General features: G+C 73.6%; 55 protein-coding genes (1 of these 55 only partly in view). 12 read left to right on the top strand and 43 right to left on the bottom strand.

Going from position 1 to position 56407, the window contains the following annotated elements; genetic code table 11:
- Nucleotides 1-788 carry the 5' portion of a glutamine synthetase family protein gene (locus ACFV4F_RS22280; protein WP_380444319.1) on the bottom strand. Its footprint begins 598 nt before the window's first position, so only the first 788 of its 1386 coding nucleotides appear in the window; its start codon is at nt 786-788; its stop codon lies off the left edge, out of view.
- 158 nt (nt 789-946) lie between these two features.
- Here ACFV4F_RS22280 and ACFV4F_RS22275 point away from each other — a divergent pair, with 158 nt between their 5' ends.
- Entirely contained in the window at nt 947-1675 is a 729-nt protein-coding gene (locus ACFV4F_RS22275) for a gamma-glutamyl-gamma-aminobutyrate hydrolase family protein (protein WP_380504735.1), read from the top strand.
- 74 nt (nt 1676-1749) lie between these two features.
- Here the strand turns inward: ACFV4F_RS22275 and ACFV4F_RS22270 are convergent, their stop codons facing one another.
- The 6 genes from ACFV4F_RS22270 to ACFV4F_RS22245 form a co-directional block, all read right to left on the bottom strand.
- On the bottom strand, nt 1750-2499 hold the full coding sequence (locus ACFV4F_RS22270) for an SGNH/GDSL hydrolase family protein (protein WP_380504732.1): 750 nt from the start codon (nt 2497-2499) through the stop codon (nt 1750-1752).
- A 13-nt stretch (nt 2500-2512) separates the two neighbouring features.
- On the bottom strand, nt 2513-3736 hold the full coding sequence (locus ACFV4F_RS22265) for a beta-ketoacyl-[acyl-carrier-protein] synthase family protein (RefSeq protein ID WP_380444325.1): 1224 nt from the start codon (nt 3734-3736) through the stop codon (nt 2513-2515).
- Nucleotides 3733-3975, bottom strand: a complete 243-nt coding sequence (locus ACFV4F_RS22260; RefSeq protein ID WP_380504729.1) for an acyl carrier protein — start codon at nt 3973-3975, stop codon at nt 3733-3735. The genes ACFV4F_RS22265 and ACFV4F_RS22260 overlap by 4 nt, the downstream gene beginning before the upstream one ends.
- A 14-nt stretch (nt 3976-3989) precedes the next feature.
- On the bottom strand, nt 3990-5423 hold the full coding sequence (locus tag ACFV4F_RS22255) for an MFS transporter (RefSeq protein WP_380504726.1): 1434 nt from the start codon (nt 5421-5423) through the stop codon (nt 3990-3992).
- 7 nt (nt 5424-5430) lie between these two features.
- A complete protein-coding gene (locus ACFV4F_RS22250) occupies nt 5431-6342 on the bottom strand; it encodes a class I SAM-dependent methyltransferase (protein WP_380444331.1) in 912 nt (303 codons plus the stop codon).
- A 72-nt stretch (nt 6343-6414) separates the two neighbouring features.
- Entirely contained in the window at nt 6415-7362 is a 948-nt protein-coding gene (locus ACFV4F_RS22245) for an acyl-ACP desaturase (RefSeq protein ID WP_380444333.1), read from the bottom strand.
- Nucleotides 7363-7610: 248 nt separating this feature from the next.
- Between ACFV4F_RS22245 and ACFV4F_RS22240 the strand changes: the two genes are divergently transcribed.
- Together ACFV4F_RS22240 and ACFV4F_RS22235 are read left to right on the top strand one after the other, a co-directional pair.
- Nucleotides 7611-8687, top strand: a complete 1077-nt coding sequence (locus tag ACFV4F_RS22240) for a cation diffusion facilitator family transporter (protein WP_380504723.1) — start codon at nt 7611-7613, stop codon at nt 8685-8687.
- A gap of 76 nt (nt 8688-8763) precedes the next feature.
- Nucleotides 8764-9669, top strand: coding sequence for a 5'-3' exonuclease H3TH domain-containing protein (locus tag ACFV4F_RS22235; protein WP_380504747.1), 906 nt, complete (start codon nt 8764-8766; stop codon nt 9667-9669).
- A 77-nt stretch (nt 9670-9746) separates the two neighbouring features.
- Here the strand turns inward: ACFV4F_RS22235 and ACFV4F_RS22230 are convergent, their stop codons facing one another.
- A complete protein-coding gene (locus ACFV4F_RS22230) occupies nt 9747-12602 on the bottom strand; it encodes a DEAD/DEAH box helicase (protein ID WP_380444400.1) in 2856 nt (951 codons plus the stop codon).
- 285 nt (nt 12603-12887) lie between these two features.
- Here ACFV4F_RS22230 and ACFV4F_RS22225 point away from each other — a divergent pair, with 285 nt between their 5' ends.
- Together ACFV4F_RS22225 and ACFV4F_RS22220 are read left to right on the top strand one after the other, a co-directional pair.
- On the top strand, nt 12888-13262 hold the full coding sequence (locus ACFV4F_RS22225) for a hypothetical protein (protein ID WP_380444337.1): 375 nt from the start codon (nt 12888-12890) through the stop codon (nt 13260-13262).
- A gap of 30 nt (nt 13263-13292) precedes the next feature.
- A complete protein-coding gene (locus ACFV4F_RS22220) occupies nt 13293-13625 on the top strand; it encodes an ArsR/SmtB family transcription factor (RefSeq protein ID WP_380444338.1) in 333 nt (110 codons plus the stop codon).
- Nucleotides 13626-13661: 36 nt separating this feature from the next.
- On the opposite strand, the gene ACFV4F_RS22215 is transcribed toward ACFV4F_RS22220, so the two are convergent.
- Complete coding sequence (locus tag ACFV4F_RS22215) at nt 13662-14834, bottom strand: aminotransferase class V-fold PLP-dependent enzyme (protein WP_380504720.1); 1173 nt, start codon at nt 14832-14834, stop codon at nt 13662-13664.
- 85 nt (nt 14835-14919) lie between these two features.
- Between ACFV4F_RS22215 and ACFV4F_RS22210 the strand changes: the two genes are divergently transcribed.
- The 3 genes from ACFV4F_RS22210 to soxR all read left to right on the top strand — a co-directional run bounded on the left by ACFV4F_RS22210 (nt 14920) and on the right by soxR (nt 18203).
- The gene (locus ACFV4F_RS22210) at nt 14920-17058 is read left to right on the top strand and encodes a prolyl oligopeptidase family serine peptidase (protein WP_380504717.1); all 2139 of its coding nucleotides are present in this window, start codon (nt 14920-14922) and stop codon (nt 17056-17058) included.
- A gap of 126 nt (nt 17059-17184) precedes the next feature.
- Nucleotides 17185-17562, top strand: a complete 378-nt coding sequence (locus tag ACFV4F_RS22205; RefSeq protein ID WP_380504714.1) for a YrdB family protein — start codon at nt 17185-17187, stop codon at nt 17560-17562.
- Between the two features lie 185 nt (nt 17563-17747).
- Entirely contained in the window at nt 17748-18203 is a 456-nt protein-coding gene (gene soxR / locus ACFV4F_RS22200; RefSeq protein ID WP_380444345.1) for a redox-sensitive transcriptional activator SoxR, read from the top strand.
- A gap of 83 nt (nt 18204-18286) precedes the next feature.
- Here soxR and ACFV4F_RS22195 read toward each other — a convergent pair whose 3' ends face one another.
- Genes ACFV4F_RS22195 through ACFV4F_RS22175 form a run of 5 tightly spaced genes read right to left on the bottom strand, consistent with a single transcriptional unit; the run spans nt 18287 to nt 23994 of the window.
- Nucleotides 18287-19276, bottom strand: a complete 990-nt coding sequence (locus ACFV4F_RS22195; RefSeq protein WP_380444347.1) for an ABC transporter ATP-binding protein — start codon at nt 19274-19276, stop codon at nt 18287-18289.
- Nucleotides 19276-20274 carry an ABC transporter ATP-binding protein gene (locus ACFV4F_RS22190; protein ID WP_380444349.1) on the bottom strand — a complete coding sequence of 333 codons (999 nt, stop codon included), beginning with the start codon at nt 20272-20274 and terminating at the stop codon, nt 19276-19278. Before ACFV4F_RS22190 ends, ACFV4F_RS22195 begins: the two co-directional genes overlap by 1 nt.
- Nucleotides 20274-21260: an ABC transporter permease gene (locus tag ACFV4F_RS22185; protein ID WP_380444351.1), complete on the bottom strand. Its 987-nt coding sequence runs from the start codon at nt 21258-21260 to the stop codon at nt 20274-20276. Before ACFV4F_RS22185 ends, ACFV4F_RS22190 begins: the two co-directional genes overlap by 1 nt.
- Nucleotides 21257-22231 carry an ABC transporter permease gene (locus tag ACFV4F_RS22180; protein WP_380444353.1) on the bottom strand — a complete coding sequence of 325 codons (975 nt, stop codon included), beginning with the start codon at nt 22229-22231 and terminating at the stop codon, nt 21257-21259. The genes ACFV4F_RS22185 and ACFV4F_RS22180 overlap by 4 nt, the downstream gene beginning before the upstream one ends.
- An 11-nt stretch (nt 22232-22242) precedes the next feature.
- Complete coding sequence (locus ACFV4F_RS22175) at nt 22243-23994, bottom strand: ABC transporter substrate-binding protein (protein WP_380444355.1); 1752 nt, start codon at nt 23992-23994, stop codon at nt 22243-22245.
- Between the two features lie 167 nt (nt 23995-24161).
- On the opposite strand from ACFV4F_RS22175, the gene ACFV4F_RS22170 reads away from it, so the two are divergent.
- On the top strand, nt 24162-25610 hold the full coding sequence (locus ACFV4F_RS22170) for an aminopeptidase P family protein (protein ID WP_380504711.1): 1449 nt from the start codon (nt 24162-24164) through the stop codon (nt 25608-25610).
- A 6-nt stretch (nt 25611-25616) separates the two neighbouring features.
- Here the strand turns inward: ACFV4F_RS22170 and ACFV4F_RS22165 are convergent, their stop codons facing one another.
- Genes ACFV4F_RS22165 through ACFV4F_RS22155 form a run of 3 tightly spaced genes read right to left on the bottom strand, consistent with a single transcriptional unit; the run spans nt 25617 to nt 28564 of the window.
- Nucleotides 25617-26642: a nitronate monooxygenase gene (locus ACFV4F_RS22165; protein ID WP_380504708.1), complete on the bottom strand. Its 1026-nt coding sequence runs from the start codon at nt 26640-26642 to the stop codon at nt 25617-25619.
- A gap of 45 nt (nt 26643-26687) precedes the next feature.
- Nucleotides 26688-27320: a response regulator gene (locus ACFV4F_RS22160; protein ID WP_380444361.1), complete on the bottom strand. Its 633-nt coding sequence runs from the start codon at nt 27318-27320 to the stop codon at nt 26688-26690.
- Nucleotides 27317-28564 carry a sensor histidine kinase gene (locus ACFV4F_RS22155; protein WP_380504705.1) on the bottom strand — a complete coding sequence of 416 codons (1248 nt, stop codon included), beginning with the start codon at nt 28562-28564 and terminating at the stop codon, nt 27317-27319. The genes ACFV4F_RS22160 and ACFV4F_RS22155 overlap by 4 nt, the downstream gene beginning before the upstream one ends.
- 162 nt (nt 28565-28726) lie before the next feature.
- On the opposite strand from ACFV4F_RS22155, the gene ACFV4F_RS22150 reads away from it, so the two are divergent.
- Together ACFV4F_RS22150 and ACFV4F_RS22145 are read left to right on the top strand one after the other, a co-directional pair.
- Nucleotides 28727-29803 (top strand): ABC transporter permease, encoded by a 1077-nt coding sequence (locus ACFV4F_RS22150; RefSeq protein WP_380444365.1) that lies wholly within the window; start codon nt 28727-28729, stop codon nt 29801-29803.
- The gene (locus ACFV4F_RS22145) at nt 29800-30531 is read left to right on the top strand and encodes an ABC transporter ATP-binding protein (RefSeq protein WP_380504702.1); all 732 of its coding nucleotides are present in this window, start codon (nt 29800-29802) and stop codon (nt 30529-30531) included. The genes ACFV4F_RS22150 and ACFV4F_RS22145 overlap by 4 nt, the downstream gene beginning before the upstream one ends.
- Here the strand turns inward: ACFV4F_RS22145 and ACFV4F_RS22140 are convergent.
- The 25 genes from ACFV4F_RS22140 to arc form a co-directional block, all read right to left on the bottom strand.
- The gene (locus ACFV4F_RS22140; RefSeq protein ID WP_380504699.1) at nt 30461-31057 is read right to left on the bottom strand and encodes a Uma2 family endonuclease; all 597 of its coding nucleotides are present in this window, start codon (nt 31055-31057) and stop codon (nt 30461-30463) included. The two genes, ACFV4F_RS22145 and ACFV4F_RS22140, sit on opposite strands and share 71 nt — an antisense overlap.
- 100 nt (nt 31058-31157) lie before the next feature.
- Entirely contained in the window at nt 31158-31868 is a 711-nt protein-coding gene (locus ACFV4F_RS22135; RefSeq protein ID WP_380444370.1) for a GntR family transcriptional regulator, read from the bottom strand.
- A gap of 145 nt (nt 31869-32013) precedes the next feature.
- Nucleotides 32014-32961 (bottom strand): ornithine cyclodeaminase family protein, encoded by a 948-nt coding sequence (locus ACFV4F_RS22130; protein WP_380494379.1) that lies wholly within the window; start codon nt 32959-32961, stop codon nt 32014-32016.
- A complete protein-coding gene (locus tag ACFV4F_RS22125; protein WP_380444374.1) occupies nt 32958-33986 on the bottom strand; it encodes a proline racemase family protein in 1029 nt (342 codons plus the stop codon). The genes ACFV4F_RS22130 and ACFV4F_RS22125 overlap by 4 nt, the downstream gene beginning before the upstream one ends.
- The gene (locus ACFV4F_RS22120) at nt 33986-35350 is read right to left on the bottom strand and encodes an aldehyde dehydrogenase family protein (RefSeq protein ID WP_380444376.1); all 1365 of its coding nucleotides are present in this window, start codon (nt 35348-35350) and stop codon (nt 33986-33988) included. Before ACFV4F_RS22120 ends, ACFV4F_RS22125 begins: the two co-directional genes overlap by 1 nt.
- Nucleotides 35351-35390: 40 nt before the next feature.
- Nucleotides 35391-36395 (bottom strand): proline racemase family protein, encoded by a 1005-nt coding sequence (locus ACFV4F_RS22115; protein ID WP_380444378.1) that lies wholly within the window; start codon nt 36393-36395, stop codon nt 35391-35393.
- A 62-nt stretch (nt 36396-36457) separates the two neighbouring features.
- Nucleotides 36458-37321 carry a dihydrodipicolinate synthase family protein gene (locus ACFV4F_RS22110; protein ID WP_380444402.1) on the bottom strand — a complete coding sequence of 288 codons (864 nt, stop codon included), beginning with the start codon at nt 37319-37321 and terminating at the stop codon, nt 36458-36460.
- Between the two features lie 136 nt (nt 37322-37457).
- On the bottom strand, nt 37458-38828 hold the full coding sequence (locus ACFV4F_RS22105; protein ID WP_380504696.1) for an NAD(P)/FAD-dependent oxidoreductase: 1371 nt from the start codon (nt 38826-38828) through the stop codon (nt 37458-37460).
- A 112-nt stretch (nt 38829-38940) separates the two neighbouring features.
- Nucleotides 38941-39258: a (2Fe-2S)-binding protein gene (locus ACFV4F_RS22100; protein WP_380444381.1), complete on the bottom strand. Its 318-nt coding sequence runs from the start codon at nt 39256-39258 to the stop codon at nt 38941-38943.
- Between the two features lie 36 nt (nt 39259-39294).
- Complete coding sequence (locus tag ACFV4F_RS22095; RefSeq protein ID WP_380444383.1) at nt 39295-40455, bottom strand: NAD(P)/FAD-dependent oxidoreductase; 1161 nt, start codon at nt 40453-40455, stop codon at nt 39295-39297.
- 139 nt (nt 40456-40594) lie between these two features.
- Nucleotides 40595-41485, bottom strand: coding sequence for a twin-arginine translocase subunit TatC (gene tatC, locus ACFV4F_RS22090; protein WP_380444404.1), 891 nt, complete (start codon nt 41483-41485; stop codon nt 40595-40597).
- A 127-nt stretch (nt 41486-41612) separates the two neighbouring features.
- The gene (gene tatA / locus ACFV4F_RS22085; RefSeq protein ID WP_380444385.1) at nt 41613-41903 is read right to left on the bottom strand and encodes a Sec-independent protein translocase subunit TatA; all 291 of its coding nucleotides are present in this window, start codon (nt 41901-41903) and stop codon (nt 41613-41615) included.
- 192 nt (nt 41904-42095) lie between these two features.
- The gene (locus tag ACFV4F_RS22080; RefSeq protein WP_359972417.1) at nt 42096-42272 is read right to left on the bottom strand and encodes a hypothetical protein; all 177 of its coding nucleotides are present in this window, start codon (nt 42270-42272) and stop codon (nt 42096-42098) included.
- 41 nt (nt 42273-42313) lie between these two features.
- Nucleotides 42314-42544, bottom strand: coding sequence for a hypothetical protein (locus ACFV4F_RS22075; protein WP_380444387.1), 231 nt, complete (start codon nt 42542-42544; stop codon nt 42314-42316).
- A 3-nt stretch (nt 42545-42547) separates the two neighbouring features.
- The gene (locus tag ACFV4F_RS22070) at nt 42548-43504 is read right to left on the bottom strand and encodes a WYL domain-containing protein (protein WP_359972411.1); all 957 of its coding nucleotides are present in this window, start codon (nt 43502-43504) and stop codon (nt 42548-42550) included.
- A complete protein-coding gene (locus ACFV4F_RS22065) occupies nt 43501-44484 on the bottom strand; it encodes a helix-turn-helix transcriptional regulator (protein ID WP_380444391.1) in 984 nt (327 codons plus the stop codon). The genes ACFV4F_RS22070 and ACFV4F_RS22065 overlap by 4 nt, the downstream gene beginning before the upstream one ends.
- Before the next feature lie 164 nt (nt 44485-44648).
- On the bottom strand, nt 44649-45059 hold the full coding sequence (locus ACFV4F_RS22060; protein WP_380444392.1) for an FKBP-type peptidyl-prolyl cis-trans isomerase: 411 nt from the start codon (nt 45057-45059) through the stop codon (nt 44649-44651).
- Nucleotides 45060-45185: 126 nt separating this feature from the next.
- Complete coding sequence (locus ACFV4F_RS22055; protein ID WP_380444394.1) at nt 45186-46490, bottom strand: FKBP-type peptidyl-prolyl cis-trans isomerase; 1305 nt, start codon at nt 46488-46490, stop codon at nt 45186-45188.
- A 203-nt stretch (nt 46491-46693) separates the two neighbouring features.
- Nucleotides 46694-47683: an FKBP-type peptidyl-prolyl cis-trans isomerase gene (locus ACFV4F_RS22050; RefSeq protein WP_380504693.1), complete on the bottom strand. Its 990-nt coding sequence runs from the start codon at nt 47681-47683 to the stop codon at nt 46694-46696.
- 138 nt (nt 47684-47821) lie between these two features.
- Entirely contained in the window at nt 47822-49183 is a 1362-nt protein-coding gene (gene pafA, locus ACFV4F_RS22045) for a Pup--protein ligase (protein ID WP_359972401.1), read from the bottom strand.
- A 115-nt stretch (nt 49184-49298) separates the two neighbouring features.
- Nucleotides 49299-50057 (bottom strand): proteasome subunit alpha, encoded by a 759-nt coding sequence (prcA, locus tag ACFV4F_RS22040; protein WP_380448378.1) that lies wholly within the window; start codon nt 50055-50057, stop codon nt 49299-49301.
- Between the two features lie 32 nt (nt 50058-50089).
- A complete protein-coding gene (gene prcB, locus ACFV4F_RS22035) occupies nt 50090-50932 on the bottom strand; it encodes a proteasome subunit beta (RefSeq protein ID WP_380448376.1) in 843 nt (280 codons plus the stop codon).
- A 162-nt stretch (nt 50933-51094) separates the two neighbouring features.
- On the bottom strand, nt 51095-51313 hold the full coding sequence (locus tag ACFV4F_RS22030) for a ubiquitin-like protein Pup (protein ID WP_031069167.1): 219 nt from the start codon (nt 51311-51313) through the stop codon (nt 51095-51097).
- 174 nt (nt 51314-51487) lie between these two features.
- Nucleotides 51488-52999, bottom strand: coding sequence for a depupylase/deamidase Dop (gene dop / locus ACFV4F_RS22025; RefSeq protein ID WP_380448374.1), 1512 nt, complete (start codon nt 52997-52999; stop codon nt 51488-51490).
- Nucleotides 53000-53241: 242 nt separating this feature from the next.
- Nucleotides 53242-55008, bottom strand: a complete 1767-nt coding sequence (arc, locus tag ACFV4F_RS22020) for a proteasome ATPase (RefSeq protein WP_380448373.1) — start codon at nt 55006-55008, stop codon at nt 53242-53244.
- 286 nt (nt 55009-55294) lie between these two features.
- Here arc and ACFV4F_RS22015 point away from each other — a divergent pair, with 286 nt between their 5' ends.
- Complete coding sequence (locus ACFV4F_RS22015; protein ID WP_380448371.1) at nt 55295-55600, top strand: ferredoxin; 306 nt, start codon at nt 55295-55297, stop codon at nt 55598-55600.
- Between the two features lie 5 nt (nt 55601-55605).
- Here ACFV4F_RS22015 and ACFV4F_RS22010 read toward each other — a convergent pair whose 3' ends face one another.
- Entirely contained in the window at nt 55606-56247 is a 642-nt protein-coding gene (locus ACFV4F_RS22010) for a hypothetical protein (RefSeq protein WP_380448369.1), read from the bottom strand.
- Nucleotides 56248-56407: the final 160 nt, after the last annotated feature.

Here is a 56407-nt window from a genome sequence, read left to right as displayed (position 1 = left end):
TCGTACTTGGCCATGAAGGTGAGCGCGCAGCCCAGCTGGGCGGCGATCTCCTTCGCGCCGGTCTTGTAGACGCTGTGCTGGTCGCACGTGGTGAGGGCGTCGGCGTAGCGGAAGGCGATCTCGTGCTGGCCGAGGTTGCACTCGCCCTTCGCCGACTCGACGGTCAGGCCCGCGCCCGCCATCTCGTTGCGGATGCGCGACAGCAGCGGCTCGACCCGGGCGGTGCCGAGCATCGAGTAGTCGACGTTGTACAGGTTCGCCGGGGTCAGGCCGCGGTAACCGCCCAGCCAGGCCTGCTCGTAGGTGTCCCGGAAGACCAGGAACTCCAGTTCCGTGCCGATGTCGGCGGCCAGCCCGTGCTCGGCCAGGCGCGCGATCTGGCGGCGCAGCAGCTGGCGCGGCGCCGCGTCCACCGGGTGGCCGCCGTGCCGGGCCAGGTCGGCGGTGACCTGGGCGGTGCCGGGCTGCCACGGGGTCAGGCGCAGCGTGGCGAGGTCGGGGCGCATCGCGAAGTCGCCGTAGCCGGTGGCCCAGGAGGAGAAGGCGTAACCGTCGACGGTGTTGAGGTCGACGTCGACGGCCAGCAGGTAGTCGCAGGCCTCGGCGCCGTTCTCGACGACCTCGTCGAGGAAGAACCGGGCGGCGAACCGCTTGCCCTGCAGACGGCCCTGCATGTCGGTGAAGGCGAGGGCGACGGTGTGCACCTCGCCGGCGTCCACCAGGGTGCGCAGTTCGTCCAGCGTGAGCGGGGCCCGCGGCGGCCCGCCTGCGGCGGCGTTCTCGGACATGGCGACGGAACCCTTCTCCTCGATCACTCTTCGAGATCAGGCGGTCACAGCGAACCGTACGGCCTGCGGCTCGCGGGGCGGAAGAGGGCGGGCGGGTGTGGCGCGCCGGGATGCGTGGTTGACGTGGGAAGGGACGTGACGGGTGCAGAATGCGCGCCATGGATCGCAGGCCTTTCATCGGCGTCAGCACCTACGTGGTGGACGCGAGTTGGAGCGACTGGCGGGGCCGCCGGGTGGCACTCGTGCCCGAGCGGTACACCGCCTACGTCCAGGACTCCGGCGGCATCGCCGTCCTCCTCCCGCCGGACGCCCCGGAACGCGCGCCCGACGTCCTCGCGCGGCTCGACGCCCTCGTCATCGCCGGCGGGCCGGACCTCGATCCGGCGTACTACGGCGCGGTGGCCCACCCGCGCACCGAGGTCGACTCGCCGGAACGGGACGTGTGGGAGGTCGCGCTGCTGCGCGGCGCGCTCGCGGCGGGCATGCCGCTGCTGGGGATCTGCCGGGGCATGCAGGTGCTCAACGTCGTGTGCGGGGGGACGCTCGTCCAGCACCTGCCGGACGTCGTCGACGTGGACGTGCACAACGGCTCGCCGGGCAGGTACGGGACGCACCCGGTGCGGCCGGTGCCCGGGACGCTGCTGGGCGGGCTGCTGCCGGAGAGCGAACTGGAGGTGCCGACCTTCCACCACCAAGCGGTGGACCGGGTCGGGGCCGGCCTAAGGGTCTCGGCGCACGCGCCGGACGGCACGGTGGAGGCGGTGGAGGGGCCGGGGTTCACGCTGGGCGTGCAGTGGCACCCGGAGCAGGGGGACGACCTTCGGGTGATGCGGGCGCTCGTGCGGGCGGCGACGGCGGCGCAGTTGGACGCCGTCGTGCTGGCGTAGCGGCAACTCGCCTGCTGCGCCAGCACTTTGTCGCCCTCCCCGCGCCCCGGATGGGAGACGCGGGGACCCGTCGGTCAGCCGGCCGCGGGGACGGGGAGCCGGATCTGCGCCGCCGCCTCCAGGAGGGTGGGGAGCATCCGGGTGGCGTGGGCGGCGTAGCCCGCCGGGGACGGGTGGACGCCGTCGGGGCTCAGGAGGGTGTCGGCCCGGTCCCGGAACTCGGGGCCCGACGTGGGGGCCAGGTGGGCGCCGGTGCGGACGGCGGTGCGGGTGTGGCGGCGGGCGAGGCGGCCGGAGCGGACGTGGCCGATCCAGCGGGCCGGGCGGCGGAAGCCCGGAGCGTAACCGGGGTCGGGGCACGGCACGACGACCAGTTCCCAGCCGGCCTCCCGCAGCGCCTGCGCCAGGTGGGCGAAGCGGCGGGCGGCCCGGCCGAGCGGCGCGGGCAGCAGGACGTCGTTCCCGCCGACGATCAGCACCGCGATCCCCGGCCGCAGCCGCGCCGCCCGCAGCACCTGCCGGCCGACGGCGGCCGTGGTGGCGCCGGCCCGGGCGTGGACGCGCAGGAGGACCGGGCGGCCGGTGCCCTCGGCGAGGCCTTGGGCGAGCCGGGCGCCGAGGGTCTGCCCCGGACGCCGGGCGCCGACGCTCTGGGCGAGCGAGTCGCCGAGCACGAGCAGCGTCAGCGGCCGGTCGTCGCCGGGGGCGGCGGGTTCGGTGGACCCGGTGGACTCGTACCGCCCGTCCGGCGCGGGGACCGACCAGTCGGCGGGCGGGCGGCGGAACACCAGGCGGGCGTAGAGCCGGGCGAGGGGGAGGAACATCGGGGCTCCGGGTTCAGGCGGCGGTGAGCACGACGGCGGCGTTCTGGCCGCCGAAGCCGCTGGAGACGGACAGGGCGGTGGGGACGGCGAGCGGGCGCGGCGCCTTGGTGACGACGTCGAGGTCGACGGCGTCGTCGAGCCGGTCGAGGTTGGCGGTGGGCGGGACGAGCCGGTGCTGGAGGGACAGGACGGCGACCGCCGCCTCGATCGCCCCGGCCGCGCCCATCGTGTGGCCGATGACGCTCTTGTTGGCGGTCACCGGCGGCGGCCGGTGGAACACCTGCCGCAGCGCGGCCGCCTCGGCCGGGTCGTTGAGCGGGGTACCGGTGCCGTGCGCGTTGACGTGCCCGATCTCGTACGGCGCCAGCCCGGCGTCGGCGAGGGCGGCCCGCACGGCGCGGGCGAGGCCGTCGCCACCGGGGTGCGGGGCCGTGAAGTGGTGGGCGTCGCTGGAGGCGCCGTGCCCGGCGAGGAGGGCGCGCGGGCGCACCCCGCGGGCCCGGGCGTGGCCGAGGCGTTCGAGGACGAGGACGCCCGCGCCCTCGGCGAGCACGAAGCCGTCCCGGTCGGCGTCGAACGGGCGGGAGGCGCCGGCCGGGTCGTGGCGGCGGCGCGACAGCGCGCCGAGCCGGTCGAAGGCGGCGGCCGTCATCGCGGTGCGGGCGCTGTCGGTGCCGCCGGCGAGGACGAGGTCGCAGGTGCCGGAGCGGATGAGGTCGCAGGCGAGCGCGAGCGCGGTGGTGCCCGAGGCGCACGCGGTGCTGGTGACCAGGCTCGGGCCGAGCACGCCGAGGTCGAGGGCGACCTCCCCGGCGGCCATGTTGGGGATGCTGCGCGGCAGCATCAGCGGCGAGATCCGGTCGGCGCGGCCCTCGGCGAGGCGGGCGTACTCGACGGCGTACGTGTGCGAGCTGTTCGCGCTGACGCCGAGGACGGCGCCCACCCGCGTGCCGTCCCACTCCGCCGGGTCGAGCCCGGCGTCGGCCACCGCCTGCCGGGCGGCGACCACGGCCATCTGGCAGAAGCGGTCGAGCCGCCGGGCGAGCCGGCCGCCGAGCAGGGCCGGCGGGTCGAAGCCGTCCAGCCGGCAGGAGAAGTCGACGGCGAGGCCCGCGAGTTCGGGATCCGGCCGGGCGGTCGGTCCGGCGTCCAGGAAGCGCTCCCAGACCGCCGCCGCGCCGCTGCCGGCCGGGGTGACCAGCCCGAGCCCGGTGACGGCCACCGCACGGGTGCTCAACTGACGCCCTCCGCGGCGAGAGTGGCGTCCGCGTGGGCGGCGAGCTCGCCGAGGGTGCGGTCGGGGGTGATGTCGGCGACGGTGACGCCGATCCGCTCCTCGACGAGCAGCGAGAGCTCGACCAGGGCGAGGCTGTCGAGGTCGAGCGAGGCCAGGGTGGCGTCGGGGGTGACGCGGGCGGGCAGGACGTCGAACTCGTCGACGAGGCAGGAGCGGAGGGTCTCGTAGGTCGAGGACATGGGTGGACTTCCCTTCAGGACGTGGTTGTCGAAGAATCGAGGTCGCGGACGGCGGGCCGGTCGAGACCCGGCAGGCGACGCCAGGCGAGGATGGCGGCGAGCAGGGCGACCGCACCGCCGACCACGGCCGCGGCGCCGAGGCCGTCGGTGAACGCCAGGGCGAAGGCGGCCGGATCCACCGGGCGGGCCCGTTCGAGCGCGGTGGCCAGGACCGAGCCCAGCACGGCCACCCCGAGGGTCGAACCGACCTGCCGGGTGGCGTCGTTGAGGGCCGAGCCGACCCCGGCCGCGCCCTCCGGAACGGCGCTCATCACCAGCTCGGTCGCGACCGGCGCGAGCAACCCTGCGCCGACGCCGGCGAGGCCCTCGAACAGCAGCACCGGGGCGTCCCCGGAGCCGACGGTCAGTCCGCCCAGCTGGACGAACCCGGCCGCGATCAGCGCCAGGCCGCCGGCGCACGGCACCCGGGCACCCGACCGCCGTGCCAGCACGGGCCCGAGGAGCGCACCGGTGGCGAGTCCGAGGGAGAGCGGGACCATCCGCACCCCGGCCTGCCATGCGGACAGACCGCGGACCTGCTGGAGGTGGAGCGTCAGCAGGAACATCGCGCCGAACATGGCGAAGGACATCAGCGCGAGCGACAGCGTGGCCGGCCAGACCGGCCCGCCGCGCAGCAGCCGGACCGGCACCATCGGTTCGGCGCACCGGAGTTGGCGCCGGACGAAGACGGCGATCAGCAGCACCGCGACGGCGAACGCCGTCAGCACGCCGGCGCTGGTCCAGCCCCGGCCCGGGGCCTCGATCACGCCCCACACCAGCGCGAGCAGCCCGGCGCAGGACAGCAGCGCGCCGGGCCGGTCGAGCGGCCGCGCCTCGGGTGCGCGGGACTCGGGCAGGACGGCGAGCGCCGTCGCGCCGATCACGGCGATCACCGGGACGTTCAGCCAGAAGGCCGCCTGCCAGCCGTACCGCTGGACCAGCAGACCGCCCGCGACCGGGCCGAACACCGCGCCGACCCCGGCCACCGCCGCCCAGATGCCGATCGCCCGCCGCCGGGCGGCCGGTTCGGGCAGGACGTGCACGACGGTGGAGAGGGTGGCGGGCATGAACAGCGCCGCACCGAGCCCCATCCCGCACCGGGCGGCGACGAGTTGGGCCGCACCGTGACCGGTGGCGCCGGCCACCGAGGCCAGCCCGCAGAGCGCGAGCCCGGCGAGGAAGGCCCGCCGCCTGCCGTACCGGTCGCCGAGCGCCCCGGCGGCCAGGACGCAGCCGCCGAGCGCGAGCGCGTAGCCGTCGACGATCCACTGCGTCTCGGCGAGCGTCGGGCCGAGGTCGGCGCGCAGGCCGGGGATGGCGACGTTGAGCACGGTGAAGTCGAGGCCGAGCAGGAACAGCGCGGCGCAGACCACCGCGACCGCCGCCCAGGCCCTCCGTCCGGAAGCCACCCCGGCCTCAGACCGGGAGCCGCAGCGGCTCGTCACGCCGCCGGAGGCCGATCCGGTAGAGCGTGGCGGCGCCGCGCAGGAACGTCACTTCGCTGCCGCGCAGGTAGCGCCGGTAGCGGCGGTACCCGTCCGCCCCGACCAGCCGCTCGGCCGCCTCGCGCGCCTTCAGCAGCCGGGCCGACCAGGCGGCCAGCGTGCGCGCGTAGTCCTCGGCGGAGGCGGCGAGGACCACGACCGAGAAGTACGGGTCGCAGGCGGCGGCGATCTCGCTCAGCCGGGGCAGCGTGCAGTTCGGGAAGATGTCGCTGCCGACGAACTCGCCCAGCGGTCCGGTGCCGTCCGCCACGCCGTCGTAGCCGATCGACTGCAGCGACATCCGGCCGCCGGGGCGCAGCCAGCGGTGGCCGGACTCGAAGTAGCGGGCGTACACGCCGAGCCGCTCGGCGCGCGTCATGCCGGCGGTGGCGAAGTGCTCGAAGGCGCCCATCGAGACGATCGCGTCGTACGGGCGCTCCGGTGCGTGGTCCTCCCAGCTCTCCAGCCGGGCTTCGACGCCGGGCAGGGCACGGGCGGCGAGGAACGCGTGCTGGGCCGGCGAGATGGTGAGGCCGACGGCCTCGCCGACCCGGTCGCCGCGGCTCGCGTGCGCCAGCATCGCGCCCCAGCCGCAGCCGACGTCGAGGATCCGCAGGCCGTCACCCGGCCCGGCGCCGACCAGGTCGAGGTGGTGGTCGAGCTTGGCCCGCTGGGCGCGGGGCAGCGCGGTGGCGTCGGGCTCGTCGCGCGGGATGCCGTCCCACTTGGCGGCGGTGTAGGCGAGGGTCTCGTCGAGCCAGAGGGCGTAGAAGTCGTTGCCGAGGTCGTAGTGGAAGGCGATGTCCTCGGCGCTGGTGCCTGCGGTCGTGATGGCGGTGGTCATGCGGGTCCTGTCTGGTCGGCCGGGCTGGGCGGTCGGGCTCGTGGAGCGGTGGGGCTCGTGGAGCGGTGGGGTTCAGGCGCCCTCGGCCCGGCGGGCGCGGACGGCCAGGGCCTGGGCGCGGCGCTCGACGAAGCGGGCGGCCCGGGCGTCGAGGCCTTCGAGGTGCTCGGCGATGCGCTCGCGGGCCTGCTCGCCGGCGGGGCCGAGCCCGCCCCGGTCGAGGACCTTGAGCGCGCGCAGCAGCGGGACGAGGACCTCGTCGTGGTGCACCCGCGGGTCGTACACGCCGGCGACGGCGATCTCGGCGGCCATCCGGCCGAAGCCCGGCATGCCCTGGCCGGGCATCGCGAAGCCGCGGATCGTCTCGTCGAGCGTGACGAGCACCCGGTCGGCGTCGAGTTCGGCGGCGGCGCGCAGGAGCTCGCGGTAGAAGACCATGTGCAGGTTCTCGTCCTGGGCGATGCGGGCGAGCAGCCGGTCGCACACCGGGTCGCCGCTGAGCCGGCCGGTGTTGCGGTGGCTCACCCGGGTGGCGAGCTCCTGGACGGCGGCGTACGCGATCAGGCCGAGCGCGCCCTCGGGCTCCGGGAGGGTGCCGGTGCGCAGGTGCGCCATCCGGGCGCGCTCCAGGGCGACCGGGTCGACGGCGCGGGTGGCGTGCAGGTAGGCGCGGAGGGCGGCGGCGTGGCGGTCCTCCTCGGCCGTCCACTGGTGCAGCCACGCGCCCCAGGCGCCGTCCCTGGTGGTCCGGTCGCCGATGATCCAGTGGTAGCCGGGCAGGTTGTCCTCGGTGAGGAGGTTGACGACGAGGGCCGAGCGCACGGCGGGGCCGATCGCGGACTGCTCGGGGCGCCAGGGCTCCCCGCCGAGCGGGCCGTCGAAGTCCCGGCCGAGGCTCCACGGGACGTACTGGTGCGGGAACCACTCGCGCGCCGAGGAGAGATGGCGATTCATCAATTCCTCTGCGGTTGCTTCGAGTTCGACGAGCCAGCGGACGGGCCCCGTGGTAGCGATCTTCACGGGGCATGATCGTCGCGGACCCGCGCGGCGGGGTGCAAGCCGCGTTCACTCGGCCGAGTGACATGCCCACTCGGATTGACCAAGGCCTATGCCATGGGCAATGCGAAGGCCGTTCGGGGGAGGGTCCAACGGGAACGACAACGGTCACCAGTACAGCCTTTGGATCTTTGTCGATTCTGCGGTTCACTTCCGGTGCGGGGCGATCGCGCCGCGCCCCCTTCCCACCCGTGCGTCCAGAGAGGACTTCGATGGCCGGGCACGAGCACCCCCACGATGATCATGCGCATGACCACGACCATGGCGGCCGCGGACACGGCCACGGCCACGGCGGGCACGCGCACGGCCACGGGCACGGTGGCCATTCGCACGGCGTCTCCGCCGACGCCGACCGCCGCTGGCTGGTCAGCGCCCTCGCCCTGATCGTCGTCTTCATGGCCGGCGAGGTCGTGGTCGGCTTCGCCGCGCAGTCGCTGGCCCTGATCTCCGACGCCGCGCACATGCTCACCGACGCCGCCTCGATCGTCCTCGCGCTGATCGCGATGCGGCTCGCCGCCCGCCCGGCCCGCGGCGGCTACACCTACGGGCTCAAGCGCGCCGAGATCCTCTCCGCGCAGGCCAACGGCGTCACCCTGCTGGTCCTGTCCGCGTGGCTGGGCTACGAGGCGGTCACCCGGCTGATCGAACCCCCGGCCGTCACCGGCTCGCTGGTCCTGGTCACCGCGCTGATCGGCATCGTCGTCAACCTCGCCGCCGCCTGGTGCATGTCGAAGGCCAACCGCAGCTCGCTCAACGTCGAGGGCGCCTTCCAGCACGTCCTCACCGACCTGTACGCGTTCATCGCCACCGCAGTCGCCGGCCTCGTCGTCCTGACCACCGGCTTCGCCCGGGCCGACGCGATCGCCTCGCTGATCGTCGTCGTCCTGATGCTCAAGGCGGGCATCGGCCTGGTCCGGGACTCCGGACGGATCTTCCTGGAGGCCGCCCCGGCCGGCATCGACCCGGACGCCGTCGCCGACCGGCTGGTCACCGAGCCGCTGGTCGAGGAGATCCACGACCTGCACATCTGGGAGATCACCTCGGGCCAGCCCGCCCTGTCCGCGCACATCCTGGTCACCCCCGGCGGGGACTGCCACGCCGTGCGGCGCGAGCTCCAGCGCCGGCTCGCCGGCGAGTACGGGATCACCCACAGCACGCTCCAGGTCGACCACGTCGGCGAGGACGAGGCGGGCGCGCTGCTGCAGATCGCCACCCCGGGCGACCGGTCCGCCGAGCACTGCGCCGACGCGCACGGCCCGGTGCACCGCGCCGGACCGCACGAGCACTGACGACCTGCGCCCCACCGGAACCGGCGGTCCGTCGGCCCCGTACGGCATGATCTGAGGCGTGACCGCACCGCGACTGATGCTGCTCGACTCCGCCAGCCTGTACTTCCGGGCCTACTTCGGCGTACCGGACACCCTGCGCTCGCCGCAGGGTGAGCCGGTCAACGCCGTCCGCGGCCTGCTGGACTTCATCGCCCGGCTGGTCCACGACCACCGCCCCGACCAGCTGGTCGCCTGCATGGACGCCGACTGGCGCCCGCAGTGGCGGGTGGACCTCGTGCCCTCGTACAAGACCCACCGCGTCGCCGAGGCCGCCGAGGACGGCGAGGAGGAGGTGCCCGACACCCTCGCCCCGCAGGTCCCGGTGATCGAGCAGGTGCTGGACGCGCTCGGCATCGCCCGCGTCGGCTCCCCCGGCTACGAGGCGGACGACGTCATCGGCACCCTCACCGCCCGGGCCACCGGCCCGGTGCAGATCGTCACCGGCGACCGCGACCTGTTCCAACTCGTCGACGACGCCCGCGAGATCACCGTCCTCTACCCCGTCAAGGGCATGGGCAACCTGCAGGTGACGAACGACGCCCTGCTCCTGGAGAAGTACGGCGTGCGCGGCGCCCAGTACGCCGACATGGCCGCCCTGCGCGGCGACCCGTCCGACGGCCTGCCGGGCGTCAAGGGCATCGGCGAGAAGACCGCCGCCCAGCTCATCAACGAGTACGGCGACCTCCCCGCCATCCGCGCCGCCGCCCTCGACGTCGCCTCCAGGCTCACCCCCGCCCGCCGCCGCAACATCGTCGAGGGCGCCGCCTACCTCGACGTCGCCCCGAAGGTCGTCCGCGTGGCCGACGACGCCCCCCTCCCCCTCTTCGACCTGGTCCTCCCCCACGAGCCCCTCGACCCCATGACCCTCGAAGAACTCTCCACCCGCTGGGGCCTCGGCACCTCCCTGGACCGCCTCCTGGAAGCCCTCGCCACCACCCGCTGAACCGCCGGGTCCCGGACATGGAAAAGCCGCACGGGCCGGAGCCCGTGCGGCTTTCCTGTTCGGCGCCTTGCGGGACCTCAGCCCACCGAGGAGTAGGCGATGATGCCGCGGCGGAGGCCGTCGACGGCCTTACGGGCGGTCTTGCGCAGGTCGGCGTCCTCGCCGGCGGCGTCCTGGATCTGGCCGAGGACATCGATCAGCTGCTTGGTCCAGCGGACGAAGTCGCCGGCCGGCATGTCGGCGTCGCGCAGCACCTGGTCGAGGTTGTGGCCGAGCGCCCAGCGGTAGGCGACCCAGGCGAAGCCCAGGTCGGGTTCGCGCTGGCCGACGCCCTCGGCGGTGTTGATCCGGTGCTGCTCCTCCAGGGCGTCGAGGTGGCCCCAGATGCGGACCATCTTGCCGAGCGCCTCCTTGGCCGCGCCCTCCGGCACCCGGGGGGCGCCGGCGTCGTCGGCCTGGCGCGACTCGTACACCAGCGCCGAGGCGCAGGCGGCGAGTTCGGCGGCGGCCAGGCCGCTCCAGACGCCCTCGCGGATGCACTCGGAGGCGAGCAGGTCGAGCTCGCCGTAGAGCCGGCCGAGCCGCTTGCCGTCGTCGGTGACGGTGTCGCCGCTCAGGTACCCGAGGTCGGTGAGCAGCGCGCAGACGCGGTCGAAGGTGCGGGCGATGGTGTGCGTGCGGGAGCGCATCTTGCGCTCCAGCAACTCGGTGTCGCGGTGCAGCCGGTGGTAGCGCTCGGCCCAGCGGGCGTGGTCCTCGCGCTCGTCGCAGCCGTGGCAGGGGTGCTGGCGCAGGACGGTGCGCAGCCGGGTGATCTCGGGGTCGTCCGCGGCGGCGGCACGCCCGCGCCGGAAGCGCTCGGGCTCCAGGTGGCCGGCCTTGGTGCGCAGCGCGGAGGCGAGGTCGCGGCGGGACTGCGGGCTGCGCGGGTTGAAGGATTTGGGGATGCGCACCCGCTCGATCGCGACGACCGGGTGCGGGAAGTCGATCATGGCGAGTCGCTTGACCTGGCGCTCGGCGGTGAGCACGACCGGGCGCGGCCCGTCCTGGAAGTCCGGGTGGCGCGACCCGCCGCGGCCGGAGCGGTCGACCGGCGGCAGGCCCGGGTCGAGGACCAGGGCGAGGCCGGCGAACTTGCCGGTGGGCACGTGGATGACGTCGCCCGGCTTGAGCTGCTCGATGGACTCGGCGGCGGCGGCGCGGCGCTGGCTGGTGCCCTCGCGGGCGAGCTCGTTCTCGCGGTCCTTGAGGCTGCGGCGCAGCTCCATGTACTCGTCGAAGTCGCCGAGGTGGCAGGTCATCGACGCGCGGTAGCCGTCCAGCCCCTCCTCGTTGCGCTGCACCTGGCGGGCGATGCCGACGACCGAGCGGTCCGCCTGGAACTGCGCGAAGGACGTCTCCAGCAGCTCGCGCGAGCGGTGCCGGCCGAACTGGGAGACCAGGTTGACGGCCATGTTGTAGGACGGCCGGAACGAGGACTTGAGCGGGTAGGTGCGGGTGCCGGCCAGGCCGGCGAGCGCCTCCGGGTCGAGGCCGCGCTGCCAGAGCACGACGGCGTGGCCCTCGACGTCGATGCCGCGGCGCCCGGCGCGGCCGGTGAGCTGGGTGTACTCGCCGGGGGTGATGTCGGCGTGGGTCTCGCCGTTCCACTTGACGAGCTTCTCCATGACCACCGAGCGGGCGGGCATGTTGATGCCGAGCGCGAGGGTCTCGGTCGCGAAGACGGCCTTGACCAGGCCCTTCACGAACAGCTCCTCGACGACCTCCTTGAACCGGGGCAGCATCCCGGCGTGGTGGGCGGCGATGCCGCGCTCCAGCCCGTCCAGCCACTCGAAGTAGCCGAGGACGTGCAGGTCCTCGTCGGGGATGTCGGCGCAGCGCTCCTCGACGATGGATCGCACCAGGGCGCGGTCGGAGTCCTTGTTGAGCCGCAGCCCGGAGCTGAGGCACTGCTGGACGGCGGCCTCGCAGCCGGCCCGGCTGAAGATGAAGGTGATCGCGGGCAGCAGGCCCTCGGCGTCGAGCCGGTCGATGACGTCGACGCGGCCCGGCGTCCAGACCCGGCCGGGGCGGCCGTTGGGCATGGAGCGGCCCCGGCCGCGGCCGAAGCGGTCGCGCGGGTTGCGGTCGAGCTCCGAGCGGGCGAGCCGGACGAGCTCGGGGTTGACCGCCTTGCCGGGGTTCTTGAGGCTGTGCTTGGGGCGCCCGTCGCGGTCGGGGCTGGCGAACAGGTCGTACATCCGGTTGCCGGCCATCACGTGCTGCCACAGCGGGACCGGCCGGTGCTCGGAGACGATCACCCGGGTGCCGCCGCGGACGGTGTCCAGCCAGTCGCCGAACTCCTCGGCGTTGGAGACGGTCGCGGAGAGCGAGACGAGGGTGACCGACTCGGGGAGGTGGATGATGACCTCCTCCCAGACGGCGCCGCGGAAGCGGTCGGCGAGGTAGTGGACCTCGTCCATGACGACGTAGCCGAGGCCGTCGAGGGTGCTGGAGCCCGCGTAGAGCATGTTGCGCAGCACCTCGGTGGTCATGACCACCACGGGGGCGTCGCCGTTGACGCTGTTGTCGCCGGTGAGCAGGCCGACCTTGGCAGCGCCGTAGCGCTTGACCAGGTCGCCGTACTTCTGGTTGGAGAGCGCCTTGATCGGCGTCGTGTAGAAGCACTTGCGGCCGCCGGCCAGGGCCAGGTGCACGGCGAACTCGCCGACGATCGTCTTCCCGGAGCCCGTGGGGGCGGCGACGAGGACGCCCTCGCCCGCCTCCAGGGCCCGGCAGGCCTCGACCTGGAAGTCGTCCAGCGGGAAGTCGTACAGCTGCTGGAAGCCGTGGAGGGCCGTCGCCTGCTCCACGGCCCGGCGACGGCTGGCCGCGTACGCCTCGGCGGGGCTGAGCTCCCGGTCGTCGTGGGGCTCGGGCTCAGGGGTGTTCATCGCCGTCCGGGTGGGGTTGGTGTGATCTCGCATCTCAGCGAGAGGTTACCCGGGTGGACTGACATCGATAGCACCGTTTTTTCCGGGACCGGATCAGTTCTCCCTCAGATCCATAGTTGCAAATGTCTTCAAGTGATCTGATCCGGGCCAGCTTCGAACGACTCCGGTCAATCCCGGTGGAGAGCGGCCCGTCCTCCCTACCTTCGACCGCACCGAACACACGCACCGGACGCACGGCCGGATCCGCGGCCGGGGAGACGGCCGGACACACGGGAGGACACCGAGATGGCGAACCTGGAGACGTCCCTCAAGGACGCGATGTCGATCGACGGGGCGATCGGCGTGGCCCTCGTCGACTACGGCAGCGGCATGGCGCTCGGCAGCCTCGGCGACGGCGGCGAGCTGGACCTCAACGTCGCCGCCGCCGGGAACACCGACGTCGTCCGCGCCAAGATGCGGGCGATGGAGATGCTCAACCTGCACGACAACGAGATCGAGGACATCCTGATCAGCCTCACGAACCAGTACCACATGGTCCGGCCGATCACGACGCCCACCGGCCGCGGGCTGTTCCTCTTCCTCGCGCTCAACCGCAACCGCTCCAACCTCGCGATGGCCCGCCACCAGCTCAAGCGGATCGAACTCGCCCTGGAGATCTGAGCGCACCGACACCAGGGAAGGGGGGATCTCGTGCCGGTAGCCCTCTACCAGGCCAAGGCCGAGTTCTTCCGGATGCTCGGCCACCCCGTGCGGATCCGGGTCCTCGAACTCCTCCAGGCCGGACCGACGCCCGTGCGCGACCTGCTCGCGGCGCTGGAGGTCGAACCCTCCAGCCTGTCGCAGCAGCTCGCCGTGCTGCGCCGGTCCGGCATCGTCACCGCGACCCGGGAGGGCAGCACGGTGGTGTACGCGCTCGCCGGGGGCGACGTCGCCGACCTGCTCCGCTCGGCCCGGCGGATCCTCACCGGGCTGCTCGCCGACCAGAACCTGCTCCTCGCCGAGCTGCGCGCGAGCGCCGAATGACCGCTCCGGGCGTCGTGAGGCGGCTCTTGAGCAGCGTCAGCCCTTGAGCAGCTCGGCCAGCCCGTCCGCCAGCCGCTCGTACTCGTGCGGCCGGTTGTACACCTGCGCGCTCACCCGCAGCACGCCGCCGCCGGCCCACGGGCGGACGGCGACCCGGGTCGCGAGACGCTCCCGCACCGCCGCCATCACCGCCCGCGCGTCGGGTTCGGTCTCGGCCCACCCGGCGGGCAGCCGGACGGTACGCATCCACGCCCAGGGCGGCGCGGGCAGCGGCGTCAGCCCGGCCCGCTCGGCGAGCACCCGCCGGCCGTACGCGGCGAGCCCGGCGTTGTGCGCGGCGACGCGCCCGGTGCCGAGTTCCCGCAGCAGGTCGAACCCGGCCGGGGCGGCCAGCCAGGGCGTGTAGTCGCAGGTGCCGCGCCACTCGACGTTGGCCGGGAAGCCCCGGTCGTGCTCCCAGGAGAGGGCGAGCGGGCGCACCCGGTCCGTCCACTCCGGGCGGACGGACAGGACGGCGGTGGCGCGCGGGGCGAAGGCCCACTTGTGCAGGTTGCCGCACCAGAAGTCGGCGGCTCCGTCGACCGGCGCGGGCAGCATGCCGGGCGCGTGGGCGCCGTCCACGACGGTGGTCACGCCGCGCCGGCGCAGCTCGGCGAGCAGCTCGGGGCCGGCCACGACGCGGGCGGTGGGCGAGGTGACCAGGTCGAGGACGGCGAGGCGGGTGCGCCCGTCGACGGCCGCCAGCACCGCCTCCCGGACGGCGTGCTCGTCCGGGGCGTCGAGGGGCAGCTCGGCGGTGACGAGCTCGGCGCCGGCCTCGGCGGCCCGCCGGGCGGCCGCCCTGGTGACGGCGCCGTAGCCGTGGTCGGTGACGAGGACGCGGTCGCCGGGCGCGAGCGGGACGGTGTCCAGCGCGATCGCGACCGCCTCGGTGACGTTGGTGACCAGCGCGAGGCGGTCGGGGTCGGTGCCCAGCTCGGCGGCGATCCGGCGGCGGGCGGCGCCGATCCGGGCGGGCAGGTCGGCGAAGAAGTCGTCCGGGTCGAGCTCGTGCTCGGCGCGCAGCCGGTCCTGCACGCGCTGGACGGGCAGGGGCACCGCACCGTACGAGCCGTGGTTCAGGTGCGCGGCGTCGGTCGAGAGGCCGAACAGCCCGTCGGTCCCGTTCAGGGGCTCGGGGGGTTCGACGGTCGGCAGGTCCTCGGTCACGGCACTCTCCTCCTGCTGGTGTTGTGTGACATTTCACATGACGTACCCCTGGTCCGGCAAGGCGCCGTCCGGCCACCATCGGGCGATGACCATCACGGACCCCTTCCTCACCCTCAGCGCCCGAACCGGCCGGTTCACCTTCGGTGCCCCGCGTGCGACCACGCTCAGCGAGGACGGCACCCGGCTGCTGCTGCTCCGCTCGACCGGTCCGGACGACCCGGTCGAGCGCCTCCACCTGCTCGACACCGCACTCGACACCGGGTCCGGCACCGCGACCGGCGCCGCGACCGGCACCGCGACCGACACCCCGCTCGGCACCGAGCGCCTCGTCGCCGATCCCGCCGCCCTCGCCCCCGGCCGCACCGGCCACCGCGACGACCTGCCCGCCGTCGAGCGCCGGCTGCGCGAACGGACCAGGCTGGCCGCCCCCGGCATCGGCACGTACGCGGCCACCGCCGACCTCGCCGTCGCCGTGTTCACCCTCGACGGCCGGCTCTTCCGTGTCGACACCGCCACCGGCGTGGGCACCGAACTCCCCACCGCAGGGCCCGCGTTCGACCCCCGCCCGGACGCCACCGGCGAACGCGTCGCGTACGTCGCCGACGACGCCCTGTACGTCCACCCGGACCTCACTCCCCTCTCCCCCGCCGACGGCGCCCGCTGGGGCGTCGCCGAGTTCGCCGCCGCCGAGGAGCTCGGCCGCCACCGCGGCCACTGGTGGCGCCCGGACGGCGGCGCCCTGCTCGCCGCCCGGGTGGACGAATCCGCCCTGCCCCGGCGGTACTTCGCCGACCCCGCCCAACCGGGCCTGCCCGCCGAGGACTTCGCCTACCCACAGGCAGGCGGCCCGAACGCCGACGTCCAGCTGTGGGTCCTCGGCACCCGGGAGGCCGACCGCAGCCGCGTCCGGCTCCGCTGGGACGCCGCCGCGTTCCCGTACGTCTGCGACGCCTCCTGGGCCTCGGACGACGAGCTCCTGCTGACCGTCGCCGACCGGCTCCAGCAGAACGTCCTGCTGCTCACCGCCGACCCGGCCACCGGCGAGACCCGCGAACTCTCGCGCACCACCGACGAGTTCTGGGTCGACGACCTGCCCGGCACCCCGGCCCGGCTCCCCGGCGGCCGTCTCCTCACCGCCCACGACACCCCGGACGCCCGCGGCCTCGCCCTCGACGGCAAGCCGCTCGACACCACCGGCCTCCAGGTCCGCCGGGTGACCGGCACGCTGCACGGCCGGCTGCTCTGCGAGACCACCGACGGCGACCCGGCCGACCAGCACGTCCACCTCGTCGACCCCGACGGCGGCCCGCCCGAGCGGCTCAGCGACGGCCCCGGCGTCCACTCCGCCCTCGCCGCCGCCGGCACCCTGCTGCTCACCTCCGCCACCCCCGACGGCGTCCGCCGCACGCTGCGCCGGCCCGACGGCCGCGAGCTCCCGCTCGCCGACCTGAGCGCGGCCCTCCCGTTCCGCGTCCACCCGCACTTCGCGCGCGTCACCGAACTCGCCCTGCCCACCGCCGTGGTGTACCCGCGCGACCACGTCCCCGGCCGCCGGCTGCCCGTCCTCCTCGACGTCTACGGCGGCCCCGGCTTCCAGGCCGTCGCGAGCGAGCCGCGCCGCTGGCAGCTCCGCCAGTGGTGGGCCGACCAGGGCTTCGCCGTCGTCACCACCGACAACCGGGGCACCCCGTTCGTCTCCCCCGCCTTCACCCGGGCGATCTTCCGCCGCTTCTCCCAGGTGGCGCTCGACGACCAGGTGGCCGCGCTGCACGCCCTCGCCGAGCGCCACCCCGACCTCGACCTCGGCCGGGTCGGCGTGCGCGGCTGGTCGTACGGCGGGTACTTCGCCGCACTCGCCGTCCTGCGCCGCCCCGACGTCTTCCACGCCGCCGCCGCGGGCGCCCCGCCCACCGACTTCCGGGAGTACGACACCGCGTACACCGAGCGCTACCTCGGCCTGCCGCAGGACAACCCGGAGGGCTACGCCGACGACTGCCTGATCGGCGACGCCCCCGCGCTGACCCGCCCGCTGCTGCTGGTCCACGGGCTGGCCGACGACAACGTCCACCCCTCGCACACCCTGCGGCTCTCCCGCGCGCTGACCAGCGCCGGCCGCGCGCACCGCGTCCTGCCGCTGCCGGGCATCACGCACCTGACGCCGGGCGGCGTGGGCGAGCAGGTCACCCAGGCCGAACTCGTCTTCCTCCGGGAGACCTTGGGGTGATCCGCGGCGTGATCCATTGAGCGTGATCCATTGAGTTGGCCCGGCCGTGCTGCCACACTCCGGCATGACCGGCACCCGGTTTGGGCGCCGGTCGTGCCGGACGGCGAAACGGGGAGAGTGGACGAGATGAAGATCCGGAGACCGGGCCCGGTCAACCAGCGCCAGTGGACGCCGCTGACCGCGGTCAACGGCGGAGTCGCCTTCGGGCTGGAGCTCGCGCTGCTCGCGGCGCTCTGCTACTGGGGCTTCAAGACCGGCGCCAACCTCGGCACCAGGCTGCTCCTCGGGATCGGCGCGCCCGCCCTGGCGGCGACCGTCTGGGGCCTGTTCCTGGCCGCGGGCGGTCCGAAGTACCGGCTGCCGCTCGCCGCCGAGATCGTCCTCAAGCTGGTGGTCCTCGGCACCGGCGCGCTGGCCCTGTACGCCACCGGCCGGACCACGCTCGCGACGGTGTACGGCGTGCTCGCGGTGGTCACCACGGCCGTGGAGTACACCACCGGCTGACGGCTCGGGAAAGCCCGGGAAGCAGTTCACGCCGGCCCGCCGGGGGCCCGGACGGCAACCGTTCCGATGCGCAACCTCCCTGATCGGCAGGGGCCGCGGCACGCTGCCCCGCGACCGGTTCGATCACGTCCGGTACGCTGGATCTTCAAGAGGACTTGAAGTCAACGAGCACCCGGAGGGCCGCCGTGGACACCGGACCGGTCGATCTGCTGAGCGTCGGGGAGGTGGCCCGGCGGGCCGGGATCGCCACCTCGGCGGTGCGCTTCTACGAGGAGCAGGGCCTGATCTCCTCCGAACGCACCACCGGCAACCAGCGCCGCTACCGCCGGCACGTGCTGCGCCGGCTCTCCCTCGTCCTGGTCGCCAAGCGGCTGGGCATCCCGCTGGCCGAGGTGGCCGAGGTCTTCGCCGCGCTGCCCGAGGACCGGATGCCCGGCAAGCGCGACTGGGAACGCATCTCGGCCAGGTGGGCCGAGCACCTGCGCGCCCGGCGCGCCGAGCTGGAACGGCTGGAGTCGGAGCTGACCGGCTGCATCGGCTGCGGCTGCGTGTCGCTGCGCCGCTGCCGGGTGCTCAACCCCGGCGACGAACTGGCCGCCGAGGGGCCGGGCCCGCGCCGGCTGCCGCCCCTGACCGAATGACCGGGTGAACGAACGGCTGGAACCCGGTCGGGCGCGGTCCTCGTGTGGTTCCCCACCGCGCCCGACCGGGGGTCTGGGGCCGGTCAGGCCTCCGGGAAGTGGCAGGCCGCCTCCCGGCCGCCCGGACCGGCGAGCTTCAGCAGCGGCCGCTCCGTCCGGCACACCTCCTGCGCCTTCGGGCAGCGCGGGTGGAACGTGCAGCCGGACGGCGGGTTCGCCGGGCTCGGCGGGTCGCCCGCCAGGACGATCCGCTCGCGCGCCCGCTCCGCGGCCGGATCGGGCAGCGGCACGGCCGACAGCAGCGCCTTCGTGTACGGGTGCGCCGGGTTGCCGTACACCTCGGCCTTGTCGCCGATCTCGACGATCCGGCCCAGGTACATCACCGCGACGCGGTCGCAGACCCGCTTGACCACCGAGAGGTCGTGCGCGATGAACACGTAGGCGAGGCCCAGCTCGCGCTGCAACTCCTCCATCAGGTTGACGACCTGCGCCTGGATCGACACGTCGAGCGCGGACACCGGCTCGTCGGCGATCACCAGCTTCGGCGAGGTGGCCAGCGACCGGGCGATGCCGATGCGCTGTGCCTGGCCGCCGGAGAACTCGTGCGGGTAGCGGTCGAGGTGCTCGGGGATCAGCCCGACCAGCTCCATCAGCTCGCCGGCCCGCTTCCGCGCCTCGGCTGCGCCCGCCCCCTGGACCAGCAGCGGCTCGGAGATGATCCGGGCCACCGTCTGCCGGGGGTTGAGCGAGGAGTACGGGTCCTGGAAGACCATCTGCAAGTGCCGCCGGTGCGGCCGCAGTCGGGACTGGGACAGGCCGCCGATCTCGGTGCCGTCGAAGGTGACGGTGCCGGCGGTCGGGTCGAGCAGCCGGACGATCATCCGCCCGGTGGTGGACTTGCCGCAGCCGGACTCGCCGACCAGGCCCAGGGTCTCGCCCCGGCCGACGTCGAAGGACACCCCGTCGACGGCCCGGATCGGCGCGCCCGGACGCCCGGTGCGACTGCGGCGCCCCGGGAACGTCTTCACCAGGTCCCGTACGGAGAGCAGGGTTTCACCCGTCGATCGAGCCATCACAGGACCCCTTCCGGCACCAGCGGCAGGTGGCAGGCGGCCTGGTGGCCGGGGCCGAGCGGGCCGAATTCGGGGCGCTCGGCCAGGCAGCGGGCGTGCTCCTCGGCGGTCGCGGCGGTGGTGCGGGCGCAGCGCGGTGCGAAGGAGCAGCCGGGGGCGGGGGCGATCAGCGACGGCGGGCTGCCGGGGATGGCCCGCAGCGGGGCGTCGTCGGTGTCGTCGAGGCGGGGCAGCGAGTCGAGCAGGCCGCGGGTGTAGGGGTGCGCGGGGGCGCCGAACAACCGGTCCACCGGGGCCTGTTCGGCGGCCCGTCCGCCGTACATGACGAGCACCTCGTGGGCGACCCGGGCGACGACGCCGAGGTCGTGGGTGATCATGACGACGCCGAGGCCGCGCTCCTGCTGGATCCGGGCGATCAGGTCGAGGATCTGCGCCTGCACGGTGACGTCGAGGGCGGTGGTGGGCTCGTCGGCGATCAGCAGGTCGGGTTCGCAGGCGAGCGCCATGGCGATCATGACGCGCTGGCGCATGCCGCCGGAGAACTGGTGCGGGTACTCGTCGACGCGGCGGGCCGGTTCGGGGATGCCGACCTCGGCGAGCATCTCGACGGCGCGCTGCCGGCCGGCCCGGCGGCCCGCCCGGAAGTGCACCCGGTAGTGCTCGGCGATCTGCTCGCCGACGGTATAGAAGGGGTGCAGGCTGGACAGCGGGTCCTGGAAGATCATCGCGATCCGCCGGCCCCGGACGGTGCCCAGCTCCCGTTCGCCGAGCCCGTTCAGCTCCCGTCCGTCCAGCCGGATCGAGCCGGTGACGGCGGCGCCGCGGTGCAGGCCCATGACGGCGAGCGAGGTGACGGACTTGCCGCTGCCGGACTCGCCGACCAGGCCGAGCGTGCGCCCGGCGTCGACGGTGAAGGAGATGCCGTCGACGGCCCGGACGGTGCCGCGCGGGGTGTCGAACGAGACCCCGAGGTCGTCGACTTCCAGAAGAGCGGCCATCAGTACCTCACTCTCGGGTCGACGAACGCGTAGAGCAGGTCGACCAGCAGGTTCGCCGCGACGATGAAGGAGGCCGCGAGCAGGGTGACGCCGAGGATGACCGGCTGGTCGGAGCGGACCAGCGCGTCGTAGAAGAGCCGTCCGACGCCGGGCAGTCCGAAGATGGACTCGGTGATGACGGCGCCGGCCAGCAGCCCGCCGAGGTCCATGCCGAAGATGGTCAGGATCGGCGTCATCCCGGAGCGCAGCCCGTGCTTGACGGTGACGGTGCGCCCCGGCAGCCCCTTGGCACGGGCGGTGCGGATGTACGGTTCCGCCATCGCCTCGATCATCGAGTTGCGGCTCTGCCGGGCGTACATGGCCGCGTACAGCAGGGCGAGCGCGATCCACGGCAGGAGCAGGTTGGAGGCCCACGGCACCGGGCCGTCGGTGAACTTGTGGTACGCCGGGTAGGGCAGCAGCCCGGCCGTCCTGACGACACCCCAGATCAGCATGATCGAGGTGAAGTAGACCGGCAGCGACGCGGCGCCGACCGAGAACACCATCAGCGTGCGGTCGACGGCCGTGTCCTTGCGCAGCGCCGAGGTGACGCCCGTGCCGAGGCCGAGGGCCAGCCAGAGCACGGCCGCGCCGAGCGCCAGCGAGACGGAGACCGGCAGCCGGTCGGTGAGCAGGTCCCAGACCGGCAGCGAGTACTCGTAGGAGTAGCCGAGGCACGGGAAGCCGCAGTGCACGGCGCTGGGGCCACTGCCGTAGTCGCGGCCGGCGAAGATGCCGGTCAGGTAGCCGGCGAACTGCTCCCAGACCGGCCGGTCCAGGCCCATCGCGGCCTTGACGTCGGCGAGCCGCTCGGGGCTGCAGGTCTTGCCGCAGGCCGCCGCGGCCGGGTCGCTGGGCAACAGGTAGAAGATGGTGAAGGTGATGGCGGTGATGGCGAGCAGGATGCCGGCCGCGCCGAGCAGCCGGCGGCCGAGGTAGAGGATCACGACCGGCCTCCCCGGGGGTCCAGGATGTCGCGCAGCGCGTCGCCGAGCAGGGTGAAGGCGAGCACGGCGAGGAACAGGAAGGCCGTCGGGATCAGGAAGTACGTCGGGTCGGTCTCGTAGAAGTTGATGCTCTCGGCGATCATCTGGCCCCAGGAGGGGGTCGGCGGGCGCACGCCGACGCCGAGGTAGCTGAGCGCGGCCTCGGTCGCGATCATGCCGGGGACGAGCAGCGTCGTGTAGGCGATGACCGGGCCGGAGACGTTGGGCAGGATCTCGCGGGTGAGGATCCGCCAGGGGCGGGCGCCGCCGACCTTGGCCGCCTCGACGTACTCGCGATGCTTGAGCGAGAGCGTCTGGCCGCGGACCACCCGGGCGATGCCGGGCCAGGTGAACAGGCCGATGACCAGGGTGATCAGCAGGATCCGGTTGACGTCCTTGGCCACCGACATCATCGCGATCATGAAGATCAGGGACGGGAAGGACATCGTGAGGTCCATCAGCCGGGAGAGCAGCGAGTCCGTCCGGCCGCCGAAGTAGCCGGCGGCGATCCCGGCCAGGGTGCCGGTGGCCACGACCACGGCGGTGGCGGTGAAGGCGATCAGCAGCGAGACCTGGCCGCCGTGCAGGACCCGGGCGAACAGGTCGCGCCCGGTCGACGGTTCGACGCCCAGCCAGTGCCGGGTGCCGATCCCGCCGAAGTCCCCGATCGGCTGGCCGCCGAGGTACGGGTCGATCGCGCGCTTGTCGAACTCGTCGGGGGACCAGCCGCCGAGCGCGCTCAGCGGGCCGGCCAGTGCGGCGAGCAGCACCAGGACGGCGACGGTGACCAGGCCGAACCGGGCCGAACCGCGGGCCCACAGCCGGTCCCGGACGAGCCGCCAGGGCCCGCGCCCGGCGGCCTTCGCGGGGCCCGCCGCCCCCGCCCGCGCGGTGGCGGGCTCGGTGGCGGCGGGCTCAGTGGTGGCAGTCATCGGACGATCCCTCAGCCCTGGCTCTTGGCGGGGTCCTTGAGGCCGATCGTGGCGAAGTCCCACTGACCGGTCCACACCGGGTGCCCGAAGGCGCCGGCCACGTTCGTCCCGGCCAGCAGCGGGCGGCGCTGCCAGAGCATCGGCACGGTCGGCGCCTTCTTCATCAGGTCGTCGCCCAGCTGGAGCCAGGCCTTGTTGGCCTCGGCGACGTCGGTCATCGCGCTGATCTGGTCGATCCGGTCCGAGGTGGCCTGGTCGCGGAACTGCTCGACGTTGCCCTGGTTGCCCTTCTCCTTGATGGTGCGGCCGTCGAAGACCATGGGCAGGAAGGTCGCGCCGGACGGGTAGTCCGGGCACCAGCCGAGGATGGCGAGGTCGGGCGCGTTCTTGGTGTCACCGATGGTGTCGTAGTAGACGGACGGGTCGGCGGTGGTGATGGTGACCTGGATCCCGGCCTTGGCCAGCGACTGCTGGAGCGCCTCGGCCCGGGTCTTGTCGCCGGAGGAGACGGTCAGCGAGACCTTGAGGTCGGTCTTGCCCGCGTCCTTGAGCAGCTGCTTGGCCTTCTCCGGGTCGCCGGTCGGGGCGATCTTCAGCGTGTCCACCTTGGTGCCGCCGGTCATCGCGGGCGGCAGGTAGGCGGTGGCCACGTCGCCCATCGCCGGGCCGCCGTTCGCGGTGACCTGGGCGTCCCGGTCCACCGCGTACATCAGCGCCTCGCGCACCTTCGGGTCGTCGAACGGCGCCTTGGAGGTGTTGGGGTAGAGCATGTCGGTGCAGCCCTGCTGCTCGGCGATCAGCCGGGACTTCACGTCCGGCTTGGGCAGCACCTTCGCGACCGACTCCGGGCGCAGGTTCATCCACTCGACCGCCGAGGCGTCGGCGCCCTCGCTCGCGATGATCCGGTCGTCGACCTGCCCGCCCTTGAGGCCCTGGACCACCACGATCTTGTCGGGGTAGGCCTTGCGGACCGGGTCGGTGGCCGGGTCCCAGCCGGTGTTGCGGACGAGCGTCAGCTGCTTGCCGCGGTCGTAGGTCTCGATCTTGTACGGGCCGGAGGAGAACGGGCGCAGGTCGTACTGCGTGCCCTTGTCCTGGGCCTGCGGCACGGGCGCGAACGTCGGCAGGGTCGCGGTGTAGGAGAACTCGGCCACCGGGCGCTTGAGGTGGAAGACGACGGTCCGGTCGTCCGGGGTCTCGATGCTCGCCAGGTGCTCGCCGTTCAGCGGGCCCTTGTAGTTCTCGCCGCCGGCCAGGTACTGCTGCGCGTAGTCGGGGCCGCCGGTGAGGTCCGGGGCGAAGGAGCGCTCGACGTTGTACTTGATGTCGGCGGACCTGATCGGCGTGCCGTCCTCGTACTTGACGCCCTCCCTGAGGGTGAAGCTCCAGGTCTTCCCGCCGTCCGAGGAGCGGCCGAGGTCGGTGGCGAGGTCGGGGACGATCTCGCTGCCGGCGGCGCCCGGCTCCGCCTTGAAGGTGACCAGGGTGCGGTAGAGCAGCCGGATGCCGAAGTCCATGTTCGGCATGGTCCAGTTGCGGGCCGGGTCGAGGTGGGCGAAGTCCTGGTTCGAGAGGACGGTCAGGGTGCCGCCCTTCACCGGGGTGCCGCCGACGATCGAGCCGGAGGCGGCGCCGGGGGCCCTGGTGCTCTCGGCCCGGCTGTCACCGCCGCTGTCGCTCTTGTCGTTCGTGCAGGCCCCGAGGCCGAGGGTGAGGGTCGCCGCGAGGGCTGCCGCGAGCGCGGCGTGGGTGCGCCTGGTCATGTTGCAACTCCGCTGTGGGGGCCGGGTCTGGCCGCTCCGCTGTGTGACCCGTAACATAGTAATGTGAAATTGCACTGCACAAGAGCTCGCGCCGCCCGTTACCGAGCTGTGTCCGGCGCCCTACCGCCCGGCGCCCTACCGCCCGTGCCACGTCGAGGAGTTCACCGGTGACCCTCCGTCAAGCCGACCTCAACACGGGGAGCCACGACCTCCCCGTCTCCCCCGCCCTCGACGCCTTCATGGCCACGCGGTGGGCCCCCAGCCCGCTGCCCGCCGACCGGCGCGCACCCGGTCACGACCGACTCCCCGGACGGCACGCCCGGCTCTCCGCCGCGTTCCCCGGCGAGCGGCTGGTCGTCCCCGCCGGCCGGCTCAAGGTCCGCTGCAACGACCTCGACCACCGCTTCCGCCCGCACAGCGCCTACGCCTGGCTCACCGGCCTCACCGGCGAGGACCAGGCCGACCACGTCCTCGTCCTCGAACCGGCCGGCCCCACCGGGCACGAACCCGTGCTCCACCTGCGGCCCCGCTCCCCGCGCGACGGCGCCGAGTTCTACCGCGACCGCCGCTACGGCGAGTTCTGGGTCGGCCGCCGCCCCGACCTCGCCGAGGCCGCCGCGCTCACCGGCCTGCGCACCGAACACCTCGACGACCTCGCCAAGCTGTTCACCGGACCGCAGCCGCCGACCCGCGTCCTGGCCGGCACCGACCCGTTCGTCGACTCCCTGCGGACCGGCGCCGACGCCCTCCGCGACCGCGAACTGGCCGCCGTCCTCTCGGAGTTGCGCCTAGTCAAGGACACCTGGGAGGTCGACCAGCTCCAACTCGCCGTCGACCACACCGTCCTGGGGTTCGAGGACGTCGTCCGCGCCCTGCCCGCCGCCCTGCGCCACCCGCGCGGCGAACGCTGGATCGAGGGCGTCTTCGACCTCCGCGCCCGCGCCGAGGGCAACGGCACCGCCTACACCACCATCGCCGCCTCCGGCGCCCACGCCTGCGTCCTGCACTGGATCCGCAACGACGGCGCCCTCGACCCCGACGCCCTGCTCCTCCTCGACGCCGGCGTCGAGACCGACACCCTGTACTCCGCCGACATCACCCGCACCCTGCCCCTGAGCGGCACCTTCACCCCCGTCCAGCGCCAGGCCTACGACCTCGTCCTCGCCGCCCAGAGCGCCGGCATCGCCGCCCTGCGCCCCGGCGCCCGCTTCCGCGACTTCCACCGCGCCGCCATGCGGGTCATCGCCGAAGGCCTCGCCGACTGGGGCGTCCTGCGCATCCCCGCCGACCAGGCCCTCGCCGAGGACAACGGCCTGTACCGCCGCTACACCCTCTGCGGCAGCGGCCACATGCTCGGCCTCGACTACCACGACTGCGCCCAGGCCCGCGCCGACCGCTACCTAGACGGCACCCTGGAGGAGGGCATGGTCCTCACCGTCGAACCCGGCCTCTACCTCCAACCCGACGACGAGACCCTCCCCCTGGAACTCCGCGGCCTGGGCATCCGTATCGAGGACGACCTCGTCATCACCCCCGACGGCGCCCGCCTGATGTCCAGTGCCCTCCCGAGGACACCGGAGGCCATCGAGTCCTGGATGGCCGACCTGCTGCGGTAGAGCCCTCTACTCCCCCCGCCCCGCCCGCCAGAGGTCCGCGACGAGCTGCTCCGCCGGGCCCGGGCGTGCCAGCCGGTGGGCGGTGCCTGCCCAGAGGTGCATGGACCGGGTGTCGGCGCGGCGGGTGGCGGCGGCGCGGAGGGGGCTGGTGAGGTGGTGGACCTCGGGGTAGGCGGGCGGGGCGTAGGGGCCGTAACGGTCGATGAAGGCGTTGCGCAGGCCTCGGGCCGGGCGGCCGGTGAAGGCGCGGGTGACGACGGTCTCCGGCAGTTCGGTGAGCGCCGCCCGGTGGGCCCGGGACGCGCCGGACTCGTCCGCGCGCAGCAGCGCCGTCCCCAGCTGCACCGCCACCGCCCCCGCCCGCAGCGCCGCCGCGATGGACGGGCCGTCGCCGAGTCCGCCGGCGGCGATCAGCGGCAGGTCGGTCACCGTCCCTACGCTGCCCAGGAGTTCGAGCAGCGGCACCTCTCCCGGCTCGTCCGCGACACGGTGGGTGCCCCGGTGGCCGCCCGCCTCCGGGCCCTGCACGCAGAGCGCGTCCATGCCGACCGCCTCCGCCGCCCGCGCCTCCTCGGGCGTGGTGACGGTGCCCACCTGGAACGACCCCGCCGCGCGGACGGCCGCGGCCTCCGCCGCCGTGGGCAGCCCGAAGGTGTACGAGACGACGTCCACCGGATCGGCCAGCAGCACGTCGAGCTTGGCCTCCCAGTCGTCCCGGTCCGGCCCGGTCTCCTCGGGCAGCCGGACGTCCCACCGCTCGGCCTCCGGCCGCAGCCGCTCCCGGTAGGCCGCGACCGCCGCCGGATCGCCGGGCGCGGCCGGGACGAAGAGGTTCACGCCGAAGGCCCGGTCGGTCGACTTCCGTACGGCGGCGATCTGTTCGGCCGTCCCGGCCGCCGTCCGGTACCCCGCGGCCAGGAACCCCAGCCCGCCGGCCCGGTTCACCGCCGCCACCAGCTCGGGGGTGGACGCCCCGCCCGCCATCGGCGCGGCGATCACGGGAACGGCGAGTTCATCGAGAAGACGGGCCATCGGCGGGTTCCTCCACTCCGGAGAACGGTTCGAACCCGCCCCACCCTACGCCCGCCGGATCAGCCCCCGGCCGCGCGCCTCCCGCACCGCCGCCGTGCGCGAGTCGACCCCCAACTTCGTGTAGATGTGCACCAGATGCGACTTCACCGTGGCCTGGCTCAGGTGCAGCCGCTGGCTCACCTGCTGGTTGGTCAGCCCGTCCGCGACGAGTCCCAGCACCTCGATCTCCCGGTTGCTGAGCGACGCCGCGGGCGTCCGCATCCGCTCCAGCAGCCGGTCCGCGACGGTCGGCGCGAGCGCCGTCCGGCCCGCCGCCGCGGCCCGCACCGCCTGGGCGAGCTCCTCCGGCGGGGCGTCCTTCAGCAGGTACCCGGTGGCGCCGGCCTCCAGGGCGGGCAGGGTGTCCGCGTCCGTGTCGTACGTCGTGACGACGAGCACCCGCGGCGCCCCCGCGCGGGCGGTGATCTCGGCCGTGGCCTGGGCACCGTTCATCGCCGAGCCGGGCCCGAACTGGAGGTCCATGAGCACGACGTCGACCCCGCCCGCGGAGGCCAGCTCGACCGCCCGTTCGGCGGTCGCCGCCTCCCCGACGATCGTGAAGTCCGGTTCGCCCTCCAGGACGGCCCGCAGCCCGGCCCGCACCACCGGGTGGTCGTCCGCCAGCAGCAGCCTGATCACGCCCCCACCTCCGTCGCCGGGAACCCCGGCTGAACCGGCGGCACGGCCGGCACGGCCGGCACCGGCAGCAGCACGGCGAGCGCCGTGCCCTCGCCGGGCGCCGACTCCACCGTGAAGGTGCCGCCGAGCGCCCGGGCCCGGGCCCCCATCGACGGCAGCCCGAACCCGCCGTCGTCGCGCGCCGGGCGCCCCGGGAGCGCCGCCGGATCGAACCCGGCCCCGTCGTCGAACACGTCGAGTGCCACCTCGCCCTCCATGTAGCTGAGCGTCACCTCGGCGTGCGAGGCCCGCGCGTGCCGGACGGTGTTGCCGAGCGCCGACTGCGCGATCCGCAGCAGCGCGACCTCCTGCGGCACCGGCAGCCGCACCGCCTCCCCGGAGACGTGCAGGTGGACGGGCAGCCCGCTGTGCGCCGTCGTGGTGGCGCACAGCCGCTCCAACGCGACGGGCAGCGGGTCGCCGTCGAGCGCGGGCGGGGTGAGCGCGCGGACGAAGCGCCGGGCCTCGTCGAGGTTGTCCTGGGCGGCCTGCCGGGCCTGCTCGACGTAGCCGGCCGCGGCGTCCGTGCGCTCCGGCAGGGCCCGCTGGGCGGCCCGGAGCAGCAGCTGGATGCTGCTGAGGCTCTGCGCGAGGGTGTCGTGGATCTCCCGGGCGAGGCGTTCGCGCTCGGCGAGCACCCCGGCGGCGTGGTGGGCGGTGGCGAGGTCGGCGCGGGCGGCGGTGAGCTCGTCGATCAGCCGGCGGCGCTCCTCGCTCTCCCGGTACAGCGCCTGGTAGCCGAGGACGGTCGCGGTGGCGACGGCGGCGCCGAGCGCGGGCCCGATCGACGCGGCCACGCTGAAGGTGTGCTGGTGCCAGGACCACGCGGCGATCGCGGCGGCGGCGGTCAGCCCGACGGCGGCGAGTCCGCCCCGGCGGCCGAGCAGGTGCAGTTCGAGGAAGTACAGCGGGAACGCCAGCCACACCCCGTCCTGCGTGGCCACGAGCACGCCCGCCCAGGTGACGCCGAGCAGCGCGAGCCACAGCGCGGCCGCCCGGCGCGAGCGGCGGATGACCGCGAGCCTCGGCCCGGCCGCGTAGGCGGCGCCCATGGCGGTGGCGGCGGCGGTCACGGACGCCGGGTCGCCGTCGCGGCCGGTGAAGGCGCGGGCGACGGCGAGGACGAGCAGGCCCGCCACGAGCAGGTGCAGGCAGACCTGGAGGACGCGGGCGACGGGGGTGGTGCGGAAACGTTCGGTCGCCATCCGTCCAGCCTAAGTTCCGCGTCGCGGGCCCGGCATCAATCAAAAGGTTGAACTCCGCTTCTGCCCTTCGATGCCGAGGATGCAATCCCCCGTGCGATGCCCGCGGGCCCCCTTCCCGGCGACGGTGTGGGCACACAGTCGTTTCGTGCAGAGAGGCCCGTCGTGTTCGTCGCCTGGAGGGACCTGGGGTTCGCCAAGGGGCGGTTCGCCCTGATGGGGACCGTCATCGTGCTGATCACCGTGCTGGTCGGCCTGTTGTCCGGGCTGACCGCCGGGCTCGGCCGGCAGAACGTCTCGGCGATCACCGGCCTGCCGGCCGACCACCTGGTGTTCGGACGGCCCGCCGACGGGCAGCAGCTGTCCTTCACCGACTCCCAGGTCACCCCGGAGCAGTGGCAGGCCTGGTCACACGAGCCGGGCGTGACCTCCGCCCAGCCGCTCGGCATCACCACCACCAAGGCCGCCGCCGGGCAGCGCACCGCGGCACTCTCCGCGTTCGGCGTCCCGGACGGCTCCGGGCTGGCCCCGCAGGGCGCCCGCATCACCGCCGGCCAGGCGGTGCTGTCGAAGACCGCCGCCGCGAACCTCGGCGGGCTGACGGCCGGCGCCGGCTTCACGATGGCCGGCCACCCGCTCACCGTCGCCGCCGTCGACGGCGACGCCGCCTACAGCCACACCCCCGTGATCTGGACCAGCCTCGCCGACTGGCAGGCGTTCGCCCCCGGCGGCACCGGCCACGCGACGGTCATCGCTCTCACCGCCGCGAAGGGCGCCGACCTCGGCGCGGCCGACGCCCGCCTCGGCACCGAGACCCGCACCCGCGACGACGCGCTCGCCGCGATCGGCTCCTACACCTCCGAGAACGGCTCGCTGCAGCTGATGCGCGGCTTCCTGTTCGCCATCTCCGCCCTGGTCATCGGCGCGTTCTTCACGGTCTGGACGATCCAGCGCAGCGGCGACGTCGCCGTCCTCAAGGCCCTCGGCGCCTCCACCCGCTACCTGCTGCGGGACGCGCTCGGCCAGGCCGTCCTGCTGCTGGTGCTCGGCACCGCGGCGGGCACCGCGATCGCCCTGGGAGCGGGCTCGCTGATCGGCTCCGCCGTCCCGTTCGTCCTGGACGCCCCGACCCTGCTGCTGCCCGCCGCCGTGATGATCGCCCTCGGCGCCGTCGGCGCGGCCCTGTCCATCCGCCGGATCACCTCCGTCGACCCGCTGACCGCCCTCGGGAGCGCCCGATGACCCTCCACCTCGACCACGTCACCCTGACCTACCCGGACGGCGACGGCCGGCTCACCGCCCTCGACGACGTCTCCCTGACCGTCCCCGCGGGCACCATCACCGCCGTGGTCGGCCCGTCCGGCTCCGGCAAGTCCAGCCTGCTCGCCGTCGCCGCGACCCTCATCGCCCCCGACTCCGGCCGGGTCGTCGTGGACGGCACCGACACCACCGGCCTCACCCGCGCCGAACTCACCGCGCTGCGCCGCACCCGCATCGGCATCGTCTTCCAGCAGGCCAACCTGCTGCCGTCCCTCTCGGCGGTCGAGCAACTCCAGGTGATGGCCCACCTCGACGGCCGCTCCCCGCGCGCCGCCCTCCCCCGCGCCCTCGAACTCCTCGACGCCGTCGACCTGCGCGACCAGGCCCACCGCCGCCCGCACCAGCTCTCCGGCGGCCAGCGCCAACGCGTCAACATCGCAAGGGCGTTGATGAACGACCCGAAGGTCCTCCTGATCGACGAACCCACCAGCGCCCTCGACCACGAGCGCGGAGCGGCCGTCCTCGACCTGATTACCACCCTCACCCACCAGCGCGCGACGGCGACGATCCTGGTCACCCACGACCGCACCCACCTGACCGCCGTCGACGAGATCGCCGAGGTCCACGACGGCCGGCTGACTACTTCTTCGCAGCCAGTACGTCGTCCACCGCTAGCGTCACCGATGCCCCGATCGACTCCGGCAATGTGAACGACTGCCCGGGGTGATGGACGGCGTGTACCCGGTACTCGCCGTCCTTGGGGTCGGTGAGCACCATGACGCGCTGGTTCTTCCGGTCCACGATGACGTAGACGGGCACTTCAGCCTCGGCGTACGCAAAGGGCTTCTTCTTCAGGTCGTCACTGACGTTCGACGACGTGACCTCCAGCACGAGACGGAACGCCGCTGGGTCGTAACAGTTGTACTCGATCAGGTGATCATCAATGTCGGCATCGACGATCGACAGATCGGGCACCGCATAATCCGAGGGCCCGTCCGGCAACCAGATGCCCACGTTCTGCAGAACGTCGACCTCGTCCCCATCGAGGCCGGCCGCAAAAAGTACCCGCATGAGGCGACTCAGCGACTTACCGTGCGAAACATCCGGCGGCGGCGTCACGGTGATCTGGCTCCCGACGATCTCGACCCGATGCCCGGCGAACTGGTTCGAGATCAGCTCGGCGGCTTCGAGCAGCGTCAGCTGCCCCATCGGTTCTTCCACTGCTGCGGCGGACATGGAGTTCCTCCTGACTGCCGATGTCGAGAACATCATCGTAGGACGCAGACGCCTTCCGACGCCCGATCTTCACCCCTCACCCGAACGAGTGGTTTAGCCTCTACCGCGCCCGCAGCCGCAGCGCCGTGCGGGGCTCCTCCTGGGCCTCCTGGCCGTTCGCCCACAGGGACCGCACGTGGCTCAGGTGCCGCGTCATGCAGGCCTCCGCCGCCTCCGCGTCGCCCGACAGCATCAGGTCCAGCAGCTCCAGGTGCTCCTCCGCCGAGGACACCAGCTCGCCGCGCTCGTCGAGGCGGTTCAGCCCGTACAGCCGCGAGCGCTTGCGCAGGTCCCCCACCACGTCCACCAGCCGCGCGTTGCCCGCGAGGCCCAGCAGGTCGAGGTGGAACTGGCGGTCCGCCTCCAGGTAGCCGATCAGATCGTGCTTGCGCGCGGCGGCCACGATCGCCTCGGCCTGCGGGCGCAGCCGCTCCAGCTGCTCGGCGGTGGCCGTGCGGGTGACCCGGCCGACGGTCGGGACCTCGATGAGGGCGCGGATCTCGGTGTAGTCGTCGAGGTCCCGCTCGGTGAGTTCGGTGACCCGGAAGCCCTTGTTGCGGACGGCCTCCACCAGGCCCTCGCGGGCGAGGTCGAGCATGGCCTCGCGCACCGGCGTGGCGGAGACGCCGAAGTCGGCGGCGAGCGCGGGCGCGGAGTAGACGACGCCGGGGCGCAGCTCCCCGGAGATCAGGGCGGCGCGCAGTGCGTGGGCGACCTGGTCGCGGAGCCGCTCCTGCACGGAGATCAGGGTGCGGGACTTGAGCTCGGCCATGGTGTTCCTCCGGGTCGGTGCAGAACACCAGCGTACAATGTCACGTTACGGTGCGTGCGCAACGGTCCGCGATTCGAGCCGCAGCTCATCGTGGCAGCGGCCGCCGGCCGTGACAACGGCCGGCGGCCCACGGAACCCGCCGTCCTCAGCCGCCCGCGTGCACCTCCGCCGCCACGGCCAGGTCCTCCCAGGCCATGCCGACGCTCTTGAAGAACCGCGGCCGGTCCGCCGGCACGTGGACGTCGCCGCGCACCAGCTCGGCCAGGTTCCACACCTGGCGTCCGGAGACCCCCGCCATGATCAGGTCCCCGGCCTCGCGGGCCGCCACCGCCCGCGCCTCGACGTAGAGTTCGGCCCGCCCGACCAGCGCGGCGTCCACCTCCCGCGCGTCCGGCTCGTGCGAGCCGACCGCCGCGACGGCCGCGTGCGCGGGCACCAGCGCGCCGTCGAACAGCGGCGTGCGCGCGGTGGTGCAGCACACCACCACGTCCGCCGCCGCGACGGCCTCCGGCCCGCCGACCGAGGCCGCCAGCCCGAGCCCCCGCCCGTACGCGGCCAGCGCCTCGGCGGGCCCGGCGCTGCGCGCGACCACGGTGAGCCGGGTCAGCGGCCGGATCGCGAGCAGCGCGTCGAGGTGCCCGTACGCCTGCGGCCCGGCGCCGAACAGCACGAGGTGCGCGGCCTCCGGCGGGGCGAGCCGGCGCAGGGCGACGGCGGTGACGGCGGGCGTGCGCAGCGCGGTGAGCGCGGCGCCGTCGAGCAGCGCGACGGGCTGGAGGGTGGGCCCGTCGAGCAGGAGGTAGCTGCCGGTGATCCGGGGCAGGCCGCGCCCGGGGTTGGCGGGCGCGACACCGGCGATCTTGACGCCCGCGTACCGCCCGGCGGCGGCGGGCATCATCAGCAGTTCGCCGGCCGGGACGGGCACCCCGGTGCGGACGGGCGCGGCCTCGGGGTCGAACCCGTCGAGCAGCATCCGCTCGACCGCGCCGGCGGCCCGGGCGGGCGTGACGGACCCGGTGCCCGACACGGCGTACCGGAGCGGCTCGGTCGCCGTGCCGGGCGGTACGGAGTAATTCGCGTCAGAAGAAGTCACAGCAGGAATCCTGCCCCGAGCCCGTCCCCTTCTTCCAGCACGAATCCGTGTTCCCCGGTGCGGTGCGCCGTCCCCGTCACCTCCGTGACGACGCCGGAGCCCAGCGGGTCGCCGCCCGGCAGCACCCGCCCGTGGAACACCGTCCCGATGACCGACTCGTGCCGCAGCTCCTCGCCCGGCGCGAGCCGCCCCTCGGCCGCGAGCACCGCGAGCCGGGCTGAGGTGCCGGAGCCGCAGGGCGAGCGGTCGATCTGCCCGTCCGCGAAGACGGTGACGTTCCGCTGGCTCAACCCTTCGCCGTCCCAGGGGAGTTCGTCGTACAGCACGACCCCGTACACGCCCGAGAGCCGCGGGTCCGACGGATGCGCCACCGCCTCCGAACCCTCCAGCGCCCGCCTGATCTCCCGCCCTGCGGCGGTGAGTTCCGGCAGCCGGGCGGTGTCGACGGTCAGGCCCAGCGCCGCCGCCGACACCGAGGCGTAGCAGGCCCCGGCGTGCGCCACCGCGACCTCCACGGTGCCGCGCGAGGTCGCCACCGCCAGCTTCGGCGCGCTCACCCGCGACGGCACGTTGCGGAAGGTCACCCCGGTGGTGCGCCCGCCGGCCCGGTGGACGAGGGCCGTGACGCGCCCCGACGGCACGTCGATCCGCACCCGCGCCACGCCGTCCGCGGGGGCCGCGACCAGCCCGGAGTCGACCGCCCACGCGCCGAGCGCGATGGTGCCGTGCCCGCAGGCCGTCGAGTAGCCGTCCTTGTGCCAGAACAGGACGCCCAGGTGCGCCTCGTCGTCGTCCGGCGGCACCAGGAACCCGCCGTACATCCCGGCGTGCCCGCGCGGTTCGCGGCCGAGCAGCCGGCGGACGTCGTCCAGCGCACCCGGCCGGGGCGCGGTGGCACTGCCGCCCGCGCCGATCGCGATGGCCCGCCGCTCGGCGACGCTGTCCCCGGGGATCACCGGGGCGCCGTCCAGCACGATCCGGAACGGCTCGCCGGCCGTGTGGTAGTCGACGGTCCGGACGTACATCACACACCCCCGGCGGGCAGCACGCTGACCGTCCGCCCGACGGTGTAGAAGTCGAGCGCCGCCTGCCCCTGCTCGCGCTCCCCGTGGCTCGCGCCCTTGGCGCCGCCGAACGGCAGGTGGAAGTCGACGCCGCTGGACGGCGCGTTGATCCGGATCATGCCCGCGTCCAGCCGGTCGGCGGCCGCCAGGGCGACGTCCAGACTGCGGCTGTGCACCGAGGTGGCGAGGCCGTGCGGGGTGTCGTTGGCGAGCGCGATCGCCGCGTCGAGGTCGGGCGCGGCGTGCAGCACGGCGACCGGGCCGAAGAACTCCTCGCGCGCCAGCGGGTGTTCGGCGGGCACCCCGGTGAGCAGCGCCGGTTCGACGTACCAGCCGGCCCGCGCGGGCACCCGTCCGCCGGTGAGCAGTTCGGCCCCGGCGGCCACGGCCGACTCGACGGCCCCCGTCAGCCGGTCCCGGGCCGCGGCGTTGATGACGGGCCCGCAGACCGCGTCGTCCGCCGCCTCCAGCGCCTTGACCAGCGCGTCCCGCAGCGGCTCGTACGCCTCGCCGACCGCGATCACCCGGCTGGTGGCGGTGCACTTCTGCCCCGCGTACCCGGCGACGGCGGCGGCGATGTGCCCGGCGGCCTGCGCGATGTCGGCGTCCGGCAGCACCAGCGCCGCGTTCAGCCCGCCGAGTTCGGCCTGCACGGGCACGCCGCGCTCGGTGGCCGCCCGCACGACGGCCCGGCCGACCCCGGTGGAGCCGGTGAACGACACCACGTCCGCCGCGTCGACCAGCGCCGCGCCCTCCTCCGCGCCGCCCGGCAGCACCGTGAGCACGTCCGCCGGCAGCCCGGCGAGCGCCACCAGTTCGGCCAGCCGCAGCGCGCACGCGGTCGCCTCCGGGGCCGGCTTGAGCACCGCGGCGTTGCCGACCGCCAGCGCCGGCGCGGCCTTCCAGCTCGGGATCGCCAGCGGGAAGTTCCACGGCGCGATCAGCCCGGCCACCCCGTGCGGCCGCCGCCGGGTGAGCAGCAGCCCGGGCCCGCCGGCGGTCTCGTGCACGGCCCCGGAGGGCGCGTACGGCGCCTGCGCGTAGTACCGCCAGATCGCCGCCGTCCTGGCGACCTCGCCGCGCGCCTCGGCGAGCGGCTTGCCGACCTCGCGCACGACCAGCGAGGCCAGCTCCTCCGCGTGCGCCTCGACCGCGTCGGCGATCCGGCCGAGCGCGGCCGACCGGGCACCGGCGCCCGCGGCGAGCCACCGCGCCTGGGCGCCGCGGGCCCGCGCGACGGCGGCCCGGACGGCGTCGGCGCCGGGTTCGTCGACGGCGACGACGAGGTCCGCGGGGTCGGCGGGGTTGTACGAGGTGATGGTCACAGCCAGAAGCCCTTCGGGTGGAGCGTCACAGCAGGCTCCGTCACAGCAGGAAGCCGGCGGGGAACGGGTCGGTGGGGTCGAGGAAGTACTGGGCGGTGCCGGTCACCCAGGCCCGCCCGGTGACGGTCGGCACCACCGCGGGCCGCCCGGCCACCTCGGTCTCCTCGACCAGCCGCCCGGTGAAGGTGGTCCCGATGAAGGAGTCGTTGCGGAAGTCCCGCCCGAGCGGCAGTTCGCCGCGCGCGTGCAGCTGCGCCATCCGCGCCGAGGTGCCGGTGCCGCACGGCGAGCGGTCGAACCAGCCGGGGTGGATGGCCATCGCGTGCCGCGAGTGCTCGGCGGTCGAGCCGGGGGCGAGCAGTTGCACGTGGTGGCAGCTGTGGAAGGACGGGTTCTCCGGGTGCACCGGCCGCTCGGGGCCGGCGTTGATGGCGTCCATCAGGGCCAGCCCGGCGGTGAGGATGTCCTGCTTGCGCTCGCGCTCGAACGGCAGCCCGAACTCGGCGAGCGGCAGGATGGCGTAGAAGTTGCCGCCGTAGGCGAGGTCGTAGCTGACCGTCCCGTACCCGGGCACGTCGATCTTGCGGTCGAGCGCGACGGCGTACGAGGCCACGTTGCGGATGGTCACGGCCTTGGCCGCGCCGTCCTCGACCCGCACCTCGGCGACCACGAGCCCGGCGGGCGTGTCCAGCCGCACGGTCGTCACCGGCTCGACGACCGGCACCATCCCGGTCTCCACCAGCACGGTGGCGACACCGATCGTGCCGTGCCCGCACATCGGCAGCAGCCCGGAGACCTCGATGAACAGCACCCCGTAGTCGGCGTCCGGCCGGGTCGGCGGCTGCAGGATCGCGCCGCTCATCGCGGCGTGCCCGCGCGGCTCGTACATCAGCAGGGTGCGGAAGTGGTCCAGGTGCTGCTGGAAGTGCACCCGGCGCTCGGCCATGGTGGCACCCGGGACGACACCGAACCCGCCGGTGACGACCCGGGTCGGCATGCCCTCGGTGTGCGAGTCGACGGCGTGGAACACGTGACGGCTGCGCATGTGTCGGAACTCCCTCGGAGGATGGGCCGGCTGCCCCGTCAGCCGGCTCGTCGGCTACGGATTCAGGACAGGCCCTCGGCCAGCGCCTTCTCGGTGGCGGCCCGGACGGCCGCGTCGGCCTCGGCCCCCAGCGGCCGCCGCGGCGGCCGGACGGGCCCGCCGGGGCGCCCGGCGATGTCCATCGAGAGCTTGATGGCCTGGACGAACTCGGTCTTGGAGTCCCAGCGCAGCAGCGGGTGCAGCGCCCGGTAGAGCGGCAGCGCGGTCTCCAGGTCGTGCGCGACGGCGGCCTTGTAGAGCGCCGCCGAGGCCTCCGGCAGCGCGTTCGGGTAGCCGGCGATCCAGCCGACCGCGCCGGCCAGCGCGAGCTCCAGCAGCACGTCGTCCGCGCCGATCAGCAGGTCGAGCCCGGGCGCGAGTTCGGCGATCTCGTAGGCCCGGCGGACGTCGCCGCTGAACTCCTTGACCGCGACGATCGAGCCCTCGGCGTGCAGTTCGGCGAGCAGCGCGGGCACGAGGTCGACCTTGGTGTCGATCGGGTTGTTGTACGCGACGACCGGCACGCCCGCCCGGGCCACCTCGGCGTAGTGCGCGCGGACGGCGTCGTGGTCGGCCCGGTACGCGTTCGGCGGCAGCAGCAGGACGGAGCCGGCGCCCGCCTCCGCGGCCTGCTCGGCCCAGCGGCGGGACTCGGCGCTCCCGTACGCGGCGACGCCGGGCATGACGCGGGCGCCGTCGCCGGCCGCCTCGACGGCCACCCGGACGATGCGGGCGCGCTCGTCGTCGGTGAGCGTCTGGTACTCGCCGAGCGAGCCGTTGGGGACGACGCCGTCGCAGCCGTTGTCGATCAGCCAGCGGACGTGCTCGGCGTAGGCGTCGTAGTCGACGGAGAGGTCCTGGCGCAGCGGGATCGCGGTGGCGACCATGATGCCGCGCCAGGGCCGGGTGGTGTCGTGCGGGGTGTGGGACACGATGATGACTCCTTGGTGAGGTGTGACATTTTATTAGTGGGGACGGGCCGGAGACAAGAGTCCCCGGCCCCCGTGTTCGGTCGGGCCCGGCTCAGTCGCCGGCCGCCAACTGCGAGAGCGGCACCGGGCAGGCGAACGGCCGCCGGTCGGGCCCCGCACCCCCGTGACCGGAGGCCCCGCCGGCGCCGGACAGGCAGGCCACCGCCGGACCGCACATCCGGCCCTGGCACCACCCCATCCCCGCGCGGGTCAGCAGCTTGACGGTCCGCGGGTCCCCCGCGCCCAGCTCGTCCACCGCCTCCCGGATCGCCGCCACCGGCACCTCCTCGCACCGGCACACGTCGGTGTCCGGGCGCAGCCAGTCCGTCCAGCCGGGGCCGGGCCGGTGGGCGGCGGCCATCAGGGCGGCGAAGGCCCGCCGCCGGGCCCGGCGGCGCAGCAGGGCCGGCTCCGGGGTGCGGCCGGCGACCGCGTGCGCGGCCAGCGCGCCCTCCGCGACCGCGAGGTCCGCGCCGCCCACGCCGTTGGTCTCCCCCGCCGACCACAGGCCGGGGACGCTGGTGCGCAGCCGGGCGTCCACCCGCAGCGCGACCGCGCCGTCCGGGCCGGTCACGGTGTCCGCGCCGAGCTCGGTCGCGAGCTCGATCTGCGGCAGCAGGCCGTGGCCGACGGCGAGCGCGTCGCAGGCGATCCGGCGGCCGGTGCCGGGCACCGGCCGCCAGTCGGCGTCCAGCCGGACCACCGTGACGGCGGTGACCCGGTCGGTGCCGTGCGCCTCGACGACGGCGCTGCGCGGGCGCAGCCGCACCCGGTGGCGCAGCAGCGCGCCGCCGTGCCCGGCGCCCTCGACGAGCTTGGCGGGAACGGCCGCCAGCACGCCGGGGCGCCGCGCGTAGCCGAGGTAGTCGCCGGCCTCGACCACCGCGGGCACCTCGGCCCCGGCGGTGACCAGCGAGGACGCCGCCGCGAGCAGCAGCGGCCCGCTGCCGGCCACGACGATCCGCCGGCCGGGCAGCACCAGCCCGGCCTTGAGCATGGCCTGGGCGCCGCCCGCGGTCACGACCCCGGGCAGGGTCCAGCCGGGGAAGGGCAGCTGCCGCTCGTACGCGCCGGTGGCGAGCAGCACGGCGGCGGCCCGCACGGTGGTCCGGTCACCGGCCTCCGGCCCGAGGGTGACGTGCGCGGCGAGTCCGTCGCCGGTGCGCTCCAGCGCCCACACCTGGTGGCCGCCGAGGAAGCGCACCTGCCCGGTCCGCTCGTGCGCGGCGAGCCGGCCGGCCAGGTCGGCGTAGACGGACCAGCCGTGGTGCAGCCGGTCGGGCCGGGCGGCCCGGAGGCCGGGCGCGGGGTGGCGGTAGTACTGGCCGCCGGTCTGCCGGCCCCCGTCGAGCAGCGCGCAGCGCAGCCCGAGGTCGGCGGCGGTGACGGCGGCGGCGAGCCCGGCCGGGCCGGCCCCGATCACCGCGAGGTCGTACGGGAAGGGCTGCGCCGCTTCCGGCGGCTCGACCGGCCCTGACGGCGCTGACGGACCTGACGGCGCTGGCGGACCTGACGGCTCGAACGGCTCGAATGGTTCAGACGGCGAGGTCGGCACGGCCGTGGCCCTCCTGGGTGGTGACGGTGGTGCCGGGCTCGGCGGGGAGCAGGCAGGTGCGCTGGTTGGGGCGGCCGTCGACGGTGGCGAGGCAGTCGAAGCAGGCGCCGATCCCGCAGAACGCCCCGCGGGGCCGCCCGCCGGCCCGGGTGGTGCGCCAGGCGAGGACGCCGTCGGCCCAGAGCGCGGCGGCGATCGACTGGCCGGGCAGCGCGGGCACGGGCCGTCCGTCGAAGTCGATGTGGTGGGCGGGCCCGGGCTCGGCCCCGACCAGCTCGGCGGGTGTGCGGCGGCGCATCGAGGGCCTCTCCAATCCGGTCGGGGGAAGTGCGGGTCAGGCGGCCGGGAATCGGTCGGCCCGGAATGGCGTGAGGTCGAACTCCGGCTGCTTGCCGGTCAGTTGTTCGGCGATCAGCAGCCCGGTCGCCGGGGCGAGCCCGATCCCGGCGCCCTCGTGCCCGCACGCGTGGTAGAGCCCGGGTACGCGCGGGTCGGCGCCGACCGCCGGCAGGTGGTCCGGCAGGTAGGGGCGGAATCCCCGGTAGGCGCGCATCACGGCGACGTCCGCGAGCACCGGGAACAGTTCGGCCGCCTGCGCGGCGAGCCGCCGCAGCACCTCCCGGGAGAGCGTCCGGTCGAAGCCGACCCGCTCCCGGCTGGCGCCGATCAGCACCGGCCCGCCGGGCGTGCCCTCGACCACGGCCGAGGTCTCCAGCCCGGCCGACCCGCTGGCCACGTTGGCGACGTAGTCGGCGGCGTAGACCTTGTGCCGCACGATCCGCGGCAGCGGCTCGGTGACGAGGACGAACCCGCGCCTGGGCAGGACGGGCAGGTGCACCCCGGCCAGCGCGGCGAGCTCCCCGCCCCACGTCCCGGCGGCGTTGACGACGGCGGGCGCGTCCAGCCGCCGCCGGTCGGTCCCGACGCCGAGGACGGCGCCGTCCGCCCCCCGGCGGACGGTCCGGACGGTCTCGCCGGTGATCAGTTCCGCGCCCATCCGCCGGGCCGCGCGCAGCAGGTGGGCGGCGGCGAGGGCGGGCTGCACCTGGGCGTCCTGCGGGTAGTGGAAGCCGCCGGCCATGCCCGGCGAGAGGTGCGGTTCCAGCTCCCGCAGCCGCTCGGCGGGCACCTCCTCGGCGACCACCCCGGCGGCCGCCTGGCGCGCGGCGAAGGCGCGCAGGGCTTCCTGCCCGGCCGCGGCCTGGGCGACGACCAGGCCCCCCTTGGCCTCGTACTCCACGGCGGCGCCGAGTTCCCCGGCGAGCTCGCGCCACAGCCGGGTGCTGAGCAGCGCGAGGTCGAGCTCGGGCCCGGGCTCCTTGTCGGAGACCAGCAGGTTGCCCTCGCCGGCGCCGGTGGTGCCGCCGGCCACCGGCCCGCGGTCGACGACGGCGACGGCGAGCCCGGCGCGGGCCGCGTAGTAGGCGCAGGCGGCGCCGACGACTCCGGCGCCGACCACGACGACGTCCAGGGGAGGTCTCCAGGTCTTGGGCACGGCAGTAATATGTCACATGCCATCAGCCCTGCCAAGAGTGCCGCGACGAAACGCGAACCGGACCCAAGCGACGCAAAAGCCCCGGCCCGCCGCACACGGGGTGCGACGGGCCGGGGCCGGCGATCAGCGGATCAACGGATCAGGTGATGTCGTCCATCTGCTCCCGGCGCGCGGCCGGCACCGGAGCACTCGCCGCCGGCGCCGACGAAGCCTCGATGGCCTCCGCTCCCGCGACCGTCTCGACCGAGAGGTCCACGTGCGAGGCCTCCTCGTCGTCCAGGTCCGCGTCCGGGTTGTTGCGGCGCTTGCGCCGGTCGTTGAACAGCGCGATGCCCACCGCGGCGAAGTACAGCGCCCAGATCGGCGCGGCCAGCACCAGCATGCTGACCGGGTCGGCGCTCGGGGTGGCGAACGCGGCGAACACCGTGATGCCCATGACCATCCCGCGCCACCAGCCGAGCAGCCGCTTGCCGGTGACCATGCCGACCATGTTCATCATGACCAGCAGCAGCGGGAACTCGAAGGCCGCGCCGAAGACCAGCACCATGCGGGTGGCGATGTCGAAGTAGTCGTTGGGCGGCAGGATCGGCGTGGTCTTGTCCGGGGTGAACGAGATCAGCACCTGGACCGTGGTCGGCAGCGTCAGGATGGCGCAGCCCACGCCGGCCAGGAACAGCGGCGCCCCGGCCGCCATGAAGATGACCGTGTACTTCTTCTCGTGCCGGTGCAGACCCGGCGCCACGAAGGCCCACACCTGCCACAGCCAGACCGGCACGGCGCCCACCACACCGGCCGTCAGTGCCACCTGGAGCATCCAGGTGAAACCGGAGGTCAGACCGATCGTCGAGACCTGAGCGCACTTCCCGTCGAACTGGTCGGCCGTGTCCGGGGTGCACTGCGGCAGCGGCTCCAGCAGGAAGTGTTCGATCGGCTTGTGGTAGATCGCCGCGACGATGGTGATCAGCACGATCGCGATGACCGACTTGACCACGCGATTGCGCAGTTCCCGCAGGTGATCGGCGAGGGCCATCCGCCCCTCAGGATCCTTGGACGCCTTCGGCGCCTTGGAGAGCTTGCTCAACCCCGGTCCTCAACTCGTGCGTCGAGGCCCGCCGGTCGACGGGCCTCCGTGGTCGCGTGCGTCACGTGCGCCGCGCTCAGTGCGGCCGGTCGCCGTCCGCGGCGGGCCGCTCGGCGGGCTCGGCCACCGGCCGGGCCGTGCCGGTGGCACCGGGCGCGGTCTGGATGGTCTTGGCCGCACCGCCGCTCACCGGCGGCGCCGGCGCGGGCTCCGCGGCCTCGCCGTCCGTGCGCATCGCCTTGGCCTCGCTCTTGAGGATCCGCATCGACTGGCCGAGCGAGCGCGCCAGATCGGGCAGCCGCTTGGCACCGAAAAGCACGATGGCGATTACCACGACCACGACGATCGCGGTCATCGAGATGCGCATGCTCGACCACCTTCAGTCAACGCGGCACCGGCGGACCGCCCGCGGCGGATGGTAACCGCTGCGGATGACACCCCGACGACGTCCGCCCGAACAAGGACAGCGGCCCCCGGTTCGCAGTTCGGGAGCCACCTCAGAGCGTAACCCGCCCCTACACCCGGGATGCAGTCCCCGTACGACCTGGTGACGCAGTCCTCAGCGGGAGGGCACCGCCGCCGCCAGCTCCTCGGCCGCGTCGGCCAGCGCCCGCGAGGCCGTGCCGACGCCCTTGGCCAGCGCCCGGACGTCCAGCCACAGCCGGATCCCGAGGACGCCGAGGACCAGCAGGCCCGCGGTGGCGAGCAGGACGGCGGCGACGAGCATCCAGGACATGCCGCCCACCCTATACGGGCCGAGGGCCCGGGCCCGGACTGCTACCCCTCGGCCGGGACGAGCCGCATGGTGCGCACTCCCGCCCCGGTGAGCGCCGCCACGATCTTCTCCCCCGCGGCCTTGCGCACCGCCGCCCCGCACAGCGGACAGCCGAAGCTGTAGTGCGCCTGCTCCGGGGTGCGGCCGAGGGTCAGGCGGAACTCCTCGGCCGGCAGCTCCACCTTCTCCCGGCACTGCGAGCAGTAGACCTTGAATCTGGTACCGGGCTCCACGGCTCAGTCCCGCCCCTCCCCGTAGGCGGCCAGCGCCTCCCGGGCCGCCGCGCGCGCCTGCTCGGCGAGCTGCGGCGGCGACACGATCCGCCCGTCCCGGCCCAGCCGCAGCGCCAGCGGGCGCAGCTGGGAGGGGTCGGCGCTGCGCAGGGTGATCCGCAGGCCGCCGTCCGGCAGTTCCTCGGCCCGGTCGTGGGTGTAGTACTCGGCCACCCAGCGCCCGCCGGAGGACACCTCGACGACCACCTCCGGGTCGTCCGCCGCCGGGTTGACCAGCCCGCCGGACAGGTCCCGCGGCTCGCGCCGGGGCGGGTCGGCGGGCACGTCCAGGACCCGGATCTCGGCCACCCGGTCCAGCCGGAACATCCGGTGGTCCTCCGAGGTGCGGCACCAGGCTTCCAGGTAGGTGTGGCCCTCGGTGAGCAGGCGGATCGGGTCGACCTCGCGCTCGGTCATCCCGCCGCGCCCGTGCGAGTAGTAGCGCAGCCACAGCCGGCGGCCCTCGCTCAGCGCGCGGTCGATGTCGGCGAAGACGTGGCTCTCCGCCTCGAACGTCACGCCGACCCGGGCGCTGCCCTCGGCGCTCTCCCCCGCCGCGTTCTCGATCTTGGCGACGGCCCGGGTGAGCGCCTCCCGGTCCCCGGCCCGCAGACCGGGCAGCCCGGCCACCGCGCGGGCGGCGACCAGCAGCGCGGTGGCCTCGTCGGCGGCCAGCCGCAGCGGCTGCGCCACGTCGTCGACGTTGTGCCACCAGATCCGCTCGCCGTCGGTGTCGATGTCGAGCAGGTCGCCGCCGCGGAAGCTGGTGCCGCACATCGGCAGCACGTTGAGGTCCCCGATCAGCTCGCGCTCGGTGATCCCGAACGCGCGGGCCACCTCGGCGACCTCGGCCCCGGGCCGCTCCCGCAGGTAGGTGACCAGCGACAGCATCCGTCGCGTCTGGTCGATCGCATTGCTCATGCCCGCACACCCTCCACCACGTCCGGCCCGGCGACCGCCCGCAGCCGCTCGATCACGTCGGCCCGCAGCTCCTCCGGCCCGAGCACCACGACGTCCGGCCCGAACTCGGCCAGGTCGGCGCCCAGCCCGTTGCCGTACGGGATCTCCAGTTCGTCCCAGGCCTCGTCGACCCGGCCGGTGCTCAGCGCCTTGGTGCGCAGCGGGAAGCCCGCGCCCCGCCGGACCCGCACGGTCGCGGTGGCCGTGGCGCCCTCGCCGGCGAACTTGGCGACGGTCGCCCGCACGTCCACGTGCTCCGGCACGGTGCCGAGGAACGCGCCGGTCTTCGCCCGCACCTTGCCGGTGATCCGGCTGAGCCGGAACACCCGGGCGTCGCCCCGGTCGCGGTCCCAGCCGGCCAGGTACCAGTGCCCGCGCCAGCACTCCAGCGCCCACGGCTCGACGCTGCGCTGCTCGACGGCGGCGGCACCGGCCTTGCGGTACTCGAAGGTGACCGGACGGCGGTCCCGGGCGGCGGTGAGCAGCGGCTCGAACGCGGCCTCCCGGGCGGGGATGCGCGGTTCCAGGGCGGAGCGCGCCTCGGCCTCGGCGAACGGCACCCCGGCGGCCCGCAGCTTCTGCAGCGCGCCGCTGGCGGCGCCGGACATCTTGGCCTGCTGCCAGACCCGCGCGGCCAGCGTGAGGGCGGCCGCCTCCTCGGCGTCCAGCGCGATCTCGGGCAGCCGGTTGCGGTCGGCGCGGGCGAGGTAGCCGAGCTCGCCGTCCAGGGCGTTCTCGTCGACGTCGATCACCAGGCCGAGCTCGCGCAGGTCGTCCTTGTCCCGCTCGAACATCCGGTTGAAGGCGTCCTCGCTGCTGTTCTGCCAGGCCTCGCGGTACGCCTCGATGGATTCCCGCAGCTCCTTCTTGGAGAGCGGACGTCTGGTGTTCATCAGGCACAGGGCGAGATTCATCAGCCGCTCTGCCTTGGCGATCGCCATCGCTGACCCTTCCGGTGTGCCGCGCCGTGCGCGGGGTGCGCCGCCGGACGATCGTCACCCGGCGGGACCGACCGTACCGGTAGCGGTACGCACCGCAAAAGCCGCATCCGCAAACGCCCGTGGGCCGGGCCCCCGGAGGGGTCCGGCCCACGGCCGCGACGGGCTCAGACGCCCAGCAGGTCGACCACGAAGATCAGGGTCGAGTGCGCCGGGATGAGCGGCGACGGCGACTGCGCGCCGTACGCCAGGTGCGACGGGATGACCAGCTCGCGGCGGCCGCCGACCTTCATGCCCTCGACACCCTGGTCCCAGCCCTTGATGACGCGGCCGGCGCCCAGCGGGAAGCGGAACTCGTTGGGGCTCCGGTTCCAGCTCGCGTCGAACTCCTCGCCGGTCTCGAAGGTCACGCCGACGTAGCGGACGCTGACGACCTGGCCCTTCTTGGCCTCCGCGCCGTCACCGACGACGATGTCGCGGATCTGCAGCTCGGTCGGAGCGTCGCCGCCCGGGAAATCGATCTCAGGCTTCTCGTTGAGGCTCACAGTCCCTCTTCTCACGGTTTTCTCTGCTTCCATGACCAAGCGGCGGGCGCCCGCACCCGGTCCGTCCGGACCACGGTACGGGCGCCCGCCGCCCGTACGGGACCGGCCACGCGGCCGGTCCCGAAGGTCACACGCACACCATTGTCACCCGAAAGTGGATCAGCCCTGACCCGCGTCCAGGATGTCGACCACGAAGACCAGCGGCGCGTTGGCCGGGATCTCGCCCTGGCCCTTGTCGCCGTAGGCCAGCGCCGCCGGGATCACCAGCTCGACCCGGCTGCCGACGGTCTGGCCCGCCAGGCCCTGGTCCCAGCCCTGGATGACCTGGCCGCCGCCGACGGCGAAGCTGAACGCCTGGCCCTTGCCGAGCGAGGAGTCGAAGACCTTGCCGTCCTTGAACAGCGCGCCGGTGTACTGGACGACGACCTTCTCGCCCTTCTCCACCACCGGGCCGGTGCCCTTGATCAGGACGTGCGTCTTCAGCTCGGTCGGGTCGGCCGCGCCAGCCACCGGGGTGATCTCGGCCGGCTTCTTGCCGTTGTCCTTGACCTGCGGGAAGCCCGCCGGCGGCGGGGTGACCGTGCCGCTGACCGTCGCGTCGGGCGCGGTGCTGTTGCGGATGTCGATCACGAAGATCAGGTTGTCCTTGGCCCCGATCGACATGTCCGGCTTGCCCTGCGCGCCGAAGGCCGCGGCCGGCGGCGCCACCACGAGGACCCGGCTGCCGGCCTTCTTGCCGAGCACCGCCTGGTCCAGCGCCGGGATCAGCGCGTCCGTGCCGGCCTGGAAGATCTGCTGCTTCTGGCCCTGGTCGAAGGAGCTCGGGATGTCCTTGCCGGTGTTCCAGTTCTTCGCCGTGTAGTCGACGGTGGTCCAGGAGTTCTTGTCCACCTTCGCGCCGGTGCCCTCGGACAGCACCTTCACCACGAACGAGCCGTCGGGCTGGTCGGACGGCACCTGGATGTCGGCCTTCTTGCCGAAGTCGCCGGTGATCGTCGGCAGGACCTTGGCGTCGTCCTTGACCGGCGGCACCGGGTCGGCGGTCGGCGTGGCGGGCGCGCTCTTGGCGGCGTCCGGCTTGGCCTCCGACGAGCCGTTGTCCTTGTTGACCATGTAGAGCGTCACGCCGCTGCCGACCAGCAGCACCGCGAGCACCGTGCCCAGGATCACGCCGAGGCGGCCCACCGACGGCGGGTTCTCGTCGTACCCGGCCTCGGAGCTGTCGACCTTGCGCACGTTGGAGGCGAAGATCTGCGGTTCCTCGGTCTTCGTCCCGCCGGCCGGCCGCGGCCGGTCCTCCGGGCTCGCCCAGCCGGCCTGCTGCTTCAGGATCGACGGCGGCACGACGATCGACTCACCGTCGCCCGGCATCGGCCCGCCGGGACGCGACGCCGCCGGGTCACCCGAGGATCCGTCGTTCGCCGCGGTACCCGACCCGCCGGGGTTCGGCGCTTTCTCAGTCATGACTCCCCATCCATCTCGCCACCGGTCATTCGAGCTCTGCCACCGGCACGCTCAGTGCCGGTTTGCCGTCGCACCGTCCGCCCGGGCCCCGGGCGCCGGAGGCGCCTGCCACAGTGCGAGGGCAGTATGACAGTTCAGGATGAGGGCGGGCGCTTCCGTGTGCGAGCGCCCGCCCAAGCGTACGGAATCCTGCGGGAGTCTTCCTAGACCGCTTCCAGAATGTCGATCACGAACACCAGGGTGGAGTTCGCCGGCACCGAACCCTGCGCCTGGTCCTTGTACCCGAGCGCGGGCGGCACCACCAGCAGCACCCGGCTGCCGACGTTCTGGCCCACCAGGCCCTTGTCCCAGCCCTCGATCACGCTCCCGGTGCCGATCTGCACCGCCTGCGCGCCGCCGTGCGTCCAGGACGCGTCGAACTGCTGGCCGTTGCTCCAGAGCACCCCGGTGTACTGCACCACCAGCGTCTGCCCGCTCTTGACCTGCTTGCCCTCACCCTTGACCAGCACCGCCTGCTGGAGGTCGGCGGGCGCGGCCTGCCCGGCCGGAATGGTGATCGTCGCCGCGGCCTTGCCGTTGTCCTTGACCTGCGGCAGGTTCGCCGCCGCCTGGGTCATCGCGCCGGTCAGGGTCGAGTCCTGCGGCAGGCTCTCCATGACGTCGAACACGAACACCACCGTGTCGCCCTTGGCCACGCCCAGCTGGCTGCTGCCCTGGTCGCCGAAGGCCGCCGCCGGCGGGGCCACCACGAGCAGCCGGCTGCCGACCTTCTTGCCGATCACGCTCTGGTCGAAGGCCGGCACCAGCTGGCCGCTGCCCGCCTGGTACAGCTGCGGCTTGCCGCCCGCGTCGTACGAACTCGGCAGGTCCTTGCCGGTGGTCCAGTCCTTCGCCGTGTAGTTGACCGTGACCCAGTCGCCCTTGTTCACCGCGGGCCGGTCGCCCTCGCTGACGGTGTTCACCACGAACTGGCCGCTGGGCTGCTGCCCCTCGGGCAGGGTGATCGTCGCCTTGCTGCCGAAGCCGCCTCCCGAAAGGGTGGGCATCGGCGAGGCCTCGCCGACCGGAGTGGGCACGGTCGGGGCCGCGCTGGCCGTGGTCGGCGTCGCCGGGCCGGCCGCCTTGGTCGAACTGCTGCAGGCGACCGCCAGCAGCAGCGGAAGGGTGATCAGCAACCCGGCGGTGCGGCGCACGGTGGTCCTAACTGTCGTTCGAAGTCGGCTCTCCGGACTCGACGAACAGCGTATGCCCCGCACGGGTCCGGCCCCGGTAGACACCACCGGGGCCGGCTCCACGGACTCGATCATGGCGCGTGGGCCACGACCGCTCGGTCACATCCCCGCGATCAGCTTCTCCACCCGCTCGTCCACCGAACGGAACGGGTCCTTGCACAGCACCGTGCGCTGCGCCTGGTCGTTCAGCTTCAGGTGCACCCAGTCCACCGTGAAGTCCCGGCGCTGCTCCTGCGCCCGGCGGATGAAGTCCCCGCGCAGCCGCGCCCGGGTGGTCTGCGGCGGGATCGACTTGGCCTCGAAGGTCTTGAGGTCCGTCGTCACCCGCTTCGCCTGCCCCTTGCCCTGGAGCAGGTAGAACAGGCCCCGGCGGCGGTGGATGTCGTGGTACGCGAGGTCGATCTGCGCCACCCGCGGGTTGGACATGCTCATCTGGTGCTTCTCGCGGTAGCGCTCGATGAGCTTGTACTTCATGATCCAGTCGATCTCGGTGGCCACCCCGTCCAGCCGCTCGGAGCGGACGGCCTCCAGGGTGCGGCCCCACAGGTCGAGGACCTGCGCGATGGTGCCGGTGTTGATGCCCTTGCGGTCGGCGAACTCCAGCGCCTTGGTGTAGTACTCCTCCTGGATGTCCAGCGCGCTGGCCTCCCGCCCGTTGGCGAGCCGCACCTGGTGAGTGCCGGTGAGGTCGTGGCTGACCTCGCGGATCGCCCGGATCGGGTTCTCCAGGGTGAGGTCGCGCATCACCACGCCGGCCTCGATCAGCCGCAGCACCAGGTCGGTGGCGCCGACCTTGAGCAGCGTCGTGGTCTCCGACATGTTGGAGTCGCCGACGATCACGTGCAGCCGGCGGTAGCGCTCGGCGTCCGCGTGCGGTTCGTCGCGGGTGTTGATGATCGGGCGGGAGCGGGTGGTGGCGGAGCTGACGCCCTCCCAGATGTGCTCGGCCCGCTGGCTCACGCAGTACACCGCGCCGCGCGGCGTCTGCAGCACCTTGCCCGCGCCGCAGATCAGTTGGCGGGTAACGAGGAACGGGATGAGCACGTCGGCCAGCCGGGAGAACTCGCCGTGCCGGGCCACCAGGTAGTTCTCGTGGCAGCCGTAGGAGTTGCCGGCCGAGTCGGTGTTGTTCTTGAAGAGGTAGACGTCCCCCGCGATGCCCTCCTCGTGCAGCCGCCGTTCGGCGTCCACCAGGAGGCCTTCGAGGATGCGCTCGCCCGCCTTGTCGTGCGTCACCAGCTCGACCACGTCGTCGCATTCGGGGGTGGCGTACTCGGGGTGGGAGCCGACGTCGAGGTACAGCCGGGCGCCGTTGCGCAGGAACACGTTGCTGCTGCGGCCCCAGGAGACGACGCGGCGGAACAGGTACCGCGCCACCTCGTCCGGCGACAGCCGCCGCTGCCCGCGGAACGTGCAGGTGACCCCGTACTCGTTCTCCAGCCCGAAGATCCGGCGGTCCATGAGCACTCCTTCTTCTTGTCGGAGCTGTCCGAAACCGCCTCCACGACGGGCGAACCGCCGCAGGGGCACCGGAGTCCCGTGCGGCGATCGCTCGCCGCACGGGACTCCGAAGGCACTACTCGTCCGACGGCGGGGTGGCCGCCGGACCGTCCTCGTCGTCCGCCGCGGACTGGTCCCCGTCGAGCAGCCGGCCGAGCTGGCCGCCCAGGATCCGCTTGAACTTCCTCTGCTGGAACCGCTGGCGGTCGAGGACGGCCACCTCCAGCTGTTCCGGCGTCAGGCTGCGGGCGCTGCCGCCGTTGGGGTCCCGGGCCAGGGAGTCGACGGCGACCCGCACCGCCTCGCCCAGCGCCATGCCGGCGCGGTGGCGCTGGCCCAGGTAGTTGCCGATGGAGTCGGCGTTGCCGCCGACCACCACGTAGTTCTTCTCGTCGACGATCGAACCGTCCGGGGTGAGGCGGTAGATCTGGTCCTCCTCCGTCGTCCGGCCGACCTCGGCGACGATCAGCTCGACCTCGTACGGCTTCTCGCCGACCGAGGAGAAGATCGTGCCGAGCGTCTGGGCGTAGACGTTGGCGAGGCCCCGGGCCGTGACGTCGGCCCGGTCGTAGGAGTAGCCGCGCAGGTCGGCGTAGCGCACGCCGCCGATCCGCAGGTTCTCGAACTCGTTGTAGCGGCCGACCGCCGCGAAGGCGATCTTGTCGTAGATCTCGGAGACCTTGTGCAGCGCCCGCGAGGTGTTCTCCGCGACGAAGACGATGCCGTCGGCGTAGGTGAGCACGACCACGCTGCGACCGCGCGCGATGCCCTTGCGGGCGTACTCCGCGCGGTCCGCCATGGCCTGCTGGGGCGAGACGTAGAACGGTGTCGACACCGGCGGTCGTCCCTTTCCTGTGAGGTGGGCGGCTAGAGCAGCGGGGCCTGCGGGCCGTCGGGGTGGGTGAGGCGCTGGTCGGTGATGGAGACGGCGATCCGCGCGACCTCCGGCTCGGTGAGCCGGTGGAAGCCGTCCGCGGTGATCAGCGAGACGATGGGGTAGATCTTGCGGGCGAGGTCGGGGCCGCCGGTGGCGGAGTCGTCGTCGGCCGCGTCGTAGAGCGCCTGGACGACCAGCGTGGCGGCCTGGTCGGCGGTCAGGCCCTCCCGGTAGAGCTTCTTCATCGAGCCGCGGGCGAACACCGAGCCGGAGCCGGTGGCCGCGAAGCCGCGCTCCTCGGAGCGCCCGCCGGTGACGTCGTAGCCGAAGATCCGGCCGCGTCCGAGGTCGAGGTCGTAGCCGGCGAACATCGGCACCACCGCGAGGCCCTGCATCGCCATGCCGAGGTTGCCGCGGATCATGCTGGTGAGCCGGTTGGCCTTGCCCTCCAGGGAGAGCGTGGCGCCCTCGATCTTCTCGTAGTGCTCCAGCTCCAGCTGGAACAGCCGGACCATCTCGACCGCGAGACCGGCGGTGCCGGCGATGCCGACCGCGCTGTACTCGTCGGCCGGGAACACCTTCTCGATGTCCCGCTGGGCGATCACGTTGCCCATGGTGGCGCGACGGTCACCGGCGATGATCACACCGCCGTCGAACACCGCGGCCACGATCGTGGTCCCGTGCGGGGCCTCGACCACCGTGCCCTCGGGCAGCCCGCGCCGGCCGGGGATCAACTCCGGCTTGTGCTCGGCGAGGAAGTCGAGGAACGAGGAGGACCCCGGGGTCAGGAAGGCAGCCGGTAGACGCCCGGTGCCACGAGTGTTGGCTTCCACACGATTCCTTCCAGGTAGCTTGAAGCGCGCGATCCCCGCACCCTACCCGCCGACGATCAACGTCCACGTGTGGAGGGCCGGAGCCGGGACGGGCGGACGGCCGTGGCCGCCCGGCCGTCCCCGACGGTCACGACCGTGAATTCCGCAATGCCCCGCGGCGGACTATTGCCCACCCTTTTGGACAAATCCCCGCACGAAATCCTCGGCGTTCGACTCGAGCACTTCGTCGATTTCGTCCAGGACCGCGTCGACGTCGTCGCTGAGCTTTTCCTGGCGCTCCTTGAGGTCGTCGGAATTCTGGGTTTCCGCGGCCTGCTCCTCGACCTCCTCGGAGGAGCGGTTCGCCCGCTGCTGGCCGCCGCCGGTGTCCTTGCTCGCCATTTCCCTCACCCCGCTCGAATCGTCTGGCACGGTTGGGTCGCTGCTTGCTGCACCGACCCTATACACAAGGTGCGACTGCCGCTCCCGGTTTGCCGGTGGCGCTTCCTGTCCAACACCCGCTGCCACCCCGGATGATTCCCATTCGGCGGACGTTCACCCGTGGTGATCGAAAAGTTACCCGCCGGAGAGGACCCGGAGCAGGTCCTCGGCCGTCCGGCAGCGGTCCAGCAGTTCCTTGACGTGGTTGCGGGTGCCGCGCAGGGGCTCCAGGGTGGGCACCCGCTGCAGCGAGTCGCGGCCCGGCAGGTCGAAGATGACCGAGTCCCAGGACGCCGCCGCCACGTGCTCCGCGTACTGGTCCAGGCAGCGCCCGCGGAAGTACGCCCTGGTGTCCTCCGGCGGCTTGGAGACGGCCCGCTCGACCTCCTCCTCGGTGACCAGCCGCTCGAACCTGCCGCGGGCCACCAGGCGGTTGTAGAGGCCCTTCTCGGGCCGCACGTCGCTGTACTGGAGGTCCACCAGGTGCAGCCGCGGGTTGTCCCACTCCAGGGCGTCGCGGCTGCGGTAGCCCTCCAGGATCTCCCGCTTGGCGATCCAGTCCAGCTGGCGGGAGAGCGACATCGGGTCGCGCTCCAGCCGGCCGAGGACGTCCTCCCAGCGCGCCAGGACGTCCACGGTCTGCTCGTCCGCGTCGGTGCCGAAGCGGTCCTCGACGTACTTGCGCGCGAGCTCGAAGTACTCCAGCTGCAGCTGGACGGCGGTGAGCTTGCGCCCGTTGCGCAGGGTGATCAGGTGCTTGAGCGTGGGGTCGTGGGAGACCCGGTGCAGGGTGCGCACCGGCTGGTCGACGGCGAGGTCGGAGGCGATGAAGGAGTCCTCGATCATCGACAGGACCAGCGCGGTGGTGCCCAGCTTGAGGTAGGTGGAGATCTCGGAGAGGTTGGCGTCCCCGATGATCACGTGCAGCCGGCGGTACTTCTCGGCGTCGGCGTGCGGTTCGTCGCGGGTGTTGATGATCGGCCGCTTGAGGGTGGTCTCCAGGCCGACCTCGACCTCGAAGTAGTCGGCCCGCTGGCTGATCTGGAAGCCGTGGGCGGAGCCGTCCTGGCCGATGCCGACCCGGCCGGCGCCGGTGACCACCTGGCGGGAGACGAAGAACGGGGTGAGGTGGCGGACGATGTCGGCGAACGGCGTCGCCCGCTTCATCAGGTAGTTCTCGTGGGTGCCGTAGGAGGCGCCCTTGTTGTCGGTGTTGTTCTTGTACAGGTGGATGGTCTGCCCGTTGGGCAGTTCCAGCGCGCGCTGCGCGGCGGCCGCCATGATCCGTTCGCCGGCCTTGTCCCAGAGCACGGCGTCGCGCGGGTTGGTGACCTCGGGCGAGCTGTACTCGGGGTGCGCGTGGTCCACGTAGAACCGGGCCCCGTTGGTGAGGATGACGTTGGCGAGGCCGATGTCCTCGTCGGTGAGCTGGCTGGCGTCCGCCACCTCGCGCGCGAGGTCGAAGCCCCGGGCGTCGCGCAGCGGGTTCTCCTCCTCGAAGTCCCAGCGGGCCCGCCTGGCCCGGTGCATCGCCGCCGCGTACGCGTTGACGATCTGGGACGAGGTGAGCATGGCGTTGGCGTTGGGGTGGCCGGGCACGGAGATCCCGTACTCGGTCTCGATGCCCATCACGCGCCGTACGGTCATGCGGCCCTCCTTGCCCCGGTGCGCCGCCCCCCTGGGCGGAACACGCTGACGTACCGCTGAACAACACCGGTGCCGGCGGTCTGCCCGCGAACGGTGCGTCGAGCCTAGAACGCGGGGCCGACGGCCGGGCCCCGAGACGCGCCGTCCGGCTGCGGGGCCGCGAGGCGCCACAGCCGGACGGGGTGCGTGCTGTTCCGGGGCCGGGTGCCGGCCTCGTCCTGCGGATCGAAAGAGTGGTGCGGTTACAGGTACTGCCCCGTGTTGGCGACGGTGTCGATGGAGCGGCCGGACTCGGCGCCCTGCTTGCCGGTGACCAGCGTGCGGATGAAGACGATCCGCTCGCCCTTCTTGCCGGAGATGCGGGCCCAGTCGTCCGGGTTGGTGGTGTTGGGCAGGTCCTCGTTCTCCTTGAACTCGTCCACGCAGGCGGCGAGCAGGTGGGAGACGCGCAGTCCGCGCTGACCGTGGTCGAGGAAGTCCTTGATGGCCATCTTCTTCGCGCGGTCGACGATGTTCTGGATCATCGCGCCGGAGTTGAAGTCCTTGAAGTACAGGACCTCCTTGTCCCCGTTGGCGTAGGTGACCTCCAGGAAGCGGTTGTCCTCGGTCTCCGAGTACATCCGCTCCACGACCGACTGGATCATCGCGGCCACGGTGGCCTCGATCGAGCCGTCGTGCTCCTTGAGGTCGTCGGGGTGGAAGGGCAGCGAGCCCTTCAGGTACTTGGAGAAGATGTCCTTCGCGGCCTCGGCGTCCGGGCGCTCGATCTTGATCTTGACGTCCAGGCGGCCGGGCCGCAGGATCGCCGGGTCGATCATGTCCTCGCGGTTGGAGGCGCCGATGACGATGACGTTCTCCAGGCCCTCCACGCCGTCGATCTCGGCCAGCAGCTGCGGGACGATGGTGTTCTCCACGTCCGAGCTGACACCCGAGCCGCGGGTGCGGAACAGCGACTCCATCTCGTCGAAGAAGACGATGACGGGGGTGCCCTCGCCCGCCTTCTCCCGGGCCCGCTGGAAGACCAGACGGATCTGCCGCTCGGTCTCGCCCACGTACTTGTTGAGCAGCTCGGGGCCCTTGATGTTGAGGAAGTAGCTCTTGCCCTGGGGGCGGCCGGTGACCTCGGCGACCTTCTTGGCCAGCGAGTTGGCGACCGCCTTGGCGATCAGCGTCTTGCCGCAGCCGGGCGGGCCGTAGAGCAGGACGCCCTTGGGCGGGCGCAGCTCGTACTCCTTGAAGAGGTCGGCGTGCAGGTACGGCAGCTCGACCGCGTCGCGGATCAGCTCGATCTGGTTGCTGAGGCCGCCGATCTGGCGGTAGTCGATGTCCGGGACCTCTTCGAGGACGAGCTCCTCGACCTCGGACTTCGGCACGACCTCGTACACGTAGCCGGAGCGGGGCTCCAGCAGCAGGGCGTCCCCCGCCCGGATGGTGACCTCGCGCAGCGGTTCGGCGAGGCGCACCACGCGCTCCTCGTCGGTGTGGCCGATGACCAGGGCGCGCTCGCCGTCCTCGAGGATCTCCTTGAGGGTGACGATCTCGCCGATGCGCTCGAAGGCCATCGCGTCCACGATGTTGAGGGCCTCGTTGAGCATCACCTCCTGGCCGCGCCGCAGCACGTCGAGTTCGACGTTGGGGCTGACGTTGACGCGGAGCTTGCGACCGCCGGTGAAGATGTCGGCGGTGCCGTCCTCGTTCGCCTGCAGGAAGGTGCCGAAGCCGGCGGGCGGCTGGGCCAGCCGGTCCACCTCTTCCTTGAGGGCCACGATCTGGTCGCGGGCCTCGCGCAGCGTGGAGGCGAGTCGTTCGTTCTGGGCGGTCACGCCGGCCAGGTTGGTCTGGAGCTCGACGATCCGCTCTTCGAGGATTCTCGAATTGCGCGGCGAGTCGGCGAGCTTGCGGCGCAGCACGGCGATTTCCTGCTCAAGGTACGAGACCTGAGCGGCCTCGTCGGAACCACGAGCGGGCCTGCCGGTGCTGCGGTTGTAGTCGTCATCGTGGGCTGCCACGGTCCTCACCTCCTCCGGGGAGCTGGACGCTTCCAGACCCTACCTGGGACCAGGGGTCCGTAAACCCCTAGATCAAGAAAGATGGAACGGGCGTGTCCGATCTTCGCCCTGCGTGCTTCCCCTCTGCTAAGGGGATACCCACCGCGCACCGCCCAAAGCGGACCAGATGTATCGTCGAGCGAGTCGATATCCGATCGCGACCGGGAGGCCCGGTCCGATCGTTGTACGAATGGCGGGATTGCCCTCAGACGGGGGCGACCCGGGACAGAAACGGCGGAGAACAACGATGTCGGTGACCGAGCGGACGGCGGCGAACGAGGCCCTGGAGGTGTGGATCGACCAGGACCTGTGCACCGGCGACGGCATCTGCGCGCAGTACGCGCCCGAGGTCTTCGAACTCGACATCGACGGCCTGGCCTACGTGAAGGGGCCGGACGACGAACTGCGCCAGCAGCCCGGGGAGACGGCCCCCGTGCCGCTGACGCTGCTTCAGGACGTGGTGGACTCGGCGAAGGAGTGCCCCGGCGACTGCATCCACGTGCGCCGGGTCGCCGACCGGGTCGAGGTGTACGGGCCGGACGCCGACGAATAGGCGTCTCAGGTCTCGGTGTTCGGGGCGGCGGTCCGGGTGCGCACCCAGCCGCCGCCCTTGTGCGTCCAGGTGAGGTCGAGTGAGACGTCCGGGCTGAAGCGCGGGACGTCGTCGCTCGAATACCCCTGCGCGTGGCCGGTGATGGTGCCGTCCGAGCGCAGGGCGAGCCTGGTGACGGTGAGGTTCTCGCGCTCGGAGACGAGGGTCGCGAGGACGACGGGCCGCTCGGCGGTGCCGCCGAGGAGGTAGACGGCGTCCGGCGGGGTGCCGGTCTCGGCGGCGCAGTGCGCGGCGACGACGGTGCTGGGCCGGCCGTCGCCGAGGTCGGCGGCCAGGCTGACCGTCGGCTTGACCGGGAACGGGCCACAGTCGAGCGGGAGTTGGGCCTTGGCCGGGTCGGGGGCGAGGGCCGCCGGGGCGGCCTTGGGACCGCTGCCGTGGAGGGGCACCGGCGTGCCGGTGGCGGGCGAGGCCGCAAGGGCGCTCGCCACGACGGCTCCGCAGCCGGCCAGGGCGAGGGCCCAGTGCCACGGGGCGGTTCGAACGTGGCCGGGCCGGGTGCGGCCCGCCGGGGTCTGCTGTCCAGCCGTCGTCCCGACCGCGGTCTCCACCAGGCGTCCCCTCCAGTGGTCTGTGTGAGCTGGCATCGTCCCACATCACGGTGGCACTCCGGTGACCGGGGCGGGAACGCCGGAGGGGGGGGGGGGGGCGCCCGCCCCGCCCCCCCCCCCCCCCCCCCCGGGGGGGGCGGGGGGCGGGGGGGGGGGGGCGGGCGGGCGGGGGGGGGGGCGGGGGGGGCCGGCGCGG

The sequence above is a fragment of the Kitasatospora sp. NPDC059722 genome, assembly GCF_042733235.1.
Classification (GTDB): domain Bacteria; phylum Actinomycetota; class Actinomycetes; order Streptomycetales; family Streptomycetaceae; genus Kitasatospora.
Note: the sequence above shows the minus strand (reverse complement) of the source record. Positions and strands in the feature narration are given on the sequence as shown.

Coding starts and splice junctions, on each gene's coding strand:
- ACFV4F_RS22275 (WP_380504735.1), top strand. CDS start 947: ATGGATCGCAGGCCTTTCATCGGCGTCAGCACCTACGTGGTGGACGCG.
- ACFV4F_RS22270 (WP_380504732.1), bottom strand. CDS start 2,499: ATGTTCCTCCCCCTCGCCCGGCTCTACGCCCGCCTGGTGTTCCGCCGC.
- ACFV4F_RS22260 (WP_380504729.1), bottom strand. CDS start 3,975: ATGTCCTCGACCTACGAGACCCTCCGCTCCTGCCTCGTCGACGAGTTC.
- ACFV4F_RS22250 (WP_380444331.1), bottom strand. CDS start 6,342: ATGACCACCGCCATCACGACCGCAGGCACCAGCGCCGAGGACATCGCC.
- ACFV4F_RS22240 (WP_380504723.1), top strand. CDS start 7,611: ATGGCCGGGCACGAGCACCCCCACGATGATCATGCGCATGACCACGAC.
- ACFV4F_RS22235 (WP_380504747.1), top strand. CDS start 8,764: ATGCTGCTCGACTCCGCCAGCCTGTACTTCCGGGCCTACTTCGGCGTA.
- ACFV4F_RS22230 (WP_380444400.1), bottom strand. CDS start 12,602: ATGAACACCCCTGAGCCCGAGCCCCACGACGACCGGGAGCTCAGCCCC.
- ACFV4F_RS22225 (WP_380444337.1), top strand. CDS start 12,888: ATGGCGAACCTGGAGACGTCCCTCAAGGACGCGATGTCGATCGACGGG.
- ACFV4F_RS22210 (WP_380504717.1), top strand. CDS start 14,920: ATGACCATCACGGACCCCTTCCTCACCCTCAGCGCCCGAACCGGCCGG.
- ACFV4F_RS22205 (WP_380504714.1), top strand. CDS start 17,185: ATGAAGATCCGGAGACCGGGCCCGGTCAACCAGCGCCAGTGGACGCCG.
- ACFV4F_RS22195 (WP_380444347.1), bottom strand. CDS start 19,276: ATGGCTCGATCGACGGGTGAAACCCTGCTCTCCGTACGGGACCTGGTG.
- ACFV4F_RS22190 (WP_380444349.1), bottom strand. CDS start 20,274: ATGGCCGCTCTTCTGGAAGTCGACGACCTCGGGGTCTCGTTCGACACC.
- ACFV4F_RS22180 (WP_380444353.1), bottom strand. CDS start 22,231: ATGACTGCCACCACTGAGCCCGCCGCCACCGAGCCCGCCACCGCGCGG.
- ACFV4F_RS22175 (WP_380444355.1), bottom strand. CDS start 23,994: ATGACCAGGCGCACCCACGCCGCGCTCGCGGCAGCCCTCGCGGCGACC.
- ACFV4F_RS22165 (WP_380504708.1), bottom strand. CDS start 26,642: ATGGCCCGTCTTCTCGATGAACTCGCCGTTCCCGTGATCGCCGCGCCG.
- ACFV4F_RS22155 (WP_380504705.1), bottom strand. CDS start 28,564: ATGGCGACCGAACGTTTCCGCACCACCCCCGTCGCCCGCGTCCTCCAG.
- ACFV4F_RS22145 (WP_380504702.1), top strand. CDS start 29,800: ATGACCCTCCACCTCGACCACGTCACCCTGACCTACCCGGACGGCGAC.
- ACFV4F_RS22140 (WP_380504699.1), bottom strand. CDS start 31,057: ATGTCCGCCGCAGCAGTGGAAGAACCGATGGGGCAGCTGACGCTGCTC.
- ACFV4F_RS22135 (WP_380444370.1), bottom strand. CDS start 31,868: ATGGCCGAGCTCAAGTCCCGCACCCTGATCTCCGTGCAGGAGCGGCTC.
- ACFV4F_RS22125 (WP_380444374.1), bottom strand. CDS start 33,986: ATGTACGTCCGGACCGTCGACTACCACACGGCCGGCGAGCCGTTCCGG.
- ACFV4F_RS22115 (WP_380444378.1), bottom strand. CDS start 36,395: ATGCGCAGCCGTCACGTGTTCCACGCCGTCGACTCGCACACCGAGGGC.
- ACFV4F_RS22110 (WP_380444402.1), bottom strand. CDS start 37,321: ATGGTCGCCACCGCGATCCCGCTGCGCCAGGACCTCTCCGTCGACTAC.
- ACFV4F_RS22100 (WP_380444381.1), bottom strand. CDS start 39,258: ATGCGCCGCCGCACACCCGCCGAGCTGGTCGGGGCCGAGCCCGGGCCC.
- tatC (WP_380444404.1), bottom strand. CDS start 41,485: ATGGCCCTCGCCGATCACCTGCGGGAACTGCGCAATCGCGTGGTCAAG.
- tatA (WP_380444385.1), bottom strand. CDS start 41,903: ATGCGCATCTCGATGACCGCGATCGTCGTGGTCGTGGTAATCGCCATC.
- ACFV4F_RS22080 (WP_359972417.1), bottom strand. CDS start 42,272: ATGTCCTGGATGCTCGTCGCCGCCGTCCTGCTCGCCACCGCGGGCCTG.
- ACFV4F_RS22070 (WP_359972411.1), bottom strand. CDS start 43,504: ATGAGCAATGCGATCGACCAGACGCGACGGATGCTGTCGCTGGTCACC.
- ACFV4F_RS22065 (WP_380444391.1), bottom strand. CDS start 44,484: ATGGCGATCGCCAAGGCAGAGCGGCTGATGAATCTCGCCCTGTGCCTG.
- ACFV4F_RS22060 (WP_380444392.1), bottom strand. CDS start 45,059: ATGGAAGCAGAGAAAACCGTGAGAAGAGGGACTGTGAGCCTCAACGAG.
- ACFV4F_RS22055 (WP_380444394.1), bottom strand. CDS start 46,490: ATGACTGAGAAAGCGCCGAACCCCGGCGGGTCGGGTACCGCGGCGAAC.
- pafA (WP_359972401.1), bottom strand. CDS start 49,183: ATGGACCGCCGGATCTTCGGGCTGGAGAACGAGTACGGGGTCACCTGC.
- ACFV4F_RS22030 (WP_031069167.1), bottom strand. CDS start 51,313: ATGGCGAGCAAGGACACCGGCGGCGGCCAGCAGCGGGCGAACCGCTCC.
- dop (WP_380448374.1), bottom strand. CDS start 52,999: ATGACCGTACGGCGCGTGATGGGCATCGAGACCGAGTACGGGATCTCC.
- ACFV4F_RS22015 (WP_380448371.1), top strand. CDS start 55,295: ATGTCGGTGACCGAGCGGACGGCGGCGAACGAGGCCCTGGAGGTGTGG.
- ACFV4F_RS22010 (WP_380448369.1), bottom strand. CDS start 56,247: ATGCCAGCTCACACAGACCACTGGAGGGGACGCCTGGTGGAGACCGCG.